58 protein-coding genes (2 of these 58 cut by a window edge) are annotated in these 56,176 nt (G+C 57.7%); 23 read left to right on the top strand and 35 right to left on the bottom strand.

Going from position 1 to position 56,176, the window contains the following annotated elements; all coding sequences use genetic code 11:
* Window positions 1-757, bottom strand: partial view of a 4-hydroxy-tetrahydrodipicolinate synthase gene (gene dapA / locus GS636_RS15520; RefSeq protein WP_171670466.1) — the 5' portion only. 116 nt of this gene lie to the left of the window's left edge; the window shows 757 of its 873 coding nt (coding positions 1-757); its start codon is at window positions 755-757; its stop codon lies beyond the left edge, outside the window.
* 134 nt (window positions 758-891) lie between these two features.
* On the opposite strand from dapA, the gene GS636_RS15515 reads away from it, so the two are divergent.
* Window positions 892-2,865: a lytic transglycosylase domain-containing protein gene (locus tag GS636_RS15515; RefSeq protein WP_171670464.1), complete on the top strand. Its 1,974-nt coding sequence runs from the start codon at window positions 892-894 to the stop codon at window positions 2,863-2,865.
* Here GS636_RS15515 and GS636_RS15510 read toward each other — a convergent pair.
* A complete protein-coding gene (locus GS636_RS15510) occupies window positions 2,839-3,708 on the bottom strand; it encodes a DMT family transporter (RefSeq protein WP_171095913.1) in 870 nt (289 codons plus the stop codon). The genes GS636_RS15515 and GS636_RS15510 overlap by 27 nt on opposite strands.
* Window positions 3,705-4,370, bottom strand: coding sequence for a tRNA (5-methylaminomethyl-2-thiouridine)(34)-methyltransferase MnmD (mnmD, locus tag GS636_RS15505; RefSeq protein ID WP_171670461.1), 666 nt, complete (start codon window positions 4,368-4,370; stop codon window positions 3,705-3,707). The genes GS636_RS15510 and mnmD overlap by 4 nt, the downstream gene beginning before the upstream one ends.
* Before the next feature lie 55 nt (window positions 4,371-4,425).
* Here mnmD and GS636_RS15500 point away from each other — a divergent pair, with 55 nt between their 5' ends.
* Window positions 4,426-5,460: an FAD-binding oxidoreductase gene (locus GS636_RS15500; protein WP_171670459.1), complete on the top strand. Its 1,035-nt coding sequence runs from the start codon at window positions 4,426-4,428 to the stop codon at window positions 5,458-5,460.
* A 92-nt stretch (window positions 5,461-5,552) separates the two neighbouring features.
* Here the strand turns inward: GS636_RS15500 and GS636_RS15495 are convergent, their stop codons facing one another.
* From GS636_RS15495 to GS636_RS15485, 3 genes are all read right to left on the bottom strand, one after another.
* On the bottom strand, window positions 5,553-6,095 hold the full coding sequence (locus GS636_RS15495) for an NADPH-dependent FMN reductase (RefSeq protein WP_171670456.1): 543 nt from the start codon (window positions 6,093-6,095) through the stop codon (window positions 5,553-5,555).
* 132 nt (window positions 6,096-6,227) lie between these two features.
* Window positions 6,228-6,899 carry an OmpA family protein gene (locus GS636_RS15490; protein ID WP_171095905.1) on the bottom strand — a complete coding sequence of 224 codons (672 nt, stop codon included), beginning with the start codon at window positions 6,897-6,899 and terminating at the stop codon, window positions 6,228-6,230.
* A 134-nt stretch (window positions 6,900-7,033) separates the two neighbouring features.
* Window positions 7,034-7,681, bottom strand: a complete 648-nt coding sequence (locus GS636_RS15485; protein ID WP_171670454.1) for an RluA family pseudouridine synthase — start codon at window positions 7,679-7,681, stop codon at window positions 7,034-7,036.
* A gap of 92 nt (window positions 7,682-7,773) precedes the next feature.
* Between GS636_RS15485 and GS636_RS15480 the strand changes: the two genes are divergently transcribed.
* Window positions 7,774-8,184, top strand: coding sequence for a nuclear transport factor 2 family protein (locus tag GS636_RS15480; RefSeq protein WP_171670451.1), 411 nt, complete (start codon window positions 7,774-7,776; stop codon window positions 8,182-8,184).
* Window positions 8,185-8,186: 2 nt separating this feature from the next.
* Entirely contained in the window at window positions 8,187-8,897 is a 711-nt protein-coding gene (locus GS636_RS15475; protein WP_171670449.1) for an SGNH/GDSL hydrolase family protein, read from the top strand.
* On the opposite strand, the gene rarD is transcribed toward GS636_RS15475, so the two are convergent.
* From rarD to GS636_RS15410, 13 genes are all read right to left on the bottom strand, one after another.
* Entirely contained in the window at window positions 8,888-9,793 is a 906-nt protein-coding gene (gene rarD / locus GS636_RS15470) for an EamA family transporter RarD (protein ID WP_171670447.1), read from the bottom strand. The two genes, GS636_RS15475 and rarD, sit on opposite strands and share 10 nt — an antisense overlap.
* A gap of 266 nt (window positions 9,794-10,059) precedes the next feature.
* Window positions 10,060-12,513, bottom strand: a complete 2,454-nt coding sequence (locus tag GS636_RS15465; RefSeq protein WP_171670444.1) for an FAD-dependent oxidoreductase — start codon at window positions 12,511-12,513, stop codon at window positions 10,060-10,062.
* Between the two features lie 90 nt (window positions 12,514-12,603).
* The gene (locus tag GS636_RS15460; RefSeq protein ID WP_171188672.1) at window positions 12,604-13,581 is read right to left on the bottom strand and encodes a GlxA family transcriptional regulator; all 978 of its coding nucleotides are present in this window, start codon (window positions 13,579-13,581) and stop codon (window positions 12,604-12,606) included.
* Window positions 13,582-13,589: 8 nt separating this feature from the next.
* Window positions 13,590-14,483, bottom strand: coding sequence for a homocysteine S-methyltransferase family protein (locus tag GS636_RS15455; RefSeq protein ID WP_171670442.1), 894 nt, complete (start codon window positions 14,481-14,483; stop codon window positions 13,590-13,592).
* Window positions 14,484-14,494: 11 nt separating this feature from the next.
* Window positions 14,495-15,547 carry an alcohol dehydrogenase family protein gene (locus tag GS636_RS15450; RefSeq protein WP_171670440.1) on the bottom strand — a complete coding sequence of 351 codons (1,053 nt, stop codon included), beginning with the start codon at window positions 15,545-15,547 and terminating at the stop codon, window positions 14,495-14,497.
* A gap of 1 nt (window position 15,548) precedes the next feature.
* Window positions 15,549-16,025: a cupin domain-containing protein gene (locus GS636_RS15445; RefSeq protein WP_171670437.1), complete on the bottom strand. Its 477-nt coding sequence runs from the start codon at window positions 16,023-16,025 to the stop codon at window positions 15,549-15,551.
* 18 nt (window positions 16,026-16,043) lie between these two features.
* On the bottom strand, window positions 16,044-18,491 hold the full coding sequence (locus GS636_RS15440) for an FAD-dependent oxidoreductase (RefSeq protein ID WP_171670435.1): 2,448 nt from the start codon (window positions 18,489-18,491) through the stop codon (window positions 16,044-16,046).
* 16 nt (window positions 18,492-18,507) lie between these two features.
* The gene (locus GS636_RS15435; RefSeq protein ID WP_171188666.1) at window positions 18,508-18,888 is read right to left on the bottom strand and encodes a GFA family protein; all 381 of its coding nucleotides are present in this window, start codon (window positions 18,886-18,888) and stop codon (window positions 18,508-18,510) included.
* Between the two features lie 4 nt (window positions 18,889-18,892).
* Complete coding sequence (locus GS636_RS15430) at window positions 18,893-19,516, bottom strand: LysE family translocator (RefSeq protein WP_171670432.1); 624 nt, start codon at window positions 19,514-19,516, stop codon at window positions 18,893-18,895.
* Window positions 19,516-20,085: an XRE family transcriptional regulator gene (locus GS636_RS15425; protein WP_171095880.1), complete on the bottom strand. Its 570-nt coding sequence runs from the start codon at window positions 20,083-20,085 to the stop codon at window positions 19,516-19,518. The genes GS636_RS15430 and GS636_RS15425 overlap by 1 nt, the downstream gene beginning before the upstream one ends.
* 156 nt (window positions 20,086-20,241) lie before the next feature.
* Window positions 20,242-20,775 carry a GNAT family N-acetyltransferase gene (locus tag GS636_RS15420; protein ID WP_171670430.1) on the bottom strand — a complete coding sequence of 178 codons (534 nt, stop codon included), beginning with the start codon at window positions 20,773-20,775 and terminating at the stop codon, window positions 20,242-20,244.
* A 99-nt stretch (window positions 20,776-20,874) separates the two neighbouring features.
* Window positions 20,875-21,330: a GAF domain-containing protein gene (locus tag GS636_RS15415; protein WP_171670428.1), complete on the bottom strand. Its 456-nt coding sequence runs from the start codon at window positions 21,328-21,330 to the stop codon at window positions 20,875-20,877.
* A gap of 73 nt (window positions 21,331-21,403) precedes the next feature.
* Window positions 21,404-22,576: an acetyl-CoA C-acyltransferase gene (locus GS636_RS15410; protein WP_171670426.1), complete on the bottom strand. Its 1,173-nt coding sequence runs from the start codon at window positions 22,574-22,576 to the stop codon at window positions 21,404-21,406.
* A 102-nt stretch (window positions 22,577-22,678) separates the two neighbouring features.
* Here GS636_RS15410 and GS636_RS15405 point away from each other — a divergent pair, with 102 nt between their 5' ends.
* From GS636_RS15405 to GS636_RS15395, 3 genes are all read left to right on the top strand, one after another.
* Window positions 22,679-23,017, top strand: coding sequence for an STAS domain-containing protein (locus GS636_RS15405; protein ID WP_171670423.1), 339 nt, complete (start codon window positions 22,679-22,681; stop codon window positions 23,015-23,017).
* A gap of 15 nt (window positions 23,018-23,032) precedes the next feature.
* On the top strand, window positions 23,033-23,512 hold the full coding sequence (locus GS636_RS15400; protein ID WP_171670421.1) for an ATP-binding protein: 480 nt from the start codon (window positions 23,033-23,035) through the stop codon (window positions 23,510-23,512).
* 193 nt (window positions 23,513-23,705) lie between these two features.
* Window positions 23,706-25,283 (top strand): gamma-glutamyltransferase family protein, encoded by a 1,578-nt coding sequence (locus GS636_RS15395; protein WP_171670419.1) that lies wholly within the window; start codon window positions 23,706-23,708, stop codon window positions 25,281-25,283.
* Window positions 25,284-25,318: 35 nt separating this feature from the next.
* Here the strand turns inward: GS636_RS15395 and hspQ are convergent, their stop codons facing one another.
* Complete coding sequence (hspQ, locus tag GS636_RS15390) at window positions 25,319-25,645, bottom strand: heat shock protein HspQ (protein WP_117872061.1); 327 nt, start codon at window positions 25,643-25,645, stop codon at window positions 25,319-25,321.
* A gap of 80 nt (window positions 25,646-25,725) precedes the next feature.
* Here hspQ and GS636_RS15385 point away from each other — a divergent pair, with 80 nt between their 5' ends.
* Both GS636_RS15385 and GS636_RS15380 read left to right on the top strand, forming a co-directional pair.
* Entirely contained in the window at window positions 25,726-26,607 is an 882-nt protein-coding gene (locus GS636_RS15385) for an AEC family transporter (RefSeq protein ID WP_171188654.1), read from the top strand.
* 61 nt (window positions 26,608-26,668) lie between these two features.
* Window positions 26,669-27,250, top strand: coding sequence for a lytic transglycosylase (locus GS636_RS15380; protein ID WP_171095865.1), 582 nt, complete (start codon window positions 26,669-26,671; stop codon window positions 27,248-27,250).
* Window positions 27,251-27,265: 15 nt separating this feature from the next.
* Here GS636_RS15380 and GS636_RS15375 read toward each other — a convergent pair whose 3' ends face one another.
* The 4 genes from GS636_RS15375 to GS636_RS15360 all read right to left on the bottom strand — a co-directional run bounded on the left by GS636_RS15375 (window position 27,266) and on the right by GS636_RS15360 (window position 33,447).
* The gene (locus GS636_RS15375; RefSeq protein WP_171095863.1) at window positions 27,266-27,862 is read right to left on the bottom strand and encodes an outer membrane lipoprotein carrier protein LolA; all 597 of its coding nucleotides are present in this window, start codon (window positions 27,860-27,862) and stop codon (window positions 27,266-27,268) included.
* A gap of 39 nt (window positions 27,863-27,901) precedes the next feature.
* Window positions 27,902-30,814, bottom strand: coding sequence for a DNA translocase FtsK (locus tag GS636_RS15370; protein ID WP_171670417.1), 2,913 nt, complete (start codon window positions 30,812-30,814; stop codon window positions 27,902-27,904).
* 14 nt (window positions 30,815-30,828) lie between these two features.
* Entirely contained in the window at window positions 30,829-32,010 is a 1,182-nt protein-coding gene (locus tag GS636_RS15365; protein WP_171670415.1) for an aminotransferase class I/II-fold pyridoxal phosphate-dependent enzyme, read from the bottom strand.
* Between the two features lie 108 nt (window positions 32,011-32,118).
* Entirely contained in the window at window positions 32,119-33,447 is a 1,329-nt protein-coding gene (locus GS636_RS15360) for an amidase (RefSeq protein WP_171670413.1), read from the bottom strand.
* A 52-nt stretch (window positions 33,448-33,499) separates the two neighbouring features.
* Here GS636_RS15360 and GS636_RS15355 point away from each other — a divergent pair, with 52 nt between their 5' ends.
* Window positions 33,500-34,762, top strand: a complete 1,263-nt coding sequence (locus GS636_RS15355; protein WP_253762825.1) for an FAD-dependent monooxygenase — start codon at window positions 33,500-33,502, stop codon at window positions 34,760-34,762.
* Here the strand turns inward: GS636_RS15355 and GS636_RS15350 are convergent.
* From GS636_RS15350 to GS636_RS15335, 4 genes are all read right to left on the bottom strand, one after another.
* On the bottom strand, window positions 34,759-34,944 hold the full coding sequence (locus tag GS636_RS15350) for a Trm112 family protein (protein WP_171670411.1): 186 nt from the start codon (window positions 34,942-34,944) through the stop codon (window positions 34,759-34,761). The two genes, GS636_RS15355 and GS636_RS15350, sit on opposite strands and share 4 nt — an antisense overlap.
* Window positions 34,941-35,582, bottom strand: a complete 642-nt coding sequence (locus GS636_RS15345; RefSeq protein WP_171095851.1) for an LON peptidase substrate-binding domain-containing protein — start codon at window positions 35,580-35,582, stop codon at window positions 34,941-34,943. Before GS636_RS15345 ends, GS636_RS15350 begins: the two co-directional genes overlap by 4 nt.
* Before the next feature lie 27 nt (window positions 35,583-35,609).
* Window positions 35,610-36,524 carry a thioredoxin gene (gene trxA, locus GS636_RS15340; RefSeq protein WP_171670408.1) on the bottom strand — a complete coding sequence of 305 codons (915 nt, stop codon included), beginning with the start codon at window positions 36,522-36,524 and terminating at the stop codon, window positions 35,610-35,612.
* Between the two features lie 75 nt (window positions 36,525-36,599).
* Entirely contained in the window at window positions 36,600-37,388 is a 789-nt protein-coding gene (locus GS636_RS15335) for an exodeoxyribonuclease III (protein WP_171670406.1), read from the bottom strand.
* A gap of 328 nt (window positions 37,389-37,716) precedes the next feature.
* Between GS636_RS15335 and GS636_RS15330 the strand changes: the two genes are divergently transcribed.
* Together GS636_RS15330 and GS636_RS15325 are read left to right on the top strand one after the other, a co-directional pair.
* A complete protein-coding gene (locus GS636_RS15330; RefSeq protein ID WP_216602926.1) occupies window positions 37,717-38,577 on the top strand; it encodes a phage minor head protein in 861 nt (286 codons plus the stop codon).
* Entirely contained in the window at window positions 38,570-39,064 is a 495-nt protein-coding gene (locus GS636_RS15325) for a hypothetical protein (RefSeq protein WP_171105859.1), read from the top strand. The genes GS636_RS15330 and GS636_RS15325 overlap by 8 nt, the downstream gene beginning before the upstream one ends.
* A gap of 316 nt (window positions 39,065-39,380) precedes the next feature.
* Here GS636_RS15325 and GS636_RS15320 read toward each other — a convergent pair whose 3' ends face one another.
* Entirely contained in the window at window positions 39,381-40,067 is a 687-nt protein-coding gene (locus GS636_RS15320; protein WP_171096035.1) for a response regulator transcription factor, read from the bottom strand.
* Window positions 40,068-40,229: 162 nt separating this feature from the next.
* Between GS636_RS15320 and ribA the strand changes: the two genes are divergently transcribed.
* Complete coding sequence (gene ribA / locus GS636_RS15315) at window positions 40,230-41,321, top strand: GTP cyclohydrolase II (protein ID WP_171188635.1); 1,092 nt, start codon at window positions 40,230-40,232, stop codon at window positions 41,319-41,321.
* Window positions 41,318-41,818: a L,D-transpeptidase gene (locus GS636_RS15310; protein WP_171670401.1), complete on the top strand. Its 501-nt coding sequence runs from the start codon at window positions 41,318-41,320 to the stop codon at window positions 41,816-41,818. The genes ribA and GS636_RS15310 overlap by 4 nt, the downstream gene beginning before the upstream one ends.
* Here the strand turns inward: GS636_RS15310 and GS636_RS15305 are convergent.
* Complete coding sequence (locus tag GS636_RS15305) at window positions 41,802-42,461, bottom strand: YggS family pyridoxal phosphate-dependent enzyme (RefSeq protein WP_171670398.1); 660 nt, start codon at window positions 42,459-42,461, stop codon at window positions 41,802-41,804. The two genes, GS636_RS15310 and GS636_RS15305, sit on opposite strands and share 17 nt — an antisense overlap.
* Before the next feature lie 101 nt (window positions 42,462-42,562).
* Window positions 42,563-43,585 (bottom strand): porin, encoded by a 1,023-nt coding sequence (locus tag GS636_RS15300; RefSeq protein ID WP_171670396.1) that lies wholly within the window; start codon window positions 43,583-43,585, stop codon window positions 42,563-42,565.
* Window positions 43,586-43,866: 281 nt separating this feature from the next.
* Here GS636_RS15300 and GS636_RS15295 point away from each other — a divergent pair, with 281 nt between their 5' ends.
* The 4 genes from GS636_RS15295 (at window position 43,867) to holA (ending at window position 48,474) form a co-directional block, all read left to right on the top strand.
* Entirely contained in the window at window positions 43,867-44,352 is a 486-nt protein-coding gene (locus GS636_RS15295; protein ID WP_171188751.1) for a DUF3576 domain-containing protein, read from the top strand.
* A 72-nt stretch (window positions 44,353-44,424) separates the two neighbouring features.
* Window positions 44,425-46,959 (top strand): leucine--tRNA ligase, encoded by a 2,535-nt coding sequence (gene leuS / locus GS636_RS15290; RefSeq protein WP_171670394.1) that lies wholly within the window; start codon window positions 44,425-44,427, stop codon window positions 46,957-46,959.
* Window positions 46,946-47,449, top strand: a complete 504-nt coding sequence (gene lptE / locus GS636_RS15285) for an LPS assembly lipoprotein LptE (RefSeq protein ID WP_171095832.1) — start codon at window positions 46,946-46,948, stop codon at window positions 47,447-47,449. The genes leuS and lptE overlap by 14 nt, the downstream gene beginning before the upstream one ends.
* Window positions 47,446-48,474 (top strand): DNA polymerase III subunit delta, encoded by a 1,029-nt coding sequence (gene holA / locus GS636_RS15280; protein ID WP_171670392.1) that lies wholly within the window; start codon window positions 47,446-47,448, stop codon window positions 48,472-48,474. Before lptE ends, holA begins: the two co-directional genes overlap by 4 nt.
* 1 nt (window position 48,475) lies before the next feature.
* Here holA and GS636_RS15275 read toward each other — a convergent pair whose 3' ends face one another.
* Entirely contained in the window at window positions 48,476-49,660 is a 1,185-nt protein-coding gene (locus GS636_RS15275; protein ID WP_171670390.1) for a TIGR03862 family flavoprotein, read from the bottom strand.
* A 48-nt stretch (window positions 49,661-49,708) separates the two neighbouring features.
* On the opposite strand from GS636_RS15275, the gene GS636_RS15270 reads away from it, so the two are divergent.
* Complete coding sequence (locus GS636_RS15270) at window positions 49,709-50,005, top strand: HNH endonuclease (protein ID WP_171188621.1); 297 nt, start codon at window positions 49,709-49,711, stop codon at window positions 50,003-50,005.
* Here GS636_RS15270 and GS636_RS15265 read toward each other — a convergent pair whose 3' ends face one another.
* Genes GS636_RS15265 through GS636_RS15255 form a run of 3 tightly spaced genes read right to left on the bottom strand, consistent with a single transcriptional unit; the run spans window position 50,006 to window position 52,088 of the window.
* Window positions 50,006-50,743, bottom strand: coding sequence for a VOC family protein (locus tag GS636_RS15265; protein WP_171670387.1), 738 nt, complete (start codon window positions 50,741-50,743; stop codon window positions 50,006-50,008).
* Entirely contained in the window at window positions 50,740-51,348 is a 609-nt protein-coding gene (locus tag GS636_RS15260) for an enoyl-CoA hydratase/isomerase family protein (RefSeq protein WP_171670385.1), read from the bottom strand. The genes GS636_RS15265 and GS636_RS15260 overlap by 4 nt, the downstream gene beginning before the upstream one ends.
* Window positions 51,345-52,088, bottom strand: a complete 744-nt coding sequence (locus tag GS636_RS15255; protein WP_171670382.1) for an SDR family oxidoreductase — start codon at window positions 52,086-52,088, stop codon at window positions 51,345-51,347. The genes GS636_RS15260 and GS636_RS15255 overlap by 4 nt, the downstream gene beginning before the upstream one ends.
* 140 nt (window positions 52,089-52,228) lie before the next feature.
* On the opposite strand from GS636_RS15255, the gene GS636_RS15250 reads away from it, so the two are divergent.
* From GS636_RS15250 to GS636_RS15235, 4 genes are all read left to right on the top strand, one after another.
* Entirely contained in the window at window positions 52,229-53,743 is a 1,515-nt protein-coding gene (locus GS636_RS15250; RefSeq protein WP_171670380.1) for a DUF2125 domain-containing protein, read from the top strand.
* A gap of 163 nt (window positions 53,744-53,906) precedes the next feature.
* Window positions 53,907-55,253 (top strand): TldD/PmbA family protein, encoded by a 1,347-nt coding sequence (locus tag GS636_RS15245; protein ID WP_171670378.1) that lies wholly within the window; start codon window positions 53,907-53,909, stop codon window positions 55,251-55,253.
* Window positions 55,240-56,040 (top strand): 3'(2'),5'-bisphosphate nucleotidase CysQ, encoded by an 801-nt coding sequence (locus tag GS636_RS15240; RefSeq protein WP_171670376.1) that lies wholly within the window; start codon window positions 55,240-55,242, stop codon window positions 56,038-56,040. The genes GS636_RS15245 and GS636_RS15240 overlap by 14 nt, the downstream gene beginning before the upstream one ends.
* A protein-coding gene (locus tag GS636_RS15235; RefSeq protein ID WP_171670373.1) for a 3-deoxy-D-manno-octulosonic acid transferase crosses the window boundary here: on the top strand, window positions 56,037-56,176 show its start. It continues 1,099 nt past the right edge of the window; only the first 140 of its 1,239 coding nucleotides appear in the window; it begins with the start codon at window positions 56,037-56,039; its stop codon lies off the right edge, out of view. The genes GS636_RS15240 and GS636_RS15235 overlap by 4 nt, the downstream gene beginning before the upstream one ends.

The raw sequence follows: 56,176 nt of genomic DNA, 5'->3' as shown, positions 1-56,176 counted from the left end.
ATTTGGCACCGACAAGACCCGGTTCGATAAAGATGGCCTCGTGCAGAGGCATCAGCTTATCCTGATAGTCCAGCGCTTTTGCATAGTCTCCGGCCAGTGTGGCCTGTTGGAATTCGGCGCACAATTTGGGTGCCACGTTTGCCGTGACCGAGATGCAGCCAACGCCGCCATGGGCGTTGAATCCAAGCGCAGTCGCGTCTTCACCAGACAGTTGGCAGAAATCCGCGCCGCAGGTCGCGCGCTGTTGGCTGACACGGGCCAGATCGCCCGTTGCGTCCTTAACCCCAACGATGCGTGGCAGCTTGGAAAGCTCACCCATAGTGGCCGGTGTCATGTCAACAACGGACCGTCCGGGGATATTGTAAATGATGATCGGAATATCCGCAGCTTCGTGAAGAGCCTGGAAATGCGCGATCAGGCCGCGTTGGGTTGGCTTGTTGTAGTACGGGGTGACAACCAGCGCTGCATCCGCGCCGACCTTTTTGGCGAATTGCACAAAACGAACGGCTTCGACCGTATTGTTCGATCCGGCACCGGCGATGACCGGAACGCGACCCGCCGCTGTTTTCACGACCTCTTCGATCACCGTTTCATGCTCATCGTGGCTGAGCGTGGGGCTTTCGCCCGTGGTACCAACCGGCACAAGACCCGTCGAGCCTTCAGCAATCTGCCATTCCACAAGGTGTTTGAGCGTCTTCAGGTCCAACTCGCCGTTGGTGAACGGGGTGACGAGGGCTGGCATTGAGCCTTTGAACATGACACGCTCCTTTAAGGTGCATTTTGCGGTTTTTACGCCTCGGTCCCTCACGTTTCCAGCTTTGTGAGTTGATCCCGGCGACGCACGGTTTATCCTCACAGGCTCTATCCTCGGTTGGTTGGGAAATGCAAGGTATGACACGCATTCTGGCACTTTTGATTGCTGTGATTGTGTATTCAGTGACGGCACCGCAGCTTGCGCGGGCGGATGCCGCTGGTGATTTGCGCGCCGGGCTTTATGAAATGCGAAAGGGCGACTGGAATGCCGCGTTGAGGGTTTCAGGCCAACGCGGCTCTGTTTCCCGCGACATCATCGTCTGGCACTGGCTGCGCGAGGGATTCGGCAGCTCGGGCGATGTGCTGGTGTTTCTCGAACGCCGTCCGGACTGGCCCGGAATGGCATGGTTGCGCCGCAAGAGCGAGCCCGTCTTTACCGGCGCTGACCCGGATAGGGTTTTGAAATTCTACACTGACATGCCTCCTCAGACGGCTGAGGGCGCGCTGAACTATGCAATCGCCTTAAAAGCAAAAGGACGCGTGGGGGACGCTGAAGCGGATATCGTCACGGCGTGGCGGACCATGCCGATGGGTTCGGGGTTGCAAAAGACGTATCTGGAAAACTTTGCAAAGCTGTTGAGACCGCATCACGCGGCGCGGCTGGACCGGATGTTGTGGGATGGTCATCTGGTCAGCGCGGGCCAAATGCTGCCGCTGGTCAGTGCTGACCAACGCAAGCTGGCCGAGGCACGAATCGCATTGCAAAAGCGCCAACCCGGTGTGGACGGCAAGGTGGCAGCAGTCCCGAAATCTCTGATGGATGCGCCCGGACTTGCCTTTGACCGTTTTGTCTGGCGGGACAAGAAGGAATTGGACGACAGCGCCATAGACCTGATGCTGGCGCGTTCAACAGGGCCGGATGCGTTGGGCGAGCCTGACAAATGGGCCGAAGGGCGCCGCCGCCTGGCACGGCTTGAGATGCGGTCCGGACGATCTGCACGTGCATATGACGTGGCCGCCAATCACCACATGACCCCTGAAATGGGCTATGGCTATGCCGATCTGGAGTGGCTGGCGGGGTTTCTGGCCCTGCGCAAGCTGAATGACCCTGCAACCGCCGTAAGGCATTTCCAGAATTTTTCCGACGCGGTTAAATCACCAATTTCGAAAGGGCGTGGTGGTTATTGGCTTGGACGCGCGTATGCCGCTCTGGGGGATGCGGACAAAGCATATGACGCTTATGCCGTTGGGGCTGATTATCAAACTTCGTTCTACGGCTTGCTTGCTGCGGAACGGATCGGCAGGCCGTTTGATGCAGAGCTGGCCAATCCACGCCGCGCTCCACATTGGCGGCAGGCAGAGTTCGCTGAGTCCAGTGTTTTGGAAGCAGGCTTGTTGCTGCTGAAGGCCGGAGAAGCCAACCTCTCCGAGAGGTTCCTGACACATCTGGTCGAAAGCCTTGATCCGGTGCAGGCCAATCAACTTGGTGACCTGGTCATCGAGCTGAAACAGCCGCACCTGGCGGTGATGATCGCCAAGCGGGCGGCAACCACGGGCACGGTGTTGCCCGCAGCCTATTACCCGGTGCATCCGGTCGCAGACATGCGCCTACCGATGGCCAAGGAAATGACGCTGGCGATTGCGCGGCGCGAAAGCGAGTTTGATCCTGTCGTTATTAGTGGCGCGGGCGCGCGCGGTCTGATGCAGGTGATGCCTGCGACGGCCAAGCTGGTCGCGGGTGAGTTAGGCATTCTCAGTGGCCACCAGACGGGACGGCTTACCACGGATTGGCAGTACAACGCCAAGCTGGGGGCCAACTATCTTTCGGGTCTGGCAGCTGATTTCAACGGCAACGTGGTGATGATGGCTGCCGGGTATAACGCGGGACCCAGGCGCCCAATCTCGTGGATGGAGCGTTTTGGAGACCCGCGCACCGGCGAAGTTGATATCGTTGACTGGATCGAGACGATACCTTTCAGCGAAACCCGCAACTACGTGATGCGCGTGACCGAAAGCCTGCCTGTCTACCGCGCGCGACTGGGACAACCCGCGCTTCCGATCCCGTTCTCACAAGAACTGATCGGATCATCTCTGGCGGCGTTCGCGCCATAAGGTGAACAGCCCTGCGGCCACAACAATCGCTGCGCCTGCTACAACTTCGGGGCGCAGCGTTTCGCCAAAGACTGAAATACCCAGCATCGCGCTCCAGACCAGATGGAAATAGGCGAAGGGTTGCACCGCGCTCGCCTCGGCCATCTCATAGCACTTGATCAGCAACCAGTGACCGGACGCTCCACTGACGCACAGCAGCGCCATCCAGCCCCAGTCAGCAGGCACCATCGGCTCCCAGAACCAAATTCCGACCAGAGTCATTGCGACGGAGCCGGCGACGCCGGTCCAGAAAAAACTGGTGGCTGTGCTGTCCTGCCGGGCGGCATAGCGGGTCAGCAGGGCGTAGACTGCAAACATCAGGGCCGAGATGAGGGGAATGATCGCCCAAGGGTTAAATACGCCCGCACCTGGTTGCAAAATGATCAGAACGCCAATGCATCCCACCCCGATCGCGCTCCACCGCCGCCACCCGACCTGCTCGCCCAATACCGGCCCGCTTAGCGCGGCAACAAGCAATGGATAGCAGATGAAGACAGCCATGCTGTCGATCAAGCCGAGTATGGTGAAGCCAAAGACCGCGACACAGATCTCGGCCGCCAGCAACACACCACGGGTTATTTGCAGACCCAACTGATTTGTCTGCGTGGCTGCCCTCAGCCCACCGGGTGATCGTGCCGCCAGCGCAATGACAAACGCCGCGAAGAACCAATAGCGGACCATCACGACCATGTAGGTGTTGTAGGTCCCGGCCAAATGCCGCGAGATACCGTCCTGCAGGGCAAACACAATCGTGGCACCCACCATCAGGGCGATGCCTGCACCGATATTGTTCTTCTGCGTCATGCTTTGATTGCCCGTGTCATATGTCGCTTGCGGCCATAGCCCGACGTGCGCATCACGTTGAAACCAGCATCCTCCAACCCCCGACGTACAAAACCAGCGGCGGTATAGGTGGCGGCTGTCCCCTCTGCCGCGGTGTGGATTGCAACCTCTTGCATCAGGTCCGCCCCCCACAGTTCCGGGTTCTTGGCGGGCGAAAACCCATCAAGAAACCAGGCATCCGCCTTTCCGGCCCATTTTGGCAAAGTCTCACGCGCATCACCAATGATCACCTCGAACTGAAGAGTTTCGAGCATGCATTCGCGACCCGACCAGTGTGTGAGAAACCGGCTGCTCCACGGTTGCAACTCGGGAAACGCCTTCAGCGCATGATGCATATCTTCCGTGGCCATTGGAAAAGCTTCGAAACTGGTAAACCGCAAAGGTCCGGTTTGGCTGGATTTCTCCCACTCAGACCATACCGTCAGCAGGTTCAACCCAGTTCCAAAACCAAGTTCGGCGATGTGAAAACCAGGTGTGAATCGCGCAGGTAGATCGTTGCCAGCCAGGAACACGTGGCGCGTCTCTTCCAGCCCGTTCTGCAAAGAATAATAGGGATCGTCGAAACGATCCGAGACCGGTATCTGATCCTCGGTCCACGTCAATTTGGCACGCTGGTCTGCCATCTGGGAATCCTGTAGCTAAGCGGCGCGACACTGAACAAGGAAAAGGGAATTGGCAATGGTCGATGTGACGGTGCGCGGCGCAGGGATTTTCGGCCTGTCCATCGCGTGGGTCTGTGCCCGACGCGGCGCAAAGGTGCAGGTTGTCGATCCGTTCGGGCCCGGTGCCGGGTCCAGCGGCGGTCTGGTCGGTGCATTAGCCCCGCATGTGCCGGAAAACTGGAACGCCAAGAAAGCCTTTCAGTTCGACAGTCTGATCATGGCTGAACCTTTTTGGCGGCAAATCGAAGAAACCGGCGGCGTTTCCCCCGGTTATGGTCGGTTGGGTCGCCTTCAGCCCATCCCGGATGCCCGCAGCCTTGACTTGGCGCGGCAGCGCGAAGGTACGGCAGATAAACTTTGGCAAGGTCAAGCCGAATGGCGCGTGATCACCACCGCACAGGCTGGTACATGGTGTCCGCCCAGCCCCACCGGATTTGTCATCCGGGATACTCTGACCGCGCGGATGCACCCTCGACGAGCCTGCGCTGCGCTTGTGGCCGCCCTTGAGGTTATGGGCGTTCACGTTGTCAATAACGCTGAAAACCAAGGACAGGTTGTGCACGCAACTGGCCTTGCCGGGTTACAAGAGCTCAACGATGCCTATGGCAAGACCGTCGGAAACGGCGTCAAAGGGCAAGCTGCCCTGTTGCGCTTTGACGCGGGAGAGGTCCAGCAGCTCTTTGCCGATGCGATACATATCGTACCCCACGCGGACGGAACACTTGCTATCGGGTCAACGTCGGAACGGGAGTATGACGATCCGACCAGTACCGACAGCGCGCTGGACGATGTGATCGACCGCGCCACACGCGCCCTGCCGCTGCTGCACGGGGCCGAGGTAATAGAACGCTGGGCCGGTGTCCGCCCCCGCAGCAAAAGCCGCGCACCAATGTTAGGTGCGCACCCACTGCACAAGGATCAGTTTATCGCCAATGGAGGTTTCAAAATCGGTTTTGGCATGGCCCCCAAGATCGCCGAGGTCATGGCTGATCTGATGTTGGAAGGCCAGGATGAAATTCCCGAAGACTTCCGGCCCGACGCCTCATTGTAATCGATGCGCTCTACGAGATGGACGCATAGACCCAACACCATCCTTTGAGGCCCGTCAGCCCGAACGTGCCATGCCTAATACGCGGGCCAGTTTCAAAAACCGGCCTCGGCCCGCAGTTTCTGCATCAGTTTAAGCAGTGACTTTTCATACCGGTCAGAGGCCAATTTTCCGTGTTCGTCGAACGCGTTCGAACTGTCTGCCAGATGGATTTCAGGCCCCTGCAGAATGCGCGGCTGAAAGGGAACCATAAACGACCGCAGAATCATCTGCGCGCGCTCACCGCCAGCGCGACCTGCCGCCGCCGACATAACGGCAACCGGTTTGTCGGCCCACGGATTGCCCTGTGTGCGGCTCACCCAATCCAGCGCGTTCTTCAAAACGCCCGATGGACCTTTGTTGTATTCCGGCGTCGAGATGATAACCGCATCTGACTGCGCGATTTGGTCCGCCAAAGACTTCACCGCTGCCGGAATGCCCTCACCCTCTTCCAGATCTCCGTCATAAAGGGGTAGGTTCAGGTCTGCTTCGACAAAGTTGGCCGAATCAAACAACCGGGCCGCTTCCCGCAAAAGCTTGCGGTTGGTTGCATCCTGACGCAGGGATCCAGACAAGCCGAGGAGTTTGGGTTGAGACATCTAGGGGAACTCCGTTTCAGTGATTTTCTGAAAACTAGCCCGAGTTTGATCTGTTCCAAACCCCATTTGACGCACAGTCAATGCGCAAACGGGGCCGCCAATGGCGACCCCGTGCAAAATGCTTAGTCCGCGTTACGCGTTTCCGCTGGGCACAACAACGATTTCAACCCGTCGGTTCTGTGCCTTGCCTTCCGGCGTCAGGTTCGAGGCGACGGGATTGTTTTCGCCCTGACCAATTGTCGTGATGCGATTAAAGCTGACACCATTGGCCTGTAGGATATCCGCAACCGCGTTGGCGCGACGCTCAGACAGCCCTTGATTGTAACCCGCGTCACCGTCGCTGTCCGTGTGACCGATGATCTGCACGTTCGAGTTGGGGTAATTGACGAGGTTCTGGCCCACTTTCACCAGATCAGATCGCAGCGCCGGGCGCACAGTCGAACTGTCGGTGTCAAAGGTAATGTCGTTGGGAACAGTCACAATCAGCCGGTCACCCGCATTCACGATGGTGATTCCGTCATTTGCCAATTGCTGACGCAACTCAGCCGCCTGTTTGTCCAACTGGTTGCCGATCAGGCCACCACCGGCTGCGCCAATTGCAGCCCCTGCCAACGCGCCCAGACCCGGGTTCGAGTTATTGGCGATCGCGCCAATTCCCGCCCCGACAAGACCGCCCAAAACGGCACCCTGTTTGGCGTTCTGGTTCGGATCGCTTTGCGCCGACAATGTGCCGGGATCTGTACAGGCCGAAAGAACAAGGACTGAACTCAGCCCCGTGGCCAGAATAAACTTGGAAATCGTCATGATATCACCTTCTGCTCCAACACCCGTTTGTCAGGTGCGTTTGGTTTTCCTCAGTATATCACGGCCAGGGTGTTGGGTCTCAAGCAACAATCCAGTGAGATCGGCAATTAGCCGCCAACTGGGATGCGAATTCTTCAAAAATCGGCCCTGGCACGAAATTTCATCGAAACCCCGCCTTCGGGGTGCTTCAGGCGCAGTTCTTCCGAATGCAGCATCAACCTTGGGAAATCCATCGCCGCGCCGGTCGCATAAAACGGGTCTCCCAGGATCGGATGACCCAACGCCTGCATGTGTACGCGCAATTGATGAGACCGACCTGTTTTGGGAAACAGGCGCACACGCGTTGTTTCGCCCTCATGTTTTACGACGCGCCAATCGGTGAGCGCAGGCTTTCCGGTGTCTTGGCAGACCATTTGTCGGGGCCGGTTGGGCCAGTCCACAATCAAAGGCAGGTCCACTGTGCCGGTCTTTGGCTCCAAGCACCCCCAGACACGAGCGACGTAGGTTTTGCGGGTCTGGCGCTGTTCGAACTGCATACTCAGGTTGCGCTGTGCATGGGGCGTTTGGGCAAAAACCATGACACCGGATGTATCCCGGTCCAGCCGATGCACCAGTAATGCCTGAGGAAAAGCCGCCTGCACCCGCGTCAGAAGACAATCCGCCAGATGTTCACCACGCCCCGGCACCGAAAGCAGGCCAGACGGCTTGTTCACCACGATCAACTGCGCGTCTTCGTGCAAGACATCCAGCGGGGTTTGAGGGGGGTCATAGATCTCACTCATGCAGGCCTGCCTATCGCAGCCCGCCCCCTCCCGCAACGTCGTCCTTGCCTGTTGGGCGATGTTCAGAGACCTTCGGCACAGGAGGAAACGACATGCACCCGACCATCGAACGAATACAAGAGGTTGTCGCCAAAGGCGATGAAGCCTTGATCCACGCGCTTCTGGCCGAGGATGTCCGGTTCCTGCCGCCAACCTACTACAGCACCTGGACCGGACGCGCGCCGGTGGCCGCCGTTCTGGGACATGTCGGTCAGGTGTTTTCAGACTTTCGCTATCGCCGCATAATGGGCGAGGGAAAAGACTGGGCGTTGGAATTCCAGTGCAAGGTCGGCGATCTTGACGGGATCGGGGTGGATCTGATCACGCTAAACGACGACGGTTTGATTCAAACCTTCGAGGTCGCGATGCGGCCATACAAGACAGTGGGTGCACTGCGAGAGGCGATGATGGCGCGCGTGATGACCGATGCAAGGTTTCTCAAGTTCAAAGACGCCCTGAGCTGACCATGCGCGGTTTGATTGCAGCCGATCAGGTCCTGCGCATTCCACTGCTGCCGGTTCTGGCAGCGCAGGGGCTTTCAGTCCGGCGCAACGCTCAGATGTTGCCAGAGCCGACGGGCCCTCGGAACGGCCGATCAGGTCGTGGACCACGCCTGCGCCTGCTCGTCTGCGGCGACAGTTCGGCGGCTGGTGTTGGGGCCGGAACCCAAGCGCAGGCTCTGTCAGGGCAGCTGGTTGACCGGCTGGCCAAACATTATTCGGTCGAGTGGCAATTGGAAGCAACCACGGGGCACACAACACTGGACACACTCGACCGCTTGAAAAGCCTGCAGGGGGAGTTCGACGCGGTTGTCACGGCCTTAGGCGTAAATGATGTGACCCGTGCCGTTACATCCCGACAATTTGCGCAGCGCCAAAGGCAGCTTATCACTGCTCTGTCCAACGATCTGGGAGCACGACGCATTGTCGTAACCGGCGTTCCACAAATGAACAGGTTCCCGGCCTTGTCCCATCCTTTGGCTTGGGTCCTTGGCCGTCAGGCGGCCCGGCTGGATCAGGCGCTGCAGCAGGTTGTGTCAGCCTACCCCCATGTCCGGCATCTGAAACTCGATCTGCCGGATGACCCGGCGCTTGCTGCCCCGGACGGCTATCATCCCAGTCCACACGCCTACGCCCTTTGGGCGGACGCCGCAGCGCAATTGTTGCGTCAGGCCTGAGCCCGCGCCTGCCGGATCATCGGGATCGAATAGACAATCAAAGCCGCCCAGATCAGCGGGAAAGCGATCATCCGACCGATGTCGATCTTTTCGCCAAACACAGCGATTGCTGTCACGAAAATCATGGTTGGTGCGATATATTGCAGGATACCCATCGTGGACAGTCGCACCAGCTTTGCACCGTTTGCATAGACCAGCAGCGGCACAGCCGTCACGACACCTGCACAGGACAGCAATAGGGTGTCTGACAGTCCCACGCCAAAATGCCCCGTACCCTGCACGCCCAGAAATGTGACGTAGACCAAAGCCGGGATCAAAAGGATCAGCACCTCAAGCAGGAACCCTTGATTTGGTCCGATTGGCAGGGATCGTTTGAAAAACGCATAGAACCCCCAACTCACCATCAGGCCAAGCGCAGCCCATGGCAAACGGCCGGCCTCAAACACCAGAACCAAGACACCCAATGAGGCCAGACCCACGGCAATCAGCTGCATGCGTGTCAGTGGCTCACGCAGCAAAATCGCTCCAAGTGCAATGCTGAACAGCGGGTTGATGTAATATCCAAGCGCGGCATCCAAAGCATGACCGGTTGAGATCGCCCAAACATAAATCGCCCAGTTCACAGTAATCAAAGCAGCTGTCAAAGCCGCCATTCCCAGCATCTTCGGATTACCCAGCGCAGCCTTGAGGTCGCGAGTGCGCCCCAAAATGACCAACAACAACCCGGCCACCGGAACAGACCAGATGATGCGATGGGCCACAACTTCGACCGGACCAATATGGTCCAGCGCTTTTAGGTAGAGCGGCAAAAATCCCCAAAGGACATATGCGGTTACCGCCAGCGCCAGACCCTTAGGTGTGTCGGAATTCTGAGAGGGAATGGGCGTGTCGGCCACGGCAAATCTCCGGTTGATACCGGACACATTTACGGCAGTTCACATCAGCTTGAAAACTCCGAAAACCGTGAAGTCGCACATAACGAATAGTGATGGGTCGATCTCGGATGTCGCGTTGAAACTCATGTTGGCGCAGCGAGGCGCTGCCTCGCGCTCCGAGGTATTTTTTAGCCAGATGAACAAGGGATCCCTCATTCATCTGGCCCAAAATACCTCGGGGGAGTCGCCCGGAACGGGCGGCGGGGGCAGAGCCCCCCTTTTGCACGTCAGACTTTCACACGCTCTGATTTCGGGTCGTACATCGGCTTGAGCGAAGCCTCCGCTTTAACCTTCACCCCACAGACGTCGACCTCGTAAGAAGATGCCAGAACGTCCGCAGCCTTTTCGCCTTCGCACGGGACATAGCCCAGACCAATGGCACCGCCCAACGTGTGGCCATAGTTGCCTGAACTCAAGTAGCCCACATATTCGCCGTCGCGGACAATTGGCTCGTTGTGGAACAGCAACGGTTCAGCGTCAGCCAACTTGAACTGAACCAGCCGATTTTTAGGGCCGTTTTCCTTGCGCGCAATCACGGCCTCACGCCCTATGAAGTCACTGCCTTTGTCAACCTTGACCGCAAAGCCAAGGCCCGCATCGACCACGTGATCTTCGCAGGTGATGTCGTGCCCGAAATGGCGGAAGCCTTTTTCGATACGAGCGCTGTCCATCATGTGCATACCGCACAGCTTCAGCCCCATGTCCTGCCCGGCCTCGTGCAGAGTTTCGAATACATGGCCTGCCATATCCGCAGAGACATAGATCTCCCATCCAAGCTCGCCCACATAAGTGACACGATGGGCGCGGGCCAGGCCCATACCGATCTCGATCTCCTGCGCAGTGCCGAAGGGGTTGGCCGCGTTGGTGAAATTGTTAGGCGACACTTTCTCGAGCAGAGCACGCGAGTTGGGGCCCATAACGGCCAAAACACCCTCACCTGCTGTGACATCGGTGATCACGACGTTGAAGTCGCCCGCGTGGCGCATCATCCAGGTTTGATCTGCCTGTCGTGTTGCGGCAGGAGTCACAACCAGATACGCGGTCTCGCTCAGGCGTGTGACAGTCACATCGGCTTCGATCCCGCCAGCACGATTCAGAAACTGAGTGTAGACAATCTTGCCAGTAGGCACCGAGTAGTCGCCACCACCGATATAGTTCATGAATTTTTCAGCATCGGGACCTTCGACGCGGATCTTGCCAAAAGAAGACATGTCATACATGCCGACATTCTCGCGCACGGCGCGGTGTTCAGCAGCCGAGTTTTCGAACCAGTTCTGGCGCTTCCAGCTGTACTGGTATTCCCGCTCCTGTCCTACATTGGCGAACCAGTTGGCGCGTTCCCAGCCGGCCAGCTCGCCCATGACGGCCCCCTGTTCCAGAAGGTGGTGGTGGAACGGCGTCCGGCGCACGCCGCGCGCAGTGGCTTTTTGGCGATAGGGGAAGTGGTCTGCATAGAGCAGCCCCAGCGTCTCTTTCGAGCGTTCGAAGAGGTACTTTTTGTTACCCTGAAACGGCTGCATCCGGCTGACGTCTACGTCGCCAAGGTCAAAGGGTTTCTCGCCTGTGTCCATCCATTCAGCCAGCGCCATGCCCGCACCACCGGCGGATTGGATGCCGATCGAATTGAACCCGGCGGCGACCCATACATTATCCATCTCAGGCGCCAGACCCAGATGGTAAGCGTCGTCCGGAGTGAACGATTCCGGGCCGTTGAAGAAAGTGTGAATACCGGCTTCGGCCAGCATTGGCATCCGCTCACACGCAGCTTCGAGGATCGGCTCAAAATGGTCGAAATCTTCGGGGAGTTGATCGAATTCGAACGTGTCCGGGATGCCGTCCATTGCCCAGGGTTTAGCGTTGGGTTCGAACGCACCCAGCAGGATTTTACCTGCATCTTCTTTGTAATACGCGCATTCGTCAGGCACGCGCAGCACTGGCAGTTGGGTCAGACCATCGATATTTTCGGTCACGATATAGAAATGCTCGCACGCATGAAGCGGCACGTTGGTGCCCGCCATGCGGCCAACCTCATGACCCCACATCCCGGCGCAGTTCACCACCATGTCGCATTCGATGTGGCCCGAAGCACTGCCGTCATCCGCGACCCAATCCACCCCGGTGACAGTACGGCCCTGCTTGACGATGTCTGTGACTTTAACCCGTTCCTTCACGACAGCGCCGCGCTGGCGCGCACCCTTAGCCAGCGCCAGAGCGATATTGGCGGGATCGCCCTGCCCGTCCAGCGGCAGGTAAACGGCCCCTTTGATACCGTCGAGATTGATGTGTGGGTACAGTTCTTGCACCCGCTCATTTGAAATTTCGTCGACCTCTACGCCAAAGGCGCGGGCCATGGCCGCCTGGCGGTAGATCTCTTCCTTGCGCTCTTCGGTCAGGGCGACGGTGATAGAACCGCAACGTTTGAACCCGGTGGCAACACCGGTTTCTTCTTCCAAAGATCCGTAAAGCTCCTGGCTGTACTTCGCCAGCTTGGTCATGTTTGCAGTGGCTCGCAACTGCGCGATCAGACCAGCCGCGTGCCAGGTTGTGCCACTGGTCAGTTGTTTACGTTCAAGCAGCACGACATCTTTCCAGCCCTTTTTGGTCAGGTGATAGGCGACCGAGCATCCGATGACGCCACCGCCAATAATGACCACTCGGGCCTTGCTGGGAAGATCAACCATTGTGACGACTCCACTAGTGTTTGGTTTTGGGCAGAATGCCACGAAGGATCGACAAGAAATGCACCAAAAGCGTCGCGATGTCAGAGAAAATCATCTTTGTGTGGTCTGACGCCTGTCCCGTCTCATGACAAATGGCGTGACTCCGAAAAAGCTTTTGTAAACAGATGAAAACCCGTTGGGAAACCCGCAAGCCATCCCAATCTCGCGTACGCTCATTGTTGTGTTCATCAGCAGGTTGTTGGCCTTGGCCAAACGCATTTCGCGATAGAACCCGTTGGGAGTTGTGCCGAAGAAGGATTTGAACTTACGTTCCAGTGACCGATTTGACAGGTTCAAGTCCTCGACAATCTGGCGGATGGGCAAGGGTTCCTCGATATTCTCTTGCATCAGCTTAATGCACTGATCCAGCTTGGCGTCGCCGGTGGCTGTGGTTTTTGCCCCGGAAAACGGCTGCATAGATGAGAAATCGCGAATCTGCTCGTGCAGCATGATATCGGCGACCGTCATTTTGGCTGGCCCCGAGATGTGCCGCCCGATAACCGACAGTGCAATGTCTGCCGTAGCGCTCATACCGGCACAGGTCACTACGGGTCCGATCTCGGTCGCGATCAAAAGCTTCGCCTCGAACCGGGCACCGCGTTCACGCAGGAACGAGGCATTTTCCCAATGGGTTGCCAAATCTTCCGTGCCCTGTTCTTTTATGTAACGACTGGCCGCTTCAGACAGCAAAAAGACCTGTGCGCCACGGAAAGTATAGTCCGACACAATACGGCCCAACGACAGGTCTGGCTGATCCGGGTCCGTGTTGCCGATGACGAACAAATAGTCAGCCGTAGGTTGCGATGGCACCGTTGAGGTCGAAACAAAAGCGTCACTGCTGCTGGCAATATCGCCACCGCGCAAAGACCGGTAAGTATAGGTGAAAGGCGGCGAGGCACAGACCCGGTTTGCCACCCGCAGAACATCCACAAGCGAGGCGAGTTCAAGCAACACAAACCCCGGCGCGACAAGAATGTCGAAATGCCGGATCGTTTGCTTCAAGCCTTTTTGCGCCGTCTCACCTGTCATCTTCGTGCTCAGACGATGTTGTGTCCGGCTGCCCGCAACCGGGTGGCGAGCGTTTCGATGTGCTCCGGTCCGATTTCACAGCATCCGCCGACAATCGTTGCCCCCTGATCGACCCATCCCATCACGTGATCCGCGTATGCATCGGGACCAAGATCATGGCGTTGTTCCAGCGCATCAACTGTTGGCGCATCTTCAAGAAACCCGGCCGAGATTTGCGTGAACCCATTTGCATAGGCCCCAAATGGCAAGGACATGCTGGACAGGATGTCCAACGCTGCTGGGATCGCTTCGGGGCGCGAGCAATTGATCAACAGCGCATCCGGCGCGTACGTTTTGACCAACGGCGCTATGTCCGCCAGCGGCTCACCCGACCTGAGACGGGTGCCGTCGTCATCGTTGACTGAAAGAGACAACCAAACCGGCTTGCCACATCCCGATGTTCCCCGCAGCGCGCCTTCGGCTTCAAGCACCGAGGACACCGTCTCGATGAGAAACAGATCCACCTGATCCGTCATAAGCCCGACCAGTTCCGCAAATTTTTCGCCCGCATCGATTGGGTCGGGCTTCAGGTCGGGCCTGTATGTGGCCAACAAAGGCCCCAGAGAACCCGCGACGCGCCCCTTTGTTCCAATGCACGCGGCTTGTGCTTGTGACAAGGCCGCATCAACGAGGGGTTCCAACTGATCTTCGATATCTTCGAACCGCAATCGGGACCGGTGAACCGCATAGGTATTCGTTGTCGCTATTGTCGCGCCGCACCTGAAATACTCTTCGTGTACTTCGCGCACCAGCTCGGGGCGATCAATCATGACCCGAGTTGACCAAAGCGCTGTTGGCGTATCCCCGCTGCGTTTGACCAATTCCTGGCCGATTGAACCATCCAAGAGGGTGATATCTGTCATGTCATTGCTCCTCAGGGGATCAGCACCAGCTTGCCCGGAAAGGTCTTGGATTGAAAATCCGATTGCGCCAGTGCGATGTCCCTTAACGGATAGGTGCGCGAGATCAATGGCTGGATGCGCCCGGCATTCATCAATTCGACAAGGCGGCCAAATACTTCGGGTGTCTGATGCGTACAGCCATGAATGGTTATGTCGCGCAGGTAGATATCCCTAAGATCCGCTTGAACCATCGGGCCGGCGATTGCGCCTGATACGGCGTAATGTCCACCGGGTTTCAGCGACAGGATCAACGATGCCCACGCAGGCCCGCCAACCACATCAATCACCACGTCGAACATGTCTTGTGGCAACGGTTCATCACGCTCGAAGGTTCCTGCGGCACCCTGGGATTTCACGACCTCAGCCTTTGCGGACCCCGTGACGCCCCAGACAGTGGCCCCGCGTAACGCAGCAAGCTGCACAGCGGCCATCCCAACACCACCAGACGCGCCAGTGATCAGGACCTTTTGGCCTGATGTGACACCCGCGCGGGTCAACAAGTTTTCAGCGGTCCCAAAAGCGCAGGGGACGGCTGCAATTTCAACGTCAGACAAAGGGGATGCGCTCACGTCGTACAGGTCATCCGCCTCTACCAGACAGTATTGGGCAAACGCCCCGTCGATCTCGGACCCCAATGCAATAAAGCCCTGAGGGTGACCGGGACGCGGACGCGGCAGGTTGATCGGGCAGGTCACGCGTTGGCCTGGACTGAAATGAACTCTATCACCCACTGCCTCGATGATGCCGCACAGATCCCCACCCTGAATGCGTGGGAAACGTAGGGCGCCACCCCACCCGCCGGCTTCGACGTCCTGATCCACAGCATCCGTAGCGCCGGTCACATCCGACGAATACCAGCCGACCCGCGTGTTGATATCCGTGTTGTTCACACCGGCAGCGGCAACCCGAACAAGCACCTGGCCCAGACCGGGCTCGGGCACAGGAATATCTTCGCGCCACTCCAAGACTTCGGGTCCACCGTGACCCGTCAGATAGAAACCAGACATGGTTTTTGGAATAGCCATCTCAGACCTCATCATCCGGATGCGGCGGGACAGGACCCATGGGAACGATGTCGTAGCGCGCATTGACCTCGGCCATCTTGGCCTCGTCCGCAAAGTCTGCCTCGGTCATCTTTGCAAGTTCAGCAAGGAACCCATCAAACCCTGACGGCTGAAAGATCATAAGCATCTTGGCTGGCGCATCACCTACGACACGACAGGCATGTGGTATTCCGGGTGGCACATGCATCGTGGTGCCCTGCCCGCATCGATGCCAGTCGCCGTCGACATAGAAGTCAACTTCACCTTCCAGAAAATAGAAGGTTTCGGCGTGCGTATCATGGCGATGAAGGCCAAGCGCAAAGCTGGCCTTCAAGTTGTCTTCCATAAGCGTGTATGCGCCATCTGTGTCCTGACCTGACACCTTCACGAAGGTATGGTCATTTTCCCAATCATAGTTGGGGCCCTCGCCGGGCCCCAGTTTGGCGTATCGTTTGCTCATGGTGGTCTCCGCAAGAGGTTAAGCGCGCAACCGCTCGTTCTCGGGATCCCAAAGCGGTTGATCCTGCTCTACCACAGCGCGGCACTTTTGGCCGTAGATTTCGACCTCAAGCTCGGTACCCGGGTTCGCAAGCTCAGCCTTGATCATGCCCAGCGCGATGGACTTGCCCACACGGTACCCCCATGCGCCCGACGTCGTCTCACCGACGATCTCATCGCCCTGCCAGATGCAAGACATGTAAGGCGCGTCGCAATCACCAGCCTCAACAGTCAGGGTGACGAACGACTTCTTCACGCCTTGCTGCTTCTCGCTCAGGATCGCGGCCTTGCCGGGGAAGTCTTGCGGCTTGTCCAGCTTCACGAACCGCTCCAAACCCCCTTCGAGCAGCGAGTAATCGGTCGACAAATCGCCCTTCCATGCACGGTAGCCTTTCTCGATCCGCAGTGAGTTCAGGGCGTACATGCCGAACGGCTTGGCCCCTGCACCGAGGATCGCGTCGTAGATCGCAGGCATATCCGCGTTGAGTGCGTGTACTTCCCACCCCAACTCACCAGCAAAAGAAACGCGGATCAGGTGGGCCGGTTGGCCAGCCACGGTTGCGGCCTGATGGGTCAGCCAGCCCGAGGACAGATCGGCGTCGGTCAAACCCGACAGGATCTCACGCGATTTCGGGCCGGTGACGATCAGCGTGTCGCGGGTTGTGGTGACGTCCTCAACCGATACGCTGGCGGGCATCGCGTTCACCAGAATATCGCGATCATGCCATTGCGCGGTTGCTGCAGTGATCATGACAAACTCATCTTCGCCCAAACGCAAGCAGGACATTTCGGTCAGGATGCGGCCGCGGTCATCCGAGATGTAGACCAGATTGATACGGCCAACTTTGGGCAATCCACCAGCTACCAGGCCACGCAGTGCCTCGGCAGCGCCTTCGCCTTTGACCATGAAACGCGAGAACCCTGGCAGGTCAAGCACACCGCAATGGTCGCGCACCGCCTCGCATTCTTCTTTGATCCGCTGCTCCCACGGGCCGGAACGACCCCAGGTATGCGTTGCCTCAAGCGTGGTGTCATCACCCGGCTGCGCGAACCAGTTGGCACGTTCCCAGCCGTTGTAAACGCCCATCACGCCGCCCAGCGCTTTGACCTTGTCATGAACCGGCGACAGCTTTTTGTCACGCGCGGCAGGCCATTCGTGGTGCGGGAAATGCATGGCGTATTCGTTGCCGTAGACTTCCATGCCTTTCTGGTTGCAATAGTCCTGATCGGTGTAATCGGTGTAGCGGCGTGGATCGACAGCCCACATATCCCATTCGGTCGCGCCATCAACGATCCATTCCGCCAGCACCTTGCCCGCGCCACCGCCCTGCGCGATGCCAAAGGTAAAGCTGTGCGCCTCAAAAGCGTTTTTCACACCGGGCATCGGACCGATCAGCGGCAGGCCATCAGGCGCGTAGGGGATCGGACCGTTGATTACACGTCCAACGCCCGAGGTTGCCATCAGCGGCACCCGCTCCATGGCGTCGGTGACGATATCCTCAATCCGGTCCAGATCGTCATTCCAAAGCTGGAAGCTGAAATCCTCGGGCATCGGATCGTCTTCGGTCATCCAGTGGCCCTTGCAGTTGGGCTCGTAGGGGCCAAGGTTGAAGCCGTTCTTCTCTTGCCGCAGGTAGTAGGACACATCGACGTCGCGCAGCAGCGGCAGCTTGCCGCCATGCTCTTTCGACCACGCCTCAACCTCGGGCACCTCGTCGGTCAGCAGGTATTGATGGCTCATGACCATCGCGGGAACGGTGCGGCCGCCGAATGGCTTGAACATCTCGCCCACGCGCTGCGCATAGTAGCCGGCGGCGTTCACCACATAGTCACAGGCGATGTCGCCCTTTTCCGTTTGCACGGTCCAGCTGCCATCGTCATGCTGTGTCACATCGGTGGCCGGGCAGAAACGGATGATCTTCTGGCCCAGATCGCGCGCGCCTTTGGCCAATGCCTGCGTCAGCTGCGCCGGGTCGATATCGCCATCGGTCGGATCGTACAGCACGCCCTCAAGGTCATGCGTTTCAAGGAACGGATAATGCTCCTTGGCCTGTTCCGGGGTCCACATCTCCATCGGGATGCCCTGATAGCGGCCCATGGACATGGCGCGCTCGAACTCTTGCATCCGCTCTTTGCTATGCGCCAGACGAATGGAACCCGAAACGTGGTAGTTCATCGGATAGTCAACTTCTTCGGCCAAGCGCGAATACAGCTCGGTCGAGTAGCGCTGCATGTTCATGATCGCCCATGAGGTCGAGAAGGTCGGCACGTTGCCCGCCGCGTGCCAAGTCGAGCCAGCAGTCAGCTCGTTCTTTTCCAGCAGAACGCAGTCGGTCCAGCCCTTCTTGGCCAGATGATAAAGGGACGAGCAGCCCACGACGCCGCCACCGATGATGACAACACGGGCTTTGGTTGGAAAATCACTCATGTGTTTTGATCCTCTGTTACTGTGCCCGCTGGGGCAGATCGTCTGAGATGTCGTAGTAGTCACCTTTGTCAGCGACAAAGATGTGCTTTGAGAGTTTCAGGCCCGTAGGTTCGCTGAGCGCACCCATGGAAATCGAAATCGTGTCTTCGGCATTGTGCTGCCAGAACAGGAAAGAGCCACATACACTGCAAAAGCCACGCCGCGCGGTATCTGACGCACGGAACCAACGCAGCGTGTCGCTGGCGGTAAAGCTCAGGTTGTCCTCATGGGTCGAGGTCGAGGACCAGATGTGGCCCGACTGCTTGCGGCACTGGCCGCAATGGCATGCCGAGGGCGGCGACAGCTCTCCGTCGATGGTAAACGCGACCGCGCCGCACAGGCAGGAACCCGTGTGCATACAATTACCCCCTTGCTGCGGGCGTGGAGCTGGCCCCCAGCAACACGCCATAGATGATGAAACAGGTCGCCATCACACGGCGAACCCAGATGTTGAACACAGCCCCTAGTGCGGCCTTGCCCATGAGCGCGCCCAGTAGGGTGAAGCCGGTATAACTGAGCGTGGTGATGATCAGCGCCGTGGGCATGATGACTCCCATCTGCTGCCAGATCGGCACGTCGGGCTGCACGAATTGCGAAAAGGCCGCCAGGTACCCTGCCACGCTTTTGGGATTTATCGTCGCCACCGCCAGCGCGTGAAAATAGACATGCCGCGCAGGGCGTTCTGAGGCCGGTGCAGGTTTTGTAGCGTTCATCCAGCCTCGGATTCCGACCCATATCAGGAAACCTGCACCAATCAGCTTGGCGATGAAAAATCCAGTTGGTGACGCCGCGATCAAGGCCGTGATGCCCAGCGCCGATAAGATCAGGAACGCGCTTGCTTGCGTTAGGATGGCCAGAACACCCAACATTGCCTTTGGGAATGGCAAACTCATCCCGTTTGAGATGCAGTTGACCGCGTTCGGGCCCGGAGTGGTTACGAACACCACCCAGAAGAGCGCGAATATGGTCCAGGCCTCAAAGCTCATCAGTACACCGGTGGCGCAATGACCCAGATGGCCACCGCAGGCTCATCATAGGGGTTAGACCATTGATAAGGTTCGTGTTTGATCCGAAAGCTGTCACCCGGACCGACAGTGAAAGCCCGCGACCCGATGGTCAGATCCAATCGGCCCGAGATCATGTACCCCACTTCCTGCGTCGGGCGATGGGCTGGGGTCTGCATCTTCGAGTTGGGCTCGAACGTGGAATGTACCATTTCAAAATCATCGGTCAGATCAGGCGAAAGCAGTTCCTCGATCAACCCTTCTTCCCCCGACCCCATGGGACGACGTGTGCCCGCACGAACGACATAACCCTTTTCCTCAACCGGAACCGCTGCATGGGCAAACAGCATCGACATCGGCACGCCAAGGCATTCAGCAATCTGACGCAGATCCGAGATCGAAGGATCGGACATGTCCCGTTCAACCTGACTGAGCCAACCGACCGAACGATCAAGGCGGGTCGCGATCTCTGTCAGGGTCAACCCGCGCGCTTTGCGCAAGGCCCTTAAATCAGCACCCAATGTCGCGCTTTGTGGGGCTTGGCTGTTCACACAGTTGCTCCGAATCTCGTGAAATTTTAAATCTGTTTTTCACGATGGGACAAATTGATGAAATTTCCAAGCATTTTTTCATCTGGTCGCCTGCGCCAAGTGCGATGCACGTTACCAGTTTGTGTGCAGAACGCTGTCACGGAACGGTTCGTGGACCTAAGGCACCATCGGCGCGCCGATTTCGCGGACGTAAATCTCTGTGTCCACAGACGAGTCGTCGCGGGAGAGTGTAAAACCCGATTTTTGCAACACGCGGGCAGAGGCCGGGTTGTCGCGTCCAACCCCCGCGACCAAGCGAACGGCTGGGCCCGAAGTACACGCGGCGACAAATCCGTCCAAAAGCTCTGAGGCATAGCCTTTGCCCCATGCCGTTTCTGCAATCAGGTAACCGATATGGACCGTCGGCACAGATTTATGGGCAGAATCCAGTGCCAGTATCATCAGGCCGATCAGATGACGGTCATGTTTTTGGCGAACCAACAAAATATCACTTTCTGCGCAACGATCATCGATCCAATGAGATATGCCCCGGTCCTGTACCTGCATGGACGGCGGCAGGGGTCCAAGCACATTTGGGGTCAATATCGTGATGAGCTCGTCTTCCAGACATTCACGCAACAAATGGTCCCGGAGTTCATCTCTCCAGTGAAAAACCGAAAGGCGTGGTGTGAGGAATTGGTCTGGGCCCATGCCTGCTCCAACCTTTTGGGGACGGTGGCATTTTAACGGGTACCGGGCAAAACCGAAACACGGCGCACTATAGCCAGGCGCAAGCCTGCCCTGCTTTGGTTAAACCTGAGCGAAGGTCCTGGACAGAATCCTCGACAGGTACTCTGCGTCATCGGCTGAAAATGCATCCGGTTGATCGCTGTCGATGTCAAAAACCGCAATCACTTCACCGGCAGCATTGTGGACGGGCAACACCAGTTCGGACCGGGTTGAAGATGCGCACGCAATATGGCCTGGGAAAGCGTCCACGTCTGGGACGAGCTGCACTTCACCCGTCCGGGCGGCAGCCCCACAAACGCCGCGTTCGAACGGAATGACAAGGCACCCATGCCCGCCTTGGTAAGGGCCGATTTTCAACAGACCGGGTTCCACAACACGGTAGAATCCGGTCCAGTCAAAGCGGTCATCGGAATGATGCACTTCGCACGCAACGGTTGCCATCAAAGCGACCTGATCCGTTTCGCCTTCGGTCAACGCCGCGATGGTATTGGCCAGAGTTTCATAATCGGTTTTCATCGTGTCTTATCCATTGGGGCCGCGCGGGGGCGCTGCCCCCCCACCCCCGGAGTATTTGGAAAAAGATGAAGGGTCAAACGCGTTCGATCGCAATTGCAGTGCCTTCACCGCCGCCGATGCAGATGGCCGCGACACCGCGTTTGAGGTCTCGCTTTTCCAACGCATTCAACAATGTCACCAAAATGCGCGCACCCGAGGCACCAATAGGATGGCCCAACGCACAGGCTCCGCCATTCACGTTTACTTTGTCGCGCGGCAAACCCATTTCATGCATGAACGCCATCGGCACAACTGCAAAGGCTTCATTGACCTCCCAAAGATCAACATCCTCCTTGTTCCAACCGATGCTGGACAAGAGTTTCTGTGCGGCCGGAACCGGCGCAGTGGTAAACAGTCCGGGCGCTTGCGCGTGGCTGGCATGACCCAGAATACGGGCGCGCACCGTCAGTCCTTGGGCTTCGGCGGCTTCGGCAGAGGCTAAAACAAGCGCAGCAGCACCGTCAGAAATCGACGACGAGTTGGCAGCCGTCACGGTGCCATCCTTACGAAACGCGGGCTTCAAGGTGGGTATTTTTTCAGGGCGGGCGGATTTTGGTTGTTCGTCTGTGTCCTGCACAACCTCACCCTTTCGCGTGCGCACTGTGACAGGCGCAATCTCGTGTTCAAATGCGCCGTTTTCCTGCGCCGCAAGGGCATTGGACAGAGATTGGAGCGCATATTCGTCCTGAGCTTCGCGCGTAAACTGATAGGCTTCTGCACAGTCTTCGGCAAAGGTGCCCATCAGGCGGCCTTTCTCATAGGCGTCCTCGAGCCCGTCGAGGAACATGTGATCGACCACCTGACCATGACCTATACGGGCACCACCACGCATTTTGGGCAGCAGGTACGGGGCATTCGTCATACTCTCCATTCCGCCTGCGACCATTGTGTCCGCGTGACCCAACGCAATCTGGTCAAAAGCCATCATAGCCGCTTTCATGCCCGAGCCGCACATCTTGTTCAGTGTGGTTGCCGGGACCTCTTCCCCTAACCCAGCAGCAAAACCAGCCTGACGCGCAGGGGCTTGACCCTGACCTGCTGGCAACACACATCCCATCAGCACTTCATCAACGGTCTGCGCCCGCGCCTGGCTTAACGCAGCCCGGATCGCTTCTCCGCCAAGGTCAGCCGCGGCAACTCCGTCAAACATGCCCTGAAAGCCCCCCATTGGCGTTCTTGCGGCCCCTGCAATCACAACGTCTTTCATCCGGGTTTTCCTCCTGCTTCACGGCCCTTGAATACCGAATGGTAAGAATTGGCGTCTAGCGTATTTCTACGACTCAATTTTTTGATTGGAGGGTGCCGGACTATGGGGTTGACCAGCACATCAAGCGGCGCAACACAGATCATCACCGTTCATTCCAATCGGATTGATGCCGCGATGGCCATTCAGTTCAAGGAAGACATGCGGTCGGAAACCGAAACCGGCGCAATTCGGGTTGTCCTGGATTTGTCCAGCGTCGAATTCATTGATTCCAGCGGTTTGGGCGCAATTGTCGCGTCGATGAAACAATTGGGCAAAGACAGGAGGCTGGATTTGGCCGGACCGCAGCCCGTGGTTGAGAAAGCCCTTCGCTTGACACGCATGGATACGGTCTTTCGGTTGTTTGCGACACTGGACGACGCGCTGTCCTCGCCAGACGCGTAACCAAGGCAGGAGTGGATGGGCGTGGAGCCAATTTGTAACAAGACCTGTCTGGAACTAAGCTTCCCGGCCACAGACACAGAAGCAAGTGCAGGTATCGCGCAGCTTAGTAGTGGTCTGGCAAACCATGGATTGCCACCTCATAAATCGGACGATGTGAAGATTGCATTGGCTGAAGCAATCAACAATGTGGTGGAACACGCATACAAGGGCATTGCACCGGCCAATGTTCAGGTTACGTGTCGGCTGGATCGGGATCGGCTGGACATCCTGATCTCTGACACCGGGCACCCGCTTCCTGGTTTACAAATGCCGGACGGAACACCCGCACCGCTGGCGGAAACAACACAAGATCTGCCGGAAGGGGGGTTTGGCTGGTTCCTGATTCATCAGCTTACCAGTGACATTCGATATGAACACCGGGATGGGTGCAACCGGCTGTCCCTGAGGTTTAACTTCGGCAAAAAACGCCTAATCAGGCCCAATTGGTCACAATAACGCCATTTTCGAAACATTGTCGCGCCTCAAACAACCGCCATACAGTGACTCGTAGCTCAGATAGCTTCCCTCGGCGCCAATTATCACAGCCCCCACCCAGTGAAAGGCGCCGAGGAACTTCTCCCCCTGAAATCTCTGGACAATCCCCAATCAGTGAATAGCTTTCCCTTGTTCAAAAGAGAGAGAATTCGCCATGCGGGATTTGCATAAACCGGGCCGGTCAGAAGTGTTTGCAACGCAGGGGATGTGCGCAACCTCTCACCCGCTGGCGGCCAATGCGGCAATCGACATTCTTGAGCAGGGTGGCAACGCAATGGACGCAGCGATTGCCGGTGCGGTCCTGTTGGGCATCTGCGAACCGCAGATGACCGGTTTGGGTGGCGATTGTTTTGTTCTTTTCAACCGCGCGGGCGAACATCAAATACGTGCCCTGAACGGCTCGGGCCGATCTCCGGCTGCCGCGCAGGCACAGCCTTTGCGCGATCAAGGCGTGTCATCTGTGCCTTTGAACGGGCCGGATGCAGTGACGATTCCCGGTGCCGTGGACGCTTTCTGTCATTTGGCAGAAACGGAAGGGCACTTGGGGTTGGACGCGATCCTGACCCCAGCAATTCACTATGCGGAGGCAGGCGTTCCGGTTGCACCCCGCGTTGCGTTTGATTGGAAGATCGGAGCGGCTACCTTGCAAGGCCCAGCCCGAGACCACTATCTGATCGACGGGCAAGCCCCCTCAGTCGGGCAGATTTTTCGCGCGCCGGGTCAGGCCGAAGTGTTGCGTCGGATCGCCAAAGAAGGGCGTGACGCGTTTTATTCCGGCGATATTGCCGAGGACATGATTGCTGCCCTTTCCATTCGGGGTGGAGTTCACACCGCTGAGGATTTTCAAAACACGAAATACACAGAAACGCAGCCAATGCAGGGCGCCTATCAAGGGGTCGATCTGGTCGAACATCCGCCAAACGGTCAGGGCGCGACCGCAATTCTTTTGCTCAATATTCTGAAGCATTTTGACGTGGCCAACATGGACCCCTTTGGCGCTGAGAGGGTGCATATCGAGGCTGAGGCCACCAAGCTGGCCTATGATGCGCGCAACCGGTTTATCGCGGATCCTGACCACATGGCGCGTGCAGAGCGTTTCCTTGACCCTGAACTGGCCGCCAAACTGGCCGCGCTTATAGATCCGAAACGTGCCATGCCTGCGGCAGCACCACTGACCGAAGCCATTCACAAGGACACCGTCTACATCACCGTTGTAGATCGCTACCAGATGGCGGTTTCGATGATCTATTCGATTTTCCATAGTTTCGGATCAGGGATCGCCTCGGAGAAGTACGGCATTTTGCTCCAGAACCGAGGCGCTGGCTTCACGCTGGACCCTGGCCATCCAAACGAGTTGGCTGGAGGTAAGCGCCCGATGCACACGATCATTCCAGGGATGCTGACCGAAAACGACCGTGTCATGATGCCCTTTGGTGTGATGGGCGGAGCGTACCAGCCCACCGGCCACGCGCGTTTTGTGTCAAACCTCAGGGATTTCGGCCTTGAGCTACAAGAGAGCATCAACGCCCCACGCGCGTTTTTCGACGGATCGGTTCTGAAACTGGAACGCGGCTACCCCGATGATGTAGCGAAACAATTGTCAGAAATTGGGCATACTATCGAAGTGCCGGAAACTCCACTTGGTGGGGCGCAAGCGATCCGAATCCGAGAAGACGGTATTTTGGAGGGTGCCAGCGACCCGCGCAAGGACGGTTGCGCCCTTGGATACTAGAGCCAACCAACGCGGACCTTCGCGGTTGGACGACTTTAGTTCAGATGGAAATGCAATGGGTACGAGCCGTCTTCGAACGGGCCGAACATATTGGGAATATCGGGGTGCTCAACAGGCTCACCGGAATAGTCCGCAACCAGATTTTGTTCTGAAACATAAGCAACATAGAAGGATTGGTCGTTCTCAGCCAACAGGTGATAAAACGGTTGCTCTTTCCGCGGGCGGCTGTCTTCGGGAATGGCCTGATACCATTCCTCGGTGTTCGAAAATTCTGGGTCCACGTCAAAAATCACCCCTCGAAAAGGGTGTTTTTTATGACGAACCACCTGGCCTAAGCCGTATTTTGCACGTGTCTTTAGCATTGTTTCAGCCCCCAAAGCATTTACTACCCGTTTCTGGCCGGAAAAGCCAATCATTGATGTGAAACTCAGGGAAACAGTCTGTGAACCTAATACTAACAGTGTTCGAAATTGTGGCGCCGGTCTTTCTGTTGTCAGGGATTGGTTTTGCCTGGGTAAAGCTGGGATTCGAGTACCGCCTTCAGTTCGTAACCCGGTTTGCGACGACCCTGGCAATGCCCAGCCTGATCTTTGTGGCTCTGATGCAAACTGAAATTCCGGGCGGAGACCTTTCGCGCTTCACGATGGCAACTCTGATTGCAAATCTTTTGCTGGCCGGGGTGTTCTGGGTGATCGTTCGGGTGTTGCACCTGAACCAACGGACATATCTGTCACCGTTGATATTCGGGAATACCGGCAATCTTGGTCTGCCCTTGTGTATCTTTGCCTTTGGTCAGGTCGGATTGGGATATGCGGTAATCTTCCTGTCTGTTACTGCCTTATTTTCCTTTACTTACGGAATCTATCTGGTTGCCGGGAAAGGCGCGTGGGGGCAAGTTTTGCGCCAGCCGATGGCATGGGCCACCATTTTGGGGGCCATTTTCCTGTGGCAAGGGTGGCAAACACCCACCTTCCTGACCAACACGCTTGACCTGTTGGGGCAGATGGCAGTCCCATTGATGTTGGTGACAGTGGGTGTGGCAATCGCCCGCCTGACTTCGCGCAGTATCGGGCACGCTATTTGGCTATCGGCGTTGAAGCTGGCCGTTTGTTTTACTCTGGGATGGGGGATCGGTGTTCTTTTCGATCTCGACACCATCGCCTTTGGCGTTCTGGTGCTGCAGATGTGCACACCCGTTGCGGTGACGTCATACCTGTTGGCGGAACGGTTTGGCGCCGACGCAGATGCCGTTGCCGGCATGGTGATGGTATCGACCGTTCTTTCCGTTGCGGCACTGCCTGCCATCCTGGCTATCGTTTTGTAACGATTGTGATTTCATAATCGCTCAATCTGCGCTAGAATGTGCAAAAAAAGGCATGAGGCACATGAGCAGAATTCTTATCGTACTCTTCGGGGTGCTGCTTTTGGCATCCTGTGGGGGCGGCTCGAAACAGCCGCCCAGCAAATTGAATGACGCGTGCAGCATTGCGCGCGAAAAACCCGACTATATCAGGGCTTTCAAGAACACCGAACGTAAATGGGGTGTTCCCGTGCACGTTCAGATGGCCACGATCTATCAGGAAAGCCGCTATCGCCACGATGCGCGCACCCCGCACAGATACGTTCTGGGCGTCATCCCGATGGGCCGACAAAGCAGTGCTTATGGCTATGGCCAAGCGCTTGACGGTACGTGGGAGCAATACCAACGTGAAACCGGAAAACGCCGCGCCAAGCGGGATCGGATTCGCGACGCGTCGGATTTTATCGGCTGGTACATGAACAAAAGTTACGAACGTAACGGTATTCACCCGGCAGATACACGCAATCAATATCTCGCTTATCACGAAGGCCATACCGGCTTCGCGCGTGGAAGTTACAACAGCAAGTCCTGGTTGTTGAACGTGGCTAGTGACGTGGATGCGCGCGCGCAATTATACCAGGCGCAGTTGGCCAACTGCCGGTACTGACAAAGCTTGATCGGGTCAGCGATTGCCTGACCCGACCCTTTTTCTGTTCGAGAACAAGTCCTGATCGAGGCGCCCGCCTTCGGTCAGAGCACCCAGAAGAACAGTTGTCTGACCCCCAGCATTGTCGTGAATCACCCATTTACGCAGCTCGACCGGATCGTCTGTGAACATCAGATCAATCCGCCCTGCTTCTGGGTTCTTAGGGTCTTGCGCCGTGACCACAGTGGCGGTGCCGTCAAAACTGTGCCCCACAACCATATTAGCCTGCCCCAAGTTCACGTTCCGCGCCAGTACGATGGACAGGGGCGTCCGCTTCAGCGGGTATTGCTCGGGCGGTTGATTTGATTTCGGATCGAAAATCTGAACACTGCCGGAACGCGCAAGTACCACTGCACTGTTGGGTGGATCATATTCAAACCGCATCTTGCCCGGGCGCTGCATCCACAGCTTACCGGTGCTCAGCGATCCATCGTCGTTCACTTGCGTGAAGGTCGTCTCAACCGTTTTCAATCCGTTCAGGTAATTGGAAATCTGCGAAAGCGGCAACTTATCCGCCGCCCATGCGGCAGGTGCGGCCAGTGTCAAAGCAAGGGCAAAAGCAATCTGTTTCATGCCGTACAGATAGGCCTTCTGCCCTTGTTATTAAATATCTTACTGCTCGGGGACGAGGATTTCCCGCTTACCGACGTGATTTGCCGCAGAAACAACGCCTTCGTCCTCCATCTGTTCAACCAGACGGGCAGCCTTGTTGTAGCCAATGGCAAGTTTCCGCTGGATGTAAGAGGTCGAGCATTTGCGATCCTTGATCACAATCGCCACCGCCTGATCGTACAGGGCATCCTCGCCGTTCGTGTTGCCACCGGTGTTCAGGCCCAGAACGGCATCGATGTTTTCAGCCTTTTCCTCGGCTGGGCCATCGACCACGCCGCTCATGTAGTCGGGCGGGCCGAACTGTTTCAGGTGGTTGACGATTTCCTCGACCTCCTCGTCCGACACAAAGGGACCGTGGCAGCGGGTGATCTTGGCGCCACCCGCCATGTACAGCATATCGCCCTGCCCCAGCAGTTGTTCGGCACCCATCTCGCCCAAGATCGTGCGGCTATCGACTTTCGATGTCACCTGGAAGGAAATCCGCGTCGGGAAGTTCGCCTTGATCGTGCCGGTAATCACGTCGACCGAGGGGCGCTGCGTCGCCATGATCAAGTGAATGCCCGAAGCCCGCGCCATCTGCGCCAGTCGCTGGATGCAGGCTTCGATTTCCTTGCCCGCGACCATCATCAAGTCAGCCATCTCATCGACGATTACGACGATATAGGGCATCGCTTCGGGGGCGAATTCTTCGGTCTCAAAGGTGGGCTCGCCGGTCTCATCATCAAACCCGGTCTGCACTGTGCGGCTGAACATTTCGCCTTTGTCCAACGCGTCCTTCACACGGCCATTGTAGCCCGCGATATTGCGGACACCCATTTTGGACATCTTGCGATAGCGGTCTTCCATCTCACCCACGACCCACTTCAGGGCCACGACCGCCTTTTTTGGGTCAGTCACAACGGGGGACAGGAGATGCGGGATGCCATCATAAACCGACAATTCCAGCATCTTCGGGTCGATCATGATCAGGCGGCATTCATCCGGCGACAGCTTGTACAGAAGCGACAGGATCATGGTGTTGATCGCCACCGACTTACCCGAGCCGGTCGTACCTGCGATCAGCAGGTGAGGCATCTTGGCTAGGTTGGCCACAACGGATTCACCACCGATGTCCTTGCCCAGCGCCAGCGGCAGTGCGTGGTTGCCGTCGCCAAAGTCACGGCTGGCGAGGATTTCACGCAGCACCACCATCTCACGGTTTTCGTTCGGCAGTTCGATGCCGATGACCGAACGGCCTGGCAAGGTCGAAACCCGTGCCGACAGCGCTGACATGGAACGCGCAATGTCATCGGCCAGACCAATCACGCGGCTGGCCTTCAGGCCCGGAGCTGGTTCCAGTTCGTACATGGTGACTACGGGACCGGGGCGCACGCTGACGATCTCGCCTTTGACGCCGTAGTCATCCAGAACGTTTTCCAGCATCCGCGCGTTTTCTTCCAACGCCTCGTCACTCAGATGATGGCGCTGAATGCTGGCCGGGTTCGACAACAGCCCCAGCGGAGGCAGCTCGAAATCCGAATGCTTGTCCTCAAAAGACAGTGCCGGTTGCGCCTCGGCCTGCGCGCGGCGCGACGGCGGCGGTGTGCGGCGCACGGGCTGTGCGACCACGGGTTTGCGCGGCTCTGCCACTGGGATCTTCATCGCAGGGCGCGACTGCGGCACAGAGTCCTCCATGTCCTCGACAAGCGGCTCATCGTCCAGATCCGGCATAGGCGCGTATTGGTCTTGCTGGATCTCGGGCGCATACTCGACCGCGTCCGTATCATGCCACTCGGGCGCAGCACCCGCTGTCATCGGGGGTTCGGGCGGCAACCCGCTGGCGGTAACCGGTGGCTCGGCCGGCAATTCATCCGGCTGATGCGGGTTCAGGATCAGCGGGTCGGGTCGACGGCCGCGGCCTTTGGTCAAAGGCAGGCTCGGGTCCGGCTCGGGCGTCATCTCACCTGTTGCTACTTTGCGATTGCGCACAGCAGCCGAAATTTTTGAGCGGATGCGATCTTCGCCGGGCATTTCGTCAAAGCCCGCAATCGGTTCTGGATCGACCAATTCAGGCTCAGGCAGCGGTTCCGGGCGGCGGATCAACGACGGCATACGCGCCAAAAGGCCGGTTTTGGGCGCAGGTTCGGGCTCTTCTTCCAGTTCTTCAAAGACGGGATCACCGAAGGCGATATCATCATTCAAAACTGGTTCCACCCGCGCGGCGCGGTGTTCTTTCCATTGCGCCTGTCGATCCCGCGCAGCCCGCGCAGTCGCCGAGGCACCACGGCCCAGCAGATTCATCAGCAGGTCGTAGGCCATCACCAAACCCAAAAGGAACGCACGGAAGCCGCGTTTCACGTCGGCTTTAGTAAAGCCGAGAACAAAGATGCCCAGCGCGATCATTCCGACCGCCATGGCAAGAGACATCAGCTTGACCAGAAAATGCGAGGAGATCGGCAAAAGCGTCAGCAACGCGCCCATAACCGTGTCGCCGAACAGACCGCCCAGACCATAGCTATGCGTCGCGCGCCATTCGGCACCGGGAACAAGGGTCGCAGCGTAAACCGAGACAACGGCAATCCAGATCGGGGCAAAAATCAACCGGGCAATAGCGCGGTCTTCACCGAAATGACCCGCGAAACGCAAACCCCAACCAATCAGCACGAGCGCAACACCCCAGCTGCCCCAGCCCACAATCATGAAAAGGGGCGCTGCGATCGATGCGCCTATCCGCCCCATCCAGTTCTGCACCGGCGCGTCGGTTGAAACCATCCAGTTTGGATCATCGGGGGTGTAGGACCAGATCATCGCCGCCGCAGCCAAACCCAGCAGGATAAGGGCGATGCCGATCAGTTCCTTGCTGCGTCGCTCCAAGGCGGCTTGCGTGGTGCTGTCCAACAATGGATCGCGATTGCGCGCGTTATATGATGCCATTTTGCCCTCGTACCTCACGAATAGATGCAGTCGCGGAGTGTGATCAGACCACGCTGCAACTCTGTTTTTGGGGCTACCAATGCAACCCGGATAAAGCCTTTGCCCGGGTTGTTCCCCGGATCACCTTGTGAAAGATATGCGCCCGGCAGGACCCGAACCCCGGTGTCCTTCCAGACCTTCAATGCAGTGTCTTCGCCGTTGTCGACCGGCAGCCACAAGAAGAACCCGGCCTCAGGTGACATGTATCCCTGCACGCCCGCGAAGACTTCATCCGCGATGGCGTATTTTTCCTGATAGAGCGCGCGGTTTTCACGGACGTGTTCTTCATCTGCCCAGACCTTTGACGCAGCGGCCTGCAAGGGCAACGGCAAAGGCGACCCGGCATAAGTGCGCAATTGCTTGACCTGTTTGATCGTCTCCGGCCCGCCCGCGATCAGCCCCGACCGCAACCCGGCGAGGTTCGAGCGTTTGGAGAGCGAGTTGAACAGCGTGATCCGTTCAGGATCAGCGCCCAGTTCTTGTGCGACGGTCAGAATACCTGTTGGGGCCGTGTCCCGGTAAATCTCGGAATAACATTCGTCGGCGAAGATGCGGAAATCGTATTGCTCGGCCAAACGGATCAATTCAGCCCAGTAATCGCGCGAGGCGACGGCCCCCTGCGGGTTGGCAGGTGAGCAGATATAGGCCACAGCGGTGCGATTCAGCACCTCAGCCGGTAGACCGGCATAATCTGGCAGATGACCGGTTGCGGCGGTTGCAGGCACAAAAAAGGGCTGCGCGCCTACCGAAAGCGAAGCGACCATATAGACCTGATAAAACGGATTCGGGCACAGAATGATCGGTTGCTGGCCGTTCTTTTGTTCAGGGCACAGCGCCATAGCGGCGTTGTACAACCCCTCACGGGTGCCGTTCAGCGCCATCACATTTGCATCCGGGTCCATCTGAACGCCATAGCGGCGATGAATCCAATCCGTGATTGCACCACGCAGGTCTTCCGAACCTTCGTTCGGGGGATAGCCCTGAAACCCAGAGGCGTTTTCCATTATGACATCCGTCACCCAGGCCGGAAAATCATGCGTGGGTGCACCAATCGTCATGTGAACGACGTCACCGCCCGGCTGGTGATGATCCAACAGGGCGCGCAGACGCGGGAATGCATAAGCCGGTAGGTTTGAAAACCGCTCGGGGAAATCCATAATACTGCCTCAATATCGGGGTCATTTACGCCCCGTTTTTTTGGCAGATTACAGCCCGGGCCCCTCTTCGTCCAGACAAAGAGGTTCCGAATCAGGGGATTGTGGCATTCAGGCCAGTACCACTTCTGCTGCTGAGCCCAACCGCAAAAGGGCCTCTTCCGAGCCGGGATAACCCAACATCATCAACCCGCAACTGGGGGTTCCGGTGGGTAGGCTCAGCGCTGCAAGACCCATCAGATTGCCAATCCGCGTGTTGCGTAGGGCCAGTAGATTCTCGGTCACGTAGTAGTCGTGGTCGCTCATCAAGCGCTCCAGATTAGGCGGCAGAATCGGGGCCGTAGGGGCCAGAACTGCGTCGAATCCGGCGGTTGCTGCGTCCCATGCGGTGCGGCAAGCCTTGAGCTTGGACCAGGCAGCCACATAGTCGGGGCCAGAGAACCCCATACCAATACGGAACCGTTCAAGGATCTCTGGGTACATCGCTTCGGGGTTTGCCTCGATCACGTCGCGCCACAGCCCATAGGCCTCGGTTGTGTAGACGATGCTGGTCAGGGTCATGGCCTCGTTCAGTGCGGGCACCTCCAAAGGCACGATTTCAGCCCCCGCATCCGCAAGTTTCGCAAGGGCTTCTTCGTATGCCTTACCCGGTGCGTCACGCAGATCGTCCTTGGCGATGTTCTGCAAATCGGCAAAACGCCGGCCTTTCAGCGACGCACCGCGCAGATCGGCTGGCGTTCCACCTTCGAGCAAAGCCAACATTTGCGCGGCGTCTTCAACCGACCGCGCCAGCGGCCCGACCGTGTCAAACCGCAAGCAGAGCGGTACGACACCTTCCAGACCGAGCCGCCCGGAGGTGGTTTTCAGACCGACCAGATCATTCCAAGCCGATGGGATCCGAACCGACCCGCCGGTGTCCGAGCCAATGCCACAAGCGGCCAAACCCCAAGCGACCGAGGCGGCCGCCCCTGAAGACGACCCTCCGGGCACTGCAGATTCATCGTTAATGCAGGGCGGTGTTTCAGTAATCGGGTTGAGGCCAAGGCCAGAGAAGGCCAGCTCGCTCATATGCGTTTTGCCCAGACAGACGGTGCCCATCTGAGTCGCATTGCGCAACACCAATGCATCCGCATCCGGCACACGATCCTTTAGCAGCGCCGAACCCGCCTCGGTCACTGTACCCGCCGTATCGAACAGATCTTTCCAACTGATGGGGACGCCGTCCAGCAAGGACCGGCGCAGGCCCAGTTTGGCGCGCTGCTGGGCTGCTTCAGCCTCGGATCGGGCGCGCTCATGGGTGACACGGGCATAGATGCGGTCCCGATGCGGATGAGAGTCGATGGCAGACAGGTAGGTTTCCGTCAGTTCAACCGGGTCAATCTGACCCATCCCAATGCCACGGCCCAAATCACACGCGGTCATGGTCAACCAATCCAGCATCTTGCCCCTCCGGAATTTTCAGCTTTGGGCGACGGTAGCGACAGGACTGCACATGGACAATCCCGAAAGGGCGCGCATATTGCAGGGCATGACACAGGCATCTGATATTCTGATCGTGGGCGGCGGGCTGAACGGCCCCGCTTTGGCTCTGGCACTGGCACAAACAGGTCACTCAGTCACGGTGATCGATGCGTTGGCCGAAAAGGTCCGGAAGAACGCCGCCTTTGACGGCCGTGCCTATGCGTTGGCTTTGGCCTCACAACGCTTGCTGGATGCGACAGGAGTGTGGGCGCACGTGGCTGAGCACGCCCAACCAATGCTGGAAATCAAGGTCACAGACGGTCACGCGGGCGCAGGCCCCTCACCCTTTTTTATGCATTTCGACCATGCCGAGATCGAAGAAGGCCCGATGGGGTATATGGTCGAAGACCGCCATCTGCGCCGCGCTTTTCTGGACGCGATGGCCGAGGAGCCGCGCATCACCCAGATAAGCGGCAAGACAGTTGTATCCCAACAGAGCGACGCCACTGGGGTGACCTTAACGTTGGACGACGGCACAACCGTGGGCGGTAGCCTGCTGGTTGGGTGCGACGGCCGCCGCAGTGGCACCGCGGCACGGGCGGGCATCAAACGCACCGGTTGGGATTATGGTCAGACCGCGCTGGTCTGTGCCATCGAACATGACCTGCCGCACAATGGCATTGCCCATCAGTTCTTCATGCCACCCGGCCCGCTTGCGATTCTGCCGCTGACCGGAAACCGCAGCTCTATCGTCTGGAGCGAGCGTACCGAGACTGCGGCACGGATCAACGCCATGTCTGAAGAAGATTATCTGCAAGTGCTACGCCTGCGTTTCGGCGATTTCCTAGGTGAGATACGCTTGGCAGGCGACCGTTTCACATACCCGCTGAACCTGACCATAGCCAATTCCTTCATCGGCGACCGCATGGCACTGGTTGGGGACGCCGCCCACGGGATGCACCCCATTGCCGGTCAAGGCCTAAATGCCGGCCTGCGCGATGTCGGGGCTTTGGCTGAGGTTGTGACACTGGCTGGGCGGCGCGGTGAGGATATCGGCTCGGTCATGGTGCTAGAGCGTTATCAGGAATGGCGTCGCTTTGACACCGCCTCGCTTGCGATAGCGACGGATGTCTTCAACAAGCTGTTTTCCAACGACAATCCCTTGCTGCGTCTCGGTCGAGATATTGGAATGGGCATTGTCGGGTCATTGCCCGGATTGCGCCGTGGCTTTGTGCGCGAGGCCGCCGGGTTGACCGGAGATCTGCCCAAATTGCTGCAAGGGCGGGCAATTTAGTCGAGCTGCCGCGCCTCATCGATCAGCATGACCGGGATCCCGTTGCGAATGGGAAAAGCCAGCCCGGCAGCTTTTGACACAAGCTCTTGTTTTTCCGCGTCATAGTGCAGCGTGGTGTGGGTCTGCGGGCAGATCAACGCTTCGAGCATATGCCGATCAAAAGTATGGTCAGAGTCGGTCATTGTAGTTTTTCCTCATTCGATCCGCCGCGCATGGCGAATTCAATCAGCGTCACCAAGGTCTCACGCCGGGTGCGCAGGCAGGGGGCCTCCAAAAGAGCTTGTTTTTCTTCGGGATCGAAATCCAAAAGCATGGACAATGAGTTCACAAGCAACTCATCCTCTGCGTCTTTCATAGACTCCCAATCGGTCGACAATTGCCTGGACAAAAAGAAGCGTTCCAAAAGGGTCAGGAATTTTGTGCGATTGAACCCGTCGTCTTTCTCGGCCTTACCAAGATCGCGATCGAATCCATCCCACGAGACAGCACACCGGCGATAGGGTGTGAACGCGTCCAACTCTGACACAATGCGGAAGCGGGACACTCCGGTCAAAGTGATCAGATAGCGACCGTCTTCTGTTTCGGAAAACTGCGTCACACGCCCTGCACATCCAATGCGGTGCAGCTTTTTCTCGTCACTGACCGAAGGGTTCGGCTGAACCATCGCGATCAGTCTTTCCTTGGTTTTCAGCGCATCGTCCAGCATCTGTAGATAGCGCGGCTCGAAGATATGCAGAGGCAACGGCGACCGAGGCAACAGCAGTGCCCCGGGCAAAGGAAAAACGGATACCGTATCCGGCAGGTCGGCGGGATGCATCATGTACCCAATTCTAGCTCTGATCAGAGATTAGGCAAATATCATCGAGCTGAGTTTGCGACGCCCGTTCAGAACGATCGGATCATTGGGTTTGAGCGCATCAAAAATGGTAAATAGCTGCGCCTTAGCTGCGCCGTCATTCCACTCACGGTCCCGGCGGAACAGCTCCAGCAGTTGCGACACTGCCTCCTCCACTTCACCGTTTGCGTGCAGGGCCTGGGCCAGATCAAACCGGGCTTGGTGGTTTTCAGGATCAGCCTCAACAGCAGCCGTCAGTTCAGCAACAGGGCCTGCATCCGCGGCCTGCTTGGCCAGCTCTAGCTGTGCATGAGCAGCCTCCAGCTCGGCAGATGTCGAAATCTCGGCCGGGGCGCCATTCAGGATCGCCTCGGCCTGTTCCAGATCGCCGGTGGCGATATGCGCACGCACCAAGCCGCCATAGGCCGCCGCGTGGTTGGGGTCTTCACCCAGAATGGCTGAAAAGGTCTGCGCCGCGTCTGCAGCCGCGCCTTCGGTCAGCATTTCCTCGGCGGCTTGCACGGCATCATCCAGCTGACCGCCTGGGCTTTCACCGCCAGCCGCTTCGATTACACGGTCGACAAACGCCTTGATCTCGGACCCTGGCAGCGCGCCCTGAAACCCATCGACAGGTTGGCCTTTGAAGAAAGCGTAAACGGTTGGGATCGACTGGATACGCATTTGCGAGGCGATCATCTGCGCCTCATCCACGTTGATCTTGACCATCTTCACCGCGCCTTTTGCGACAGTTACGGCCTCTTCCAGCATTGGACCCAAAGTTTTGCACGGACCACACCAAGGTGCCCAGAAATCAACGATAACGGGTGTTTCCTGCGAAGCTTCGACCACGTCGGCCATGAAAGTGGCCTCGCTCCCGTCTTTGATCAGATCGGTGGCTGGGGCGTCTGCGCCGTTCAGAAGGTCCATGGCAATCACTCTCTCGTTCGAACTTGCGCCCTATATGCAATCGCTTGCAGCAGAAACCAAGGGCAGAGTTACATCTCAGACGTCAAAGGTCGCAAAGACCGGAGCATGATCGCTGGGCTTTTCCCACCCGCGCGCGTCCCGCAGGACACGGCTGGAATGGCCTGCGTTGGAAATATCCGGCGTGGCCCAGACATGATCCAGCCGTCGCCCTTTATCCGCTGCATCCCAGTCGCGTGCGCGATACGACCACCAGCTATAAAGCTGCCCCTCGGGAATATCCTGCCGCGTAATGTCGACCCAACCACCTGCGTCCTGTGTTTCAGCCAGATGTTCAACTTCGATAGGTGTGTGCGAGACAACCTTGAGCAGTTGTTTATGCGACCAGACATCATCTTCACGCGGGGCGATGTTCAGATCGCCGACCAGAATGGATTTCTGAGGCTTCTCCGCATGGAACCAGTCGCGCATGTCGGTGAGGTAATCGAGTTTCTGGCCGAACTTCTCATTCACATCCCGATCCGGCACGTCACCACCTGCCGGGACATAGAAGTTGTGGATGGTAACACCGTTTTCCAACCGTCCGGCGATGTGGCGCGCGTGGCCCAAACCGGCGAAATCCTTGTCGCCCACCTCCTCCATCGGTAGGCGCGACAGGATCGCGACGCCGTTATAGCCCTTCTGACCGCGTGCAACCATGTGGGTAAAGCCCAGCTCGGCAAACCCTTCCGTCGGGATCTTTTCGACAGGCGATTTACATTCCTGCAGGCACAAAACATCCGGCGCTTCGTCCTGAAGTAGCTTCAGCACGATGGGCTCGCGCAGGCGGACCGAGTTGATGTTCCAGGTGGCAAGGGTGAAGGGCATGGGGGAATCCTCTGTCGCGGTTGGGCGGAGGTTAGCGTGGTGTGGGACGGGGTGCCATGGGAAAAGGCCCCAAAAGCCAGGTCAACGAATGACCGCTATGCGGGACTTTTCTGCCTTTCAATTGTTCACCTCAAAGGTCTGCTTCATCGAAGTAAACAACACTAGCCCACAAAAGCAGGTTCTTTCCAGCCATTGACTATCGAAGGAGCTTTAGAGCTATGGTGGCGACTAGCGCATTTATTCAGGCTGATAAGCGCACTCATGGTTAACCATTTCTAAAATGCTGAACGGCACAATTGTGTGCCGAACAAAAGGCCTAGTGTGCGATGTGACCCTGATTGAACCCCAAGAATATCGAGAAGCCTTTGTGCAATATCTGCGCAAGGGCACGCCAATCCGTTTTGAGACGAAGAACGCCAAACCTGCCACCCACTACATCTGGCGAACGCGTCGCGATGGTAAGGTTCGGTCAGCACATGCCGAACGCGAAGGCCAGATTTTTTCATGGGACAATCCACCAGAAGGCGGACACCCTGGGGAAGCCTACGGTTGCCGTTGCACGGCGGAACCATATTTCACCGAGGTTTCCGAGTTTATGGAAATTGCCTTGCAGGGTGTCTCAGGTAGTGGTGCCGCTTGGAGCAGTAGTGATTTTGTGAACCACTATTACCGTGGCAATGGTCGAGGCGTCATTGTACGCGAGACCGGCCACCTTTCCGCAATCGTCAGTCAATACATGGCTTTGGTGGATAAAAACCTGAAAGACCAAGTTGCGAGGGCAGCTCGCGAGAAGCGCGATGGCAGTTTCTCTGATACGTTTTACAACACCTATGGCATGACAGGTGTCGTTTTCAGTATTGGTGATACAGTGATCGGCGGGGAATTTTCAGTGAACGTCGAAGAACAGCATGGTGTGCTGGCCGTTGGAGGCTCAATTGAGTTCTATTTGAGGGACGAATTTGCTGATCCGGCTGATATAGGTGTTGAAGTCATTGATCCAGGAGAGACGATTTTTGAGAACATACACAGGCCGCTAGATAACTACCTTCGGGGGCGCACCGGCCTTCCACCGCGTGGTCCTCAACGGCTCGGGATTCAAACTGGTGGACCGTATTCAATAACTGACGATTGGTCGGGAACCTTGAGAGGACAAATCTACCTAGACCCTGCGCGAAGTGCCTATGGATAAATTCCGCGTCCTTTTCGTTACCGGAACATGTGTTGCAATTTTTGCAATCGCCTTCTCTTGGGGTGTTCCAACACGCTGCGTTCAGCTTCCGAACGGTATGAATATCGGCAAGCAAGCCCTGATCGACCTGAACAGGCCATATTTCATACCCGATATTGTCCCAAAGTTCAGAAACGGACGGTCGCTACTACCTGGAGACGCATGGCCGTTCTTTACCACAGAAACAACAGTTCACGGGCTTGCGCTAGAAACCGATCCCGAAGATGATTTCTGGTTCGCATGGCGTGAAGACACTGGTTTGGTCCTAAAGAAAGAAAACCTTTCGCTTTATGAAACGCTCGTTTCCGAAGCTGGCGCACCGATGGGCAACAAAGGTATCAATGTCGTAGGTTCTCATGTCGTGATGATGGAACTGCAAAGACGACCGGAATATGCCAATCAAACGTGTCGAACGCGATGGGTAACAATCGGAACGGGTAATCTCTAGGCCGCAACCGCCTCAGCACTGTTTTTCGCCATTTTTATATTCCGCACGGTGGTCGCGTGCCATTTGCCGCCCCGCGCGTTCAATTCCGCCGCGATCTGGCGAAGGGATGCAACACGGCCGACCTTCGCGCGTCGCGCAGCATAGTGCATTTTGGGCTCTAAGCAGCCATCTTGCCAACCACCCCAAAAAAAAGCCGGGCCATTCGGCCCGGCAGTCCAACAGGGAGGTGCATGTCATAACCCGGACATGCGCGGGTTGGGAGTAACCTAATTATGAGTACAGGGTATCACTTTGATCCAAGTCAATCCACACCCAGTTAAGACACCAGCCGATATCCACCCGATTCTGTGACCAAAAGGCGCGCATTGGACGGATCGGGCTCGATTTTCTGACGAAGACGGTAGATGTGGGTTTCCAGCGTGTGGGTTGTCACACCGGCGTTATAACCCCAGACCTCATGCAGCAGCACGTCCCGCGCGACGACGCCGTCGGTCGAGCGGTACAGGAACTTGAGAATGTTCGTTTCCTTCTCGGTCAGGCGAATTTTGCGGTCATCTTCGGTGATCAGCATCTTCATCGCTGGCTTGAACGTATAGGGGCCAAGCACAAAGACGGCATCTTCTGACTGCTCATGCTGGCGCAGCTGGGCACGGATGCGGGCCAGAAGAACCGGGAATTTGAAAGGTTTGGAGACATAGTCGTTCGCGCCTGCATCCAGCCCAAGGATGGTATCGGCATCGCTGTCATGACCGGTCAGCATCAGGATGGGGCTTTTAACGCCTTGTTTGCGCATCAGGCGGCACAGCTCGCGCCCGTCGGTATCAGGCAGGCCGACATCCAGAATGACCAGGTCATAAATCGCCTCACGCGCACGTTCCATCGCCGAGGTCCCGTCAGAGGCTTCGAACACATCGAAATCCTCGGTCATTACAAGTTGCTCGCTGAGCGCCTCGCGCAGATCCTCGTCATCGTCCACCAACAGGATTTTCTTGAGCTGAGCCATTTCCCGGTCCTCCAAACGCTTTTCCATCACTTGCGTGTGGAATATGAATTCAACAAGCTTTACTGCAATCGTCTCACGCCTTCGTGTCAGAGTTTGCAGAAATGTTTCACATTTCCTTTCGTAAGAGATAGGAAAAGGGCTGAACGTTGTAGGGTAACCTAGATGAGCCTCACCCCCGATATTTCTGAATTGCTGGCCCGCGCACGGGCTGATCTGCGTATGGGTGTTCCCGTGGCCCTTACCGATGACAGTGGCTACAGCGTACTTGCTGTTTCTGCGGAAACGCTCAGCCCGCAGCGTTTGGCCGATCTGAAGGCGTTGGGAACGCCGGTTGTGGCCATAACCGGACGGCGGGCCGAAACGCTAAAGGCACGCGCCTACGACGGAGATCTCGCGCGGGTTTTGGTTCCCGCAGATGCGGATATTACCTGGGTTCAGGCGGTGGCAGATCCTTCGGACGACTTGAACGCGCCGATGAAAGGCCCGTTGATGACCGAGCGGCAGGGCAATGCCAATCTGCACCGTATCGCAATCGCGCTGGCAAAATCCGCGCGAATCCTGCCGGCAGCTGTGGTTGTTTCCATCGAAGACGGGCGTTCCTTTGCTGCCACGCACGGCCTGACATGCATCGATCACACGCGAGCGGCACCACATCTGGCAGATCGCAGCGCATTGCACGAAGTGGTTGCCGCGCGCCTGCCAATGGAAGTGTCAGAGGCCGGTCGCCTGCACATCTTCCGCCCCGAAGACGGTGGCGAAGAACACTATGCCGTCGAAATCGGCCGCCCGGACCGGGACAAACCGGTATTGGCCCGTTTGCACTCGGCCTGTTTTACCGGTGACCTGATGGGCAGTCTGAAATGTGACTGTGGTCCGCAGTTACGCGGAGCATTGGCGCAGATGGGATCTGAAGGTGCTGGCGTTCTGCTTTATCTCAATCAGGAGGGTCGCGGCATCGGATTGGCCAACAAAATGCGGGCCTATTTCCTTCAGGATCAAGGCTTTGACACGGTCGAAGCCAACCACAGGCTGGGCTTTGAGGATGACGAGCGCGATTTCCGGCTTGGTTCGGACATTCTGAAGTCACTGGGCTTCAACTCGGTCAGGTTGTTGACCAACAACCCTGCCAAGATCGCAATGATGGAGCGGACAGGGATCGCTGTAACCGAGCGCGTGCCTTTGAAAGTGGGTGAAACGGCTCATAACCGGGGGTATCTGGCGACAAAAGCCGCGAAATCGGGGCATTTGCTTTGACCCCCAGCGATCTTGTGCTGACCCCGCGTGGCGTTCGGTTTCTGGGCAGGGTTTTCCCTTGCACCATTGGCAAGGGCGGAGTGAGCAAGTTCAAGCGTGAAGGCGATGGTGCCACCCCCAACGGGCATCACCGGATTGTCGGGATGCTCTACCGCGCGGACAGGATTGCACGCCCAACGTACTGGGCGCACCCGATTGGCCCTCAGGATTTATGGTCGGATGACGTATCCGACACCAACTACAACCACATGGTGACCGCGCCTTATGCCTTTAGCCACGAAAAACTGCAACGAGCCGACCCGCTGTACGATCTGGTTCTTTTGACGGACTGGAACTGGCCTAACGCCGTCCCCGGGAAAGGGTCAGCCATCTTTTTGCATCAGTGGCGCCGACCCGGATATCCGACCGAAGGTTGTGTCGCCTTTCGCCGAGACCACCTGCATTGGATCGCTGATCGCGTTGCCCCCGGAACCCGCCTGATTATTCCTGAGGTTTGACCCGTTCGCCAAAAATGGCCGAACCAACACGCACATGGGTTGCACCCAAGGCAATGGCTTGCTCGAAATCGCCACTCATCCCCATCGACAGCCCCTCCAGACCGTTGCGTGAAGCAATCTTGGCCAGAAGCGCGAAATGTAATGAGGGTTCTTCGTCGACAGTGGGAATACACATCAATCCACGCACAGGAAGATCAAGCGCTTTGCAATCAGCAATGAACTTATCCGCGTCGGCGGGAAGAATACCGGCCTTTTGTTCCTCTTCACCTGTATTGACCTGAATGAACAGATCAGGGCAGGTTCCCATCTCTTGCGCCAAGCGGGCCAGCGTTTTGGCCAGTTTTGGACGATCCACCGAATGAATCGCATCGCATAACTCCATCGCCTGCCGGGCCTTGTTGGTTTGCAACGGGCCGATAAGGTGCAGATCAATTCCTTCGAACTGCTCTTTGAAGGCCGGCCATTTGCTGGCGGCCTCTTGCACCCGATTCTCTCCGAAACACCTGTGCCCCTGTGCCAGAACTGCCTGCACGCGTTCATTCGGCTGCACTTTGGACACTGCGATCAGTTTCACTGAACCAACCGGACGCTCGGATTTGGATTCTGCTTTGGCGATACGAGCGGTGATATCTTGCAGCGACATGGGATCCTCAATCTGTATTTGGCGCAGAAAAACACCAAGTCGGCACAAAAGAAAAGGGCGAGTCCGAAGACCCGCCCTCAAACCTTACGGTTCAGATCAGCTTAGAAGTTGAACTGAGCACCGAAGTCAGCAACGATGGTCGAGTCTGCGCAGATGTCGCAGTCGTTCACACCGATACCACCGCGCAGCGATGCACCGCCGCCCAGGTCGTAGATCGCGCCAAGTGCAACCTGCTGCAGGTCGGCATCAGCGTTACCGTCACCGTAGGTGAACAGCAGAGTGGTTGCAGCGCCCAGGTTGTAGGCTGCCGACAGACCCCATGCGGTGCCGTCAGTTGCTGCGATCTCGGTTGCGTCGTCTGCAACGAACAGAGTACCCGAGAAGTCACCGAATTCTGCACCCAGGGTCAGAACGGTCAGGCTCGGATCGCTAACACCGGAAATACCAGCGTCGGTCTGACCATAGGCCACAGCGGCGGTGATGTTGTTGAAGGTGTAAGTCGCGCTGATGTCCCAGCGGTCAGCATCGGTTGCAACGCCGTTAACACCAACGGTCGCCTGATCATACGATGCACCAAATGCGAAGTCACCAACCGAGTACTGGAAGAACACAGCGTTCGAACCCGAACCGGTCGACGAGTAACCCAGGAAGCTGTAGTCAACACCCGAGTACTGGCCTGCGAACAGTTCCAGACCTACTTCGTTGCCATAGTAGTTTGCCAAGTTGTCGAAGGCACCTGCAACGTTGCCCGCGTCAACACGCAGACCGCCGAAGATGACCGAGAAGCGTGCGCCGTTCAGGCCGGCCGAGTTTGCTTCACCGGTGCTGCTGTCTTCGTCAGCTTGCAGACGAACACGACCTTCGAAACGAACGCCACCGTCAGTTTCTACGATGCCGTCGATGTTCAGACGGAAACGCGAAACCAGGATTGCGTCGTCGGTGTCAACAACTGCGGAGTTGATGGTGGTAACAACGCCACCCGAAGTGGAGATGTTCGGAACGGTACCGGAACGATCTTCAACGTAGCCCAGACCAAAACGGCCGTAACCGCTGAATTTAACTTCAGCTGCTGCAACGCCTGCGGTCGCGATCAGCGCCGTAGTTGCGAAGAGAACTTTTTTCATCTTGTTTCCCTCGGTTTCAAAAAGAGTTATCTACTCGACACATGCCTCGGCATATGTCTCAGCACGGACACCGTTTCGCTCTTTTTGCCCCCTTTGCGCAAGCTTGGCATAAACGCTGCGGTGTCATTGGGGGCAAATTGGTGCAAGGATGCCACAGTCCATTTCCCCCCAAGACCAGCCACCTACCGGGATTTCACAAGAATAGGCTTGTTGCAGCGGGGGTCCTTGGCTAGGAGTATCCCTTGAATACTGCACAACAAGTGAAACAGGACCTGTTTACAATGCGCCTGCCGACGATTTTGGGATTGATCATGCTGACCGCCACTATTTCGGCATGCGGGCAGAATCAAAGCGCCACGACGACTTATACGCCCAATCTCGCAGGCGGAAATTCCGACGAGCGAGAGTTGAATGACCCTAACCGCTCGACGATTTGGGATATTTTCGACCGCAGCACAGCCGAGCAGGTGACAAATGTGAACCGCTACCTGTGGGCGGCTTCACTTGATGTGCTGAACTTCCTGCCGGTTCAAGAGGTCGATCCATTTACCGGTGTGATCGTAACGGGTTACGGCACACCACCGGGTGGAGGACGCTCTTATAGGGCCACGGTTCACATCAGCGACCCGGCCCTTGCAGCACGGTCATTGTCAGTGGCACTGCAATCCAGCGGAGGCTCTCCGGTTAGCGCGGCGACGACGCGTGCAGTCGAGGACGCGATTCTGTCTCGAGCCCGTCAACTACGCATCGCGGACAACAAGTTCTAGCAACCCGCCGAAAATCACACTAATACCACGCCGGGTTCCTACCCGGCGTTTTCATTCACTAAGGACCGCACGATGTCGCGCTACTCGGCCAACGAAATCGAAGCAAAATGGCAAAAGGCCTGGGACAAGGCCGGAATCTTCACCGCTAACCACAAGGCGGACAAGCCAAAGTATTATGTGCTTGAGATGTTCCCCTACCCCTCGGGCCGAATCCATATGGGGCATGTGCGCAACTACACCATGGGTGACGTGATTGCGCGTCACAAGCTGGCGACAGGGCATAATGTGCTGCACCCGATGGGCTGGGACGCCTTCGGGATGCCTGCGGAAAACGCCGCGATGGCCATTGGTGGCCACCCCAAAGACTGGACTTACGGCAACATCGCCGACATGCGCGGGCAGATGAAACCTTTGGGCCTGTCTATCGACTGGTCTCGTGAATTCGCCACCTGTGACCCTGAATACTACGGCCAGCAGCAGGCATTGTTCCTGGATATGCTCGAAGCCGGGTTGGTTTACCGCAAAAACGCCGTGGTGAACTGGGATCCGGTCGACATGACCGTTCTGGCCAACGAACAGGTGGAAAACGGACGCGGCTGGCGTTCGGGCGCATTGGTCGAGCGTCGTGAACTGACCCAATGGTTCTTCAAGATTTCGGACTATTCAGAAGAATTGCTCGACGCGCTGGATACATTGGACAACTGGCCCGCCAAAGTGCGCCTGATGCAGGAAAACTGGATCGGCAAGTCGCGCGGCCTGCAATTCGGGTTTGAACGCACCGATGGTGGCGACCCAATCACGGTTTACACGACTCGTCCCGACACGCTGCTAGGCGCGTCTTTTGTTGGTATCTCGCCGGATCATCCAATTGCCAAGCAGCTCGAGGCCGAAAACCCAGAAGTTGCTGAATTTGTTTCCGAATGCCGCAAAGGTGGTACCACCGAAGAGGCCATCGAGACGGCAGAAAAGCTGGGCTATGACACCGGTATTCGCGTCAAGCACCCGCTGGACCCGAACTGGGAACTGCCGGTTTGGATCGCGAACTTCATCCTAATGGACTACGGCACCGGCGCAATCTTTGCCTGCCCGGCGCATGACCAGCGCGATCTTGATTTCTGCCGCAAATACGGTCTGCCCGTGGTCGATACGTTCTTTGCGCTCGAAGATGACACGCCGGTCGACAAAATCGCGTTCGTTCCACCTAAAACCGAAAAAGTCTGCTGGGTGAACCATTTCGCGGGCCTGACCGAAGCAACGGGTGACGAGGCCATCAATGCTACCGTCGATTTCGCCGAAAAGGCCGGTTGGGGCGAAGGCGTCACCAAATACCGCCTGCGTGACTGGGGCCTCAGCCGCCAGCGCTATTGGGGCTGCCCGATTCCTGTTGTGCACTGCGACAGCTGCGGTGTGGTGCCCGAGAAGAAAGAAAACCTGCCAGTCCGCCTGCCCGACGATGTGACATTCGACAAACCGGGCAACCCGTTGGACCGCCACCCGACGTGGCGCGACTGTGCCTGCCCGAAATGTGGGGCTCCGGCCAAGCGCGAAACCGATACGATGGACACCTTTGTTGATTCGTCTTGGTATTTTGCCCGTTTCACTGCGCCGCGCGCCGAAACGCCCACCGATCTGGCCGAAGCTGAATACTGGATGAATGTCGATCAGTATATCGGCGGCATCGAGCACGCGATTCTGCACTTGCTCTATTCCCGATTCTTTGCACGCGCGATGAACATAACCGGTCACCTGCCGAAAAAGGCCATCGAGCCGTTCGATGCGCTGTTCACGCAAGGCATGGTGACGCATGAGATCTACCAGACTCGCGACGCTAACGGCCGCCCGGTCTATCACCTGCCCGAGGATGTGACTGACGGCAAACTGGCTGATGGCACTGAGGTCGAGATTATCCCTTCGGCCAAGATGTCGAAATCCAAGAAGAACGTGGTGGACCCGGTCAGCATCATCTCGGCCTTCGGTGCCGACACCGCGCGCTGGTTCGTGCTGTCCGATTCGCCGCCTGAGCGGGATGTGGAATGGACCGCATCGGGCGCTGAGGCTGCATTCAAGCACCTCAGCCGTGTGCATCGCATCGCGTCGGAAATCGCAGAGTCGGACGTTCCGGCCAATGCCGAGGACGAAGCCCTGCTGCGCGAAATGCACAAGGCGATCCACGACGTGTCGGGTGGCGTCGAATCCTTTGGCTTCAACGCATCGATCGCCAAGCTATATGCCTTCACCAACACGCTGGCCAAGTCCAAAGCTGGCACCGCGGCCAAACGCGAAGCAGCCAAAACGCTGGCGCAACTGATGTCGCCGATGACCCCGCACCTGTCTGAAGAGCTTTGGCAGCTGCTGGGTGGCGAAGGTCTGGTGGCCACCGCAACCTGGCCCGTCGCGGATGAGGCGATGCTGATCGACGACACCGTCACCCTGCCGATTCAAATCAATGGCAAGCGTCGTGCGGAAATCAGCGTCTCCAAGGATCTGGCCAAGGACGAGGTTGAAAAAATCGCGCTCAGCACCGAAGCTGTGCAAAAGGCGCTGGATGGTAACGCGCCCAAGAAAGTGATCGTAGTTCCAGGTCGGATCGTGAATGTCGTTGTTTAACCGCAGGACCCTTTTGCTGATGCCGCTGGCCGCCTGTTTCCTTGGCGCGGCCTGTGGCTTCCAACCGGTCTACGCACCCGGGGGAACGGGTTCGCAACTCTACGGCAAAGTTGCTGTGTCCGAGCCGAACAATGTCGACAGCTATCTTCTGGTCCAGAATCTGGAACAGCAACTGGGTCGCAGCGCCGGTGCGGTCAGCGCGTACAAACTGGACGTGCGGGTCACGACCGTGACGCGTGGGGCCGCGATCACCACGACGAATGAAACGCAACGGTACACGATTGACGGGCGGGCCCAGTATACGCTGCGGTCCAACGAAACCGGACAAATCGTAGCCTCGGGCACGGCCTCCGACTTTGTGTCTTACTCCGCCGCAGGTTCAACCGTTTCCACACTGGCTGATGAGCGCGACGCCAAAGACCGCCTGATGGTTATTCTGTCGAGCCAGATCGTGAACCGACTGAATGCAACACCGGATCTGGCCACATGAAGCTGAGCCCGCGCGAGGCTGATGGATATTTCTCCAAGCCGGACGCGGACAAGACCGGGTTGCTGATCTATGGCGCAGATGCCATGCGGGTCGCGCTCAAGCGTCAGCAGGTTCTGGCAGCTTTGCTTGGCCCCGGTGCCGAAGAGGAAATGCGCCTGACGCGCCTGCCTGGCAGCGACCTGCGCGGCGATCCCGCGTTGTTGCTGGATGCCGTCAAGGCCGTTGGGTTCTTTCCCGGTCCCCGCGCGGTATTTGTCGAAGAGGCCACCGAAACCGCAGCACCTTCGATTCTGGCCGCGCTTGAGGATTGGGCCCCCGGAGACGCCCAGATCATCGTCACGGCCGGGCAGCTGAAACCCAGTTCGAAAATTCGCAAAGCATTCGAAGCACACCCCGCGGCTTATGCGGTTGGCATCTATGACGACCCGCCATCCCGCGCCGAGGTGGAACGGAATCTGACCGAATCGGGCCTGAAGAATATACCCCGCGACGTCATGTCTGCCATCAGCGAGCTGGCCGTCAGCCTCAGCCCCGGCGATTTCGCCCAAACCGTTGAGAAACTGTCGCTTTACAAGCGCGGGGACAGTTCAGAACTGACCATCGAAGACATCGAGGCTTGCGCCCCGCGCTCGACCGAAGCCGCGTTGGACGATGTTCTTAACGTGGTAGCCGAAGGTCGCGCGGGCGAGATCGGACCATTGATCCGGCGCTTGCAGGCGCAAGGGACAAATGGTGTGACATTGTGCATTGGGGCGACCCGGCATTTTCGAACGCTTTATGCCTGCGCCTCGGATCCGGGCGGCGCGGCACAGGGTATCGGCAAGCTGCGCCCGCCGGTTTATGGCAAGCGGCGGGACCGTATTCTGCGACAGGCGCAGGGATGGGGTGCACCCAAGCTGGAAACTGCGCTGACGGTTCTGACCGACACGGATCTATCGCTTCGGTCTGCAGGTCAAACGGCACCCGCTATGGCCCTGGTGGAACGTGCCATGATCCGCCTTGCGATGCTGGCGCGATCACGTTGAACTACCGGTTCTTTTCCAGCCAATCTGCGGCTGCCAGACCAGCCCAACGCCCCGTGGCCAGACAGGCTGTCAGCAAATAGCCCCCTGTCGGGGCCTCCCAGTCCAACATCTCTCCGGCGCAGAACACACCCGGCAACGCGGTCAGCATCAGCCCGTCATCCAATGACGCCCTTTTTACGCCCCCTGCCGTCGAGATTGCTTCGTCTATCGGACGCAGACCAGCGTGCAAGATGGGCAGTTTCTTTAACACTGCAACCTGATCTGGTTGACCTGTGCCGCTGCGTTTCATCATCTCGTGAAACAACGCAACCTTCTGAGGCGATAGGTTCAGCGACTTTCTAAGCCATTGGGACAGTGTAACCTTCGACCGTTTCGCACCATAGCGCGCCTCAAGGGTTTGCTGATCCAGATCGGGCACCAAATCCACAAACAACGGCTGTCCAGCACGCAAGGCTGGGGTGAGCGAATACAGCCCGCCGCCCTCCAGCCCCATTGCAGAAATTGCGGCTTCCCCGCGACTTTCAGAATCGCCTGCTATCCAACGGACCGATTTCAACGCGGCCCCAAAATGCAGCCGCATATGGTCGCTCCAATCCACGGACAGGGCAGAATTCGCAGGCTCGAAAGAAGCCAGAGCCACACCTCTGCTTGCAAGAGCCTCTGCCCATTGACCGTCCGAGCCAAGGCGTGCCCAGCTTGCCCCACCCAGCGCCAGTACGGTGGCATCTGGTGAAATACTGCGCGGCCCGTCGGGTGTGTTAAATATCAGCGCCTCGCCTTCCCAACCTGTCCAGCGCCAGCGGGTTTTGACCTCAACCTTTGCATCGCTTAACCGGGCCAGCCAGGCCCGCAACAGGGGCGAGGCTTTCATAACCTCGGGAAAAACCCGGCCTGTTGAACCCGTAAACAAGGGCTGACCCAAGTCACGCGCCCAGCGCTGTACTGCCTCGGAATCGAAAGCAGAAATCATCGGATTCAACCAATCCGCAGCCTCGCCGTATGCGCGGATCAAGGTACCGAACGGCTCATCTTTGGTCAGGTTCAGCCCGGATTTTCCAGCCATCAGGAACTTACGCGCGACTGATGGTTTGGCCTCGGCCACCAGCACGGAATGCCCTGCAGCGGCCAGTTGTTCAGCGGCCATCAACCCGGTGGGGCCTGCTCCGATCACCACTGCCTGCGCCATTCACACCCTCTTGCCTTCGCCGCTTTCAGGCGCAAGTTTCTAACCATCATGACGAACAGCGATCCGATCTGCCCGCTCTGCGACCGCCCGATCCCCGACGGAGGCGGCAGCCTGCATCATCTGATCCCAAAACTCAAAGGAGGCAAGGGCGGACCAACCGTTCTTTTGCATCAGATCTGCCATAAAGAGGTCCATGCCACCCTGACCGAGGCCGAGCTGGCGCGCAATTTCAACACGGTCGAAGCCCTGCGCGCACATCCAAGGCTGGAAAAATTCCTGAACTGGGTTCGCAAACGCCCACCCGGCTTTCGGTCAAAGGTTCCAGGCAAACGGCGCGGACGGTGATCAACCCGGCAGGATCGGATCACCAAAGGCGTCGGTCAGAGGTTCAGGCACGCCTTCGATTTCAATGCCCTGATAATCTGGCACAGGCGCGAACTGAGCCCCCGCAACGTGCTGAAATTCCAGCGTTGTATAGGGCCGTTTCCACAGCCATTCCCGGTTTTCAACCGACCATAGATCGGGATTTGGAGGCGTTTCCTGAGTGAAGGCATAGAAATGCAGGTCAAATCCGTATGGCGCAACGTTTTGCATGGATAACAATGACATGCCTTGCCCGCGCCAAAACTCGTCTTCAGCCGCGATGTCCCCGGTCCGCAAAGTGATCTGACCGATCCGCGCCTGCGCAAAAGGCGCATCAGGATCAGCAGCGTGCAAAGGCCGGTTGCCTTCGAAATCATGTTGCAGCAGCTCGATGACAAAGCCTTGGGGGTCTGCCAGATGACACATGTAGCCGATATCCAGGAACTGGTTCGGATCGCTTACCGGAACATCCCGCGCGCGCAGATGGGTCGCAGCAAGATCAACATCCGGTACGGTTATGCCGATTTTCCAATAACGCTGGCCCCGGTCATGGGTGTATCCACCGCCGCCGTGCAGCAACAGAAGGTCTGCATCCTCGCCCGCATAACCTACACGAACGTTAGCGCCTTCTTCCCTGACGGACATGCCCAAAATGTCTCGATAAAAGGCCGCCAACTGGCGCGGATCATCGACCCGCAGACGCAGGGCAGAGGTCCTCATGAACACAACCTTGCGATTCCGGCGGCAATCTTCGGGTCGGCGTTCACGCTATCCGCCACCAGATCGCGTGCGGTCTGCATCAGGTGATCAGCCTCGACAATCCGGTCTACCAATCCAAACGCATAAGCCTCTTGAGCAGTGATCTTTTGACCCGCCATCAGAATGAGCTTGGTGCGCGCCGTTCCAACCAAAGCTGTCAGCCTTTTGGGATCGGAGGGTTGCGGCAGAAATCCCAGTTTCATCACAGGATAGAAGAATTTGGCCGAGGGCACCGCAATACGCAGATCGCAGGCCAGGGCCATACCGTTGGCCCCACCGGCCAAGGTTCCGTTCAACGCGGCAACGGTCAAGCAGGGCAGTGCGGCAATGGCGCCAGACAGACGTTCCCAGACATCCGACGTGGCCAGACCGGCGCGCGCCTCATCAAGATCAGCACCAGCACTGAACACCTTGCCTGCACCTGTCAGGATAAACGCCTTTGCCTCGGTCGCAGCTTCGGCGATCTCAGCCAGTTCAGCCAGCATCGCCCCGGTCAGAGCGTTGGCTTTGTCCGGGTTGTTGATCTTGGCGATCCAAAGACCATCCTCTTTGGTCAGATCGATCATATCAGCCCAACCCGTTTGCGGATGTCTTCCAACCGCAGCGAGATTTCGGCGCCCAAAAACTCATTCGCATCATCGGAACACATCCAGAGCAGCGCCCGCGCGGGCCAGTCTGCGGGAATGTGCACATCCCAATCCAGTTGACTGACCGGATTGATGCCGCTGGCCTTGATCGACCGCTGCATATCCGTGGCCACAGTTCCCGGTGACAAGCCCATAGCGCGAATGCCGTTATGGGCCTCTTCCAGATGTAGACATTCCGTCAGCATTTTGGCCCCGGCCTTGGACGCGCAGTAGTGGCTCCAAGCTTCAACCGGATTTGATGCCGCCCCGGACGAGATGGTCAGAATGCTTCCTCCGCCAGCGGCCCGCATGATCGGCAGCGCGGCGCGCATTCCATAAAAGACACCTTTAAGGTTGATGTCGATGGCCTTGCTCCAAGCCTCTGCATCGGCGTTCGAGAGATGAAAGATCGGATCGATCACACCGGCATTGCCAATTAAAACATCCAACCCACCAAATTGATCCACGCACGTGGCCACAGCCTGTTCGACCTGCGCAAAATCGCTGACATCACACGCCAGGGCGATGGCCTGATCGCCCAGCGCAGCAGCCAAAGCGTCGATCTGATCGTGGCTGCGCGCCACCAAGGCGACATTGGCCCCGGCCGCGGCAAAAACGCGCCCCGCTTCAGCTCCGATTCCCCGGCTGGCCCCTGTAATGAGTACCGTTTTTCCCTGCATCTGTCCCTCCTCGCGCGCTGCAATTGCTGTCGGCTACAGCCGTAGCGCGGAAACGGGGAAAGGGTCCAGCCCTTGCCCCCTTGACGATACCCGCCACAAACCCGACCATGCGCCACAAATTGATCAAGAAGGGTTACCTTATGTCCGTTTTCTTACGCCGCAGTTGCGGTGCAGCTTTGGCCTATGCCTTTGCCACTCAGGGTGCGTTTGCCGACCTGACGGCTGATGATGTCTGGGCCAATTGGCAAGGTTATTTCACCTCGATGGGATACACCGTCACAGGCGACGAAAGCTCGACAGGTGGCGTAACCACCATTTCGAACATGACGCTTTCGCTGGCTCTGCCCGAAGAAGACGGGCAATTCCAAATGGTCATGCCAGAGATGACGCTGACGGAAAACGGCGACGGAACTGTGACTGTCGGTGTGCCGGAAAACTTTCCAATGGTCGTCACGGGTCAGGCTGAGGAAGGCGACTTTTCGGCGACTGTGAACTACACTCACAAACAGTTGAACATGGTGGTTTCGGGCTCTCCCGAAGACATGACCTATGACTACACCGCCGATACGCTGGGTGTAGTATTGGACTCGATCGAGGTCGAGGGCGAAGCGGTCCCGGATGATGTCTTTAACCTGGCGGTTGAGGCGAATGATCTGACAGGCAGCTCACGCATGCAGATTGCAGAAAACCGCGATCTCACCCAGACGTTCAACGCAGCCAGCCTGACCTACAACATGAACTTTCAGGATCCTGAAAGTGGCGAAACCGGTTTGATCAATGGTCAGCTGGACCAACTGGCGTTCGAGGGCGAAAACGTGTTTCCGAAAGACATTGACCTTTCGGACCCACAATCTTTCTACGAAGCCGGTTTTGCCTTCGACGGCATCTTTACCTACGCTTCGGGCAGCACCGACCTGAGCGGCACCAGCGAAGGTCAGGCGTTCTCGATGAACAGTACGTCGAAAGGCGGACGCTTTGCCGCCACAATCGACTCTGAGAAACTGGTCTATGATATCGACCAAAACAGCACGAAACTTGCGGTGACGACCGCAGACCTGCCCTTCCCGATTGAGATCTCAATGGCCAAGGCCGGGCTCAACTTTGAGTTCCCGGTTCAGCAATCGGACGAGGTTCAGCCGTTTGGGTTGGGATTCAATCTGACCGATTTCACGATGTCAGACGTGCTTTGGAGCATTTTCGACCCCGCAGGTGCGCTGCCGCGTGATCCGGCAACGATTGCCCTGGATGCAACCGGAACGGCAAAGGTTCTGATGAACATTTTTGATCCGGAAATCGACATCGAGTCAGACGAAGCTCCGGGAGAGCTGCATTCTTTGAAAATCAACGAGCTTCTGGTGTCTTTGGTCGGTGCGAAACTGACAGGTGATGGCGATTTCGCGTTCGACAATTCGAACACCGAAGAATTTGACGGTCTGCCCAGCCCAATCGGCGTTGCGAACCTTCAGCTTGTCGGCGCCAACCAGTTGATCGACACCCTGATCGGCATGGGCATCATTTCGGACAATGACGCCTTGGGCGCCCGGATGATGATGGGTCTGATGGCAGTTCCGGGCGAACAACCCGACACATTGAACTCGACCATCGAATTTACCGAAGATGGCCAGATTCTGGCAAATGGCCAGCGCCTTAAGTAAAGTTGGGAAAGGGCTGCAAACCTTGCAGCCCTTTCTAACGTTTTCCACCCAAAATCACTGTAACCGGGTGGGTTCTTCAAAATCCCCATCACACAATCCGGTCACGGGTCTTGCGACACGGGCGGTCCAAGGCTAGGTCGTTGGACATAAATCCGGAGGCCACATGACCCGCACACCAGAAAAAATCAGCCAGCAATTGCTTGATGTGGCCCGCAAGGCAGGCGCGGAGGCAGCAGATGCCATAGTGCTTGACGGCTCCTCGGTCGCGGTTGAGGTGCGCAGCGGTGCATTGGAACATGCGGAACGCTCGGAAGGCACAGATCTGGGGCTACGGGTTTTTCTGGGCAAACGGTCTGCCATCGTATCCAGTTCCGACAGCCGCCCGGAAACCCTGCACGCAATGGCTGAACGCGCTGTGGCCATGGCCAAAGAAGCCCCTGAAGATCCCTTTTCCGGGCTGGCAGAAAGTGACCAGTTGGTATGTGACTGGGATGTGCAATCGCTTGAGATGCTGGACCCAACTCCCGCTCCATCCGCCGAAACCCTGATGCAGGATGCTCTGACAGCTGAAGCCGCAGCAATGGCTGTGCCGGGTGTCACTCAGGTCTCAGATGCAGCGGCAAGCTATGGAACCCACCGCGTGCATCTGGCCGCCACAAATGGGTTTGCCGGCGGATACGAACGCAGCAGCCGCTCTGTGTCTTGCGTTGCGATTTCGGGCGAAGGCACCGGGATGGAACGGGATTACGACGGCGACAGTCGGACGTTTCAGTCCGACCTGCGCAGCGCCGACGAAATCGGGCACACCGCAGGCGTACGTGCCGTACAGATAGTTGGCGCGCGCAAGCCCGAAACCGGCAGTTTCCCTGTGTTGTTTGATGAACGCATCTCGTCGTCTCTTATCGGCCATCTGCTGGCCGCCAGTAATGGCGCGGCTATTGCGCGGGGTGCGTCCTGGCTGAAGGATTGTCTGGGCCAAGAGGTTTTGCCCGCACACCTGTCCATCATCGAAGACCCCCATCGCCCGCGGATCTCGGGCTCGCGCCCTTTTGATGCCGAGGGCTTGCCGACACAGCGCCGAGCGATTGTAGAAAACGGTGTCCTCACCGGTTGGACGCTGGACCTGTCCAGCGCCCGAAAGCTGGACATGGTGTCGACAGGTAACGCCGCGCGCGGCGTGTCCGGCCCGCCGTCGCCCAGCAACTGGAACCTCAGCCTGACGCAGGGCGAACAAAGCCGCGCTGATCTGTTGCGGGATATGGGCACCGGCTTGTTGGTCACGTCCATGATCGGATCGACGATCAACCCCAACACCGGTGACTATTCCCGCGGGGCCTCTGGGTTCTGGGTGGAAAACGGCGAAATCACGCATCCAGTCAATGAATGCACCATCGCAGGTAACCTGCGCGACATGCTGCGCCGGATTGTTCCGGCCAATGACGCCCGCCCATATCTGTCGCGCGTGGTTCCGTCGTTGCTGATCGAAGGAATGACACTTGCCGGCAACTGACCTGTCCCTGCTAATTGACGCAGCGCTTGAGGCCGGCAAGATCGCCACACGGTATTCCGGGACGCAGGCGCAGCGCTGGGATAAACCCGATGGTGCCGGTCCCGTTACCGAAGCCGATCTGGCCGTTAATGCAATGCTCGAGGAGCAGTTGCGCGCCGCACGGCCGGGATACGGTTGGTTGAGCGAAGAATCTGAGGATACGGCAGAACGGCTGGAGTGCCGCAGTGCCTTCATCATCGATCCGATTGACGGCACCCGCAGCTTTGCCGAAGGCGCACGCACTTGGGCGCATTCCATTGCCGTCGCCGATGAAGGTCGGGTGACGGCTGCTGTGGTTTACCTTCCAATGCGGGATCTGCTTTATGCCGCCGCCCAAGGAAAGGGTGCTACGCTGAATGGTGAGACGATCACCACCTCGGCCATTGCAGACTTGCAGCGCTCGGAAATTCTGGCTGCCAAACCAAATCTCGATACACGGCATTGGCGCGATGGGCATGTGCCCCATTTCGAACGCGCCTATCGACCGTCGCTGGCCTATCGCATGGCTCTGGTCGCGCAGGGACGGTTCGACGCGATGCTGACACTGCGCCCCAGCTGGGAATGGGACATCGCCGCCGGTGATCTGATCATCCGCGAGGCAGGCGGTATCTGTTCCGATCGGGCGGGGCAGCCCTTGGTGTTCAACAATGCCCACCCAAGGCTGAACGGTGTTATCGCTGCGAATGCGACGCTTCACGAAGAGCTGTCAAAACGGCTGGATCCAACCGGACCCGGGATCGGAGCATGAGCAAACCGCGATCTTTAAGCCTTGCGGCCTACCGGGTTCTGTCATGGGGAATGCGCAACAGCGTCGGGCAACATACCGACCTGCCACGTCCCGAAGGCGAGCTTCTCTGGGTCCATGTGGCCACTCCGGGTCGTTT

Origin of the sequence: Ruegeria sp. HKCCD4884 (assembly GCF_013110855.1) — a bacterium.
Classification (GTDB): domain Bacteria; phylum Pseudomonadota; class Alphaproteobacteria; order Rhodobacterales; family Rhodobacteraceae; genus Ruegeria.
This window is presented reverse-complemented; position numbering and strand designations above follow the sequence as displayed.

Bases quoted from the DNA above. Each gene is read 5' to 3' on its own strand.
- GS636_RS15325 (WP_171105859.1), top strand. From the start codon at position 38,570: ATGGATAAATTCCGCGTCCTTTTCGTTACCGGAACATGTGTTGCAATT.
- GS636_RS15370 (WP_171670417.1), bottom strand. From the start codon at position 30,814: ATGGCATCATATAACGCGCGCAATCGCGATCCATTGTTGGACAGCACC.
- GS636_RS15300 (WP_171670396.1), bottom strand. From the start codon at position 43,585: ATGAAAAAAGTTCTCTTCGCAACTACGGCGCTGATCGCGACCGCAGGC.
- GS636_RS15270 (WP_171188621.1), top strand. From the start codon at position 49,709: ATGACGAACAGCGATCCGATCTGCCCGCTCTGCGACCGCCCGATCCCC.
- GS636_RS15450 (WP_171670440.1), bottom strand. From the start codon at position 15,547: ATGGCTATTCCAAAAACCATGTCTGGTTTCTATCTGACGGGTCACGGT.
- GS636_RS15400 (WP_171670421.1), top strand. From the start codon at position 23,033: ATGGGCGTGGAGCCAATTTGTAACAAGACCTGTCTGGAACTAAGCTTC.
- GS636_RS15335 (WP_171670406.1), bottom strand. From the start codon at position 37,388: ATGCCCTTCACCCTTGCCACCTGGAACATCAACTCGGTCCGCCTGCGC.
- GS636_RS15415 (WP_171670428.1), bottom strand. From the start codon at position 21,330: ATGAAAACCGATTATGAAACTCTGGCCAATACCATCGCGGCGTTGACC.
- GS636_RS15295 (WP_171188751.1), top strand. From the start codon at position 43,867: ATGCGCCTGCCGACGATTTTGGGATTGATCATGCTGACCGCCACTATT.
- GS636_RS15410 (WP_171670426.1), bottom strand. From the start codon at position 22,576: ATGAAAGACGTTGTGATTGCAGGGGCCGCAAGAACGCCAATGGGGGGC.
- GS636_RS15275 (WP_171670390.1), bottom strand. From the start codon at position 49,660: ATGGCGCAGGCAGTGGTGATCGGAGCAGGCCCCACCGGGTTGATGGCC.
- GS636_RS15445 (WP_171670437.1), bottom strand. From the start codon at position 16,025: ATGAGCAAACGATACGCCAAACTGGGGCCCGGCGAGGGCCCCAACTAT.
- holA (WP_171670392.1), top strand. From the start codon at position 47,446: ATGAAGCTGAGCCCGCGCGAGGCTGATGGATATTTCTCCAAGCCGGAC.
- GS636_RS15475 (WP_171670449.1), top strand. From the start codon at position 8,187: ATGCGCGGTTTGATTGCAGCCGATCAGGTCCTGCGCATTCCACTGCTG.
- GS636_RS15375 (WP_171095863.1), bottom strand. From the start codon at position 27,862: ATGAAACAGATTGCTTTTGCCCTTGCTTTGACACTGGCCGCACCTGCC.
- GS636_RS15380 (WP_171095865.1), top strand. From the start codon at position 26,669: ATGAGCAGAATTCTTATCGTACTCTTCGGGGTGCTGCTTTTGGCATCC.
- GS636_RS15420 (WP_171670430.1), bottom strand. From the start codon at position 20,775: ATGGGCCCAGACCAATTCCTCACACCACGCCTTTCGGTTTTTCACTGG.
- lptE (WP_171095832.1), top strand. From the start codon at position 46,946: ATGTCGTTGTTTAACCGCAGGACCCTTTTGCTGATGCCGCTGGCCGCC.
- leuS (WP_171670394.1), top strand. From the start codon at position 44,425: ATGTCGCGCTACTCGGCCAACGAAATCGAAGCAAAATGGCAAAAGGCC.
- GS636_RS15265 (WP_171670387.1), bottom strand. From the start codon at position 50,743: ATGAGGACCTCTGCCCTGCGTCTGCGGGTCGATGATCCGCGCCAGTTG.
- trxA (WP_171670408.1), bottom strand. From the start codon at position 36,524: ATGGACCTTCTGAACGGCGCAGACGCCCCAGCCACCGATCTGATCAAA.
- GS636_RS15515 (WP_171670464.1), top strand. From the start codon at position 892: ATGACACGCATTCTGGCACTTTTGATTGCTGTGATTGTGTATTCAGTG.
- GS636_RS15440 (WP_171670435.1), bottom strand. From the start codon at position 18,491: ATGAGTGATTTTCCAACCAAAGCCCGTGTTGTCATCATCGGTGGCGGC.
- GS636_RS15460 (WP_171188672.1), bottom strand. From the start codon at position 13,581: ATGACAGGTGAGACGGCGCAAAAAGGCTTGAAGCAAACGATCCGGCAT.
- GS636_RS15260 (WP_171670385.1), bottom strand. From the start codon at position 51,348: ATGATCGATCTGACCAAAGAGGATGGTCTTTGGATCGCCAAGATCAAC.
- GS636_RS15250 (WP_171670380.1), top strand. From the start codon at position 52,229: ATGTCCGTTTTCTTACGCCGCAGTTGCGGTGCAGCTTTGGCCTATGCC.
- GS636_RS15395 (WP_171670419.1), top strand. From the start codon at position 23,706: ATGCGGGATTTGCATAAACCGGGCCGGTCAGAAGTGTTTGCAACGCAG.
- GS636_RS15360 (WP_171670413.1), bottom strand. From the start codon at position 33,447: ATGCTGGATTGGTTGACCATGACCGCGTGTGATTTGGGCCGTGGCATT.
- GS636_RS15465 (WP_171670444.1), bottom strand. From the start codon at position 12,513: ATGGTTGATCTTCCCAGCAAGGCCCGAGTGGTCATTATTGGCGGTGGC.
- GS636_RS15485 (WP_171670454.1), bottom strand. From the start codon at position 7,681: ATGAGTGAGATCTATGACCCCCCTCAAACCCCGCTGGATGTCTTGCAC.
- GS636_RS15355 (WP_253762825.1), top strand. From the start codon at position 33,500: ATGGACAATCCCGAAAGGGCGCGCATATTGCAGGGCATGACACAGGCA.
- ribA (WP_171188635.1), top strand. From the start codon at position 40,230: ATGAGCCTCACCCCCGATATTTCTGAATTGCTGGCCCGCGCACGGGCT.
- mnmD (WP_171670461.1), bottom strand. From the start codon at position 4,370: ATGGCAGACCAGCGTGCCAAATTGACGTGGACCGAGGATCAGATACCG.
- GS636_RS15510 (WP_171095913.1), bottom strand. From the start codon at position 3,708: ATGACGCAGAAGAACAATATCGGTGCAGGCATCGCCCTGATGGTGGGT.
- GS636_RS15480 (WP_171670451.1), top strand. From the start codon at position 7,774: ATGCACCCGACCATCGAACGAATACAAGAGGTTGTCGCCAAAGGCGAT.
- GS636_RS15495 (WP_171670456.1), bottom strand. From the start codon at position 6,095: ATGTCTCAACCCAAACTCCTCGGCTTGTCTGGATCCCTGCGTCAGGAT.
- GS636_RS15435 (WP_171188666.1), bottom strand. From the start codon at position 18,888: ATGCACACGGGTTCCTGCCTGTGCGGCGCGGTCGCGTTTACCATCGAC.
- GS636_RS15255 (WP_171670382.1), bottom strand. From the start codon at position 52,088: ATGCAGGGAAAAACGGTACTCATTACAGGGGCCAGCCGGGGAATCGGA.
- GS636_RS15490 (WP_171095905.1), bottom strand. From the start codon at position 6,899: ATGACGATTTCCAAGTTTATTCTGGCCACGGGGCTGAGTTCAGTCCTT.
- GS636_RS15455 (WP_171670442.1), bottom strand. From the start codon at position 14,483: ATGACAGATATCACCCTCTTGGATGGTTCAATCGGCCAGGAATTGGTC.
- GS636_RS15430 (WP_171670432.1), bottom strand. From the start codon at position 19,516: ATGAGCTTTGAGGCCTGGACCATATTCGCGCTCTTCTGGGTGGTGTTC.
- hspQ (WP_117872061.1), bottom strand. From the start codon at position 25,645: ATGCTAAAGACACGTGCAAAATACGGCTTAGGCCAGGTGGTTCGTCAT.
- GS636_RS15365 (WP_171670415.1), bottom strand. From the start codon at position 32,010: ATGGATTTCCCCGAGCGGTTTTCAAACCTACCGGCTTATGCATTCCCG.
- GS636_RS15320 (WP_171096035.1), bottom strand. From the start codon at position 40,067: ATGGCTCAGCTCAAGAAAATCCTGTTGGTGGACGATGACGAGGATCTG.
- GS636_RS15345 (WP_171095851.1), bottom strand. From the start codon at position 35,582: ATGATGCATCCCGCCGACCTGCCGGATACGGTATCCGTTTTTCCTTTG.
- GS636_RS15350 (WP_171670411.1), bottom strand. From the start codon at position 34,944: ATGACCGACTCTGACCATACTTTTGATCGGCATATGCTCGAAGCGTTG.
- GS636_RS15305 (WP_171670398.1), bottom strand. From the start codon at position 42,461: ATGTCGCTGCAAGATATCACCGCTCGTATCGCCAAAGCAGAATCCAAA.
- GS636_RS15405 (WP_171670423.1), top strand. From the start codon at position 22,679: ATGGGGTTGACCAGCACATCAAGCGGCGCAACACAGATCATCACCGTT.
- GS636_RS15500 (WP_171670459.1), top strand. From the start codon at position 4,426: ATGGTCGATGTGACGGTGCGCGGCGCAGGGATTTTCGGCCTGTCCATC.
- GS636_RS15245 (WP_171670378.1), top strand. From the start codon at position 53,907: ATGACCCGCACACCAGAAAAAATCAGCCAGCAATTGCTTGATGTGGCC.